We start from the raw sequence: 56,205 nt of genomic DNA on the forward strand, positions 1-56,205 counted from the left end.
ATCGCCGCGACGACACCGACCGGTTCCTGCACCACGGTGCGTTTGTTCCGGTCACCGAAGAGTCCGCCGCCCGCGAGCACCCGCTCCCAGGCGAATTCGTCGATGAGCCCGGCTGGATAGCGCAGCGCCTCGGCCAGTGGCCAGTCCAGCTGGGCGTTGTGGGTCGTCATGACCGGGCAGCCGACCTCGGCGACCAGCTCGGTGCGCAGCAGTTCCTTCTCGGCTTCCAGCGCGCTCTGCAATTGCTCGAGGCAGCGGCGGCGCAGCGCCCGGTCGACCGGCCAAGAGCTGTGGTCGAACGCCCGGCGCGCGGCGGCGATCGCCCGCGTCATGTCCGCCTCCCCCGCGGCGGCGGTGACGCCGAGCACCGACCCGGTGGCCGGGCTGTGGTTGTCGAACATCGCGCCCGACAGCGCGCCAGTCAGCTCACCGTCGATGAGCATGCGCGACTCGGCCTGCGCGGCGGCCACCAGCCCCAGCTCCGTACTCAGTGCGGTCCGCTCGCCGACGACCTCGCTCACATTGCCTCCCGATGACCATCCTGGATGATTAACTGTAATGATTACCGTATAGTACTTCGGGACACGTATCAATCGCGGGAAAGGAGCACCGATGTCCGGATTGCTCAGTGGCGTCACGGTTGTCGAGCTGGCGTCGTGGACCTATGTGCCGAGCGCCGGCGCGGCACTGGCCGACTGGGGCGCGAACGTCATCAAGGTCGAGGACACCCGGGGCGGAGATCCCTGCCGCAACCTGACCATCGGCGGCCTCGACGGCACCGGCACCGCGGTCCAGGCCAATTTCATGATGGAACTCGGCAATCACGGCAAGCGCAGCATCGGCGTCGACATCAAAACCGAACAGGGCAGGCAGATCCTGGGCCGGCTGATCGCCGAGGCCGATGTCTTCCTGACCAACTGGCTGCCCGCCCCCCTCCAGCGCGCGGGCCTGACGGTGCCGCAGATCCGGGAGTTCAACCCGTCGGTGATCATCGCCCGCGGCAGCGGCCACGGCAGCCGCGGTCCGGAGAAGGACCGTGGCGGCTTCGACGCGGCCAGCTACCTCGCCCGGGCGGGCGTGGCCTACGCCCTGTCCCCGACCGACGCCGAGTTCCCGATGGCGCAGGGCCCCGCCTTCGGCGATCTCCAGGGCGGCATCACGCTGGCGGGTGGCGTCACCGCCGCGCTGTTCCATCGCGAGCGCACCGGCCACGCGCCGATCGTCGACAGTTCGCTGCTCGCCCAGGGCATGTGGTCGGTCGCGCCCGACATCGCCGCCGCCGACTACTACGCCATCGACCGGATTCCGGCCGGCGAGGCAGGCACCGCCCTCAACCCCGCCGTCAACCGCTACCGCACTCGGGACAACCGCTGGGTGCAACTGGTGCTGCTGCAGGCCGATCGGTTCTGGGCCGGCTTCTGTGAGCGCATCGGCCGCCCCGATCTGGGCACCGACCCACGGTTCACTCCACTCGCCAATCTGGTCGTCAACCAGGAAGCCGCCACCGCCGAGCTGCGCAAGACCTTCGCCGAGGAGGACCTCGCCCACTGGCAGAAGGCCCTCGCGGACGAGCCGGGCGTGTGGGCCACCATCGCCAGCCCCCGGGAAGTGCTGACCGACCCCCAGGTCACCGCCAACGGCTACCTCATGACCATGACCGACAGCGGCGGCACCGAGTACCGCACGGTGGCCGCCCCGGTCCAGTTCGACGAGACCCCGGCACCGGCCAGCCGCGCACCCGAGTACGGCGAACACACCGAGACGATCCTGCTCGAGATCGGCCTGAGCTGGGACGACATCGTCGCCGCCAAGGACAGCGGGGCAATCCTGTGACCGAGACGCAGAAGCGGTACCTCAGCTGCCCGTGCGGCGAGTGGCCGACCGGCGCCGACGAAGACGACCTCGTCGAGCGAGCTCGGCAGCACCTCACCGAGCGCCATCCCGACCACAGCTATACCAGGGACCAAATCCTCTTCCTGGCCCACTAGCCTTGCGGAAATCTCTATAGTAATACTTACAGTATCTAAGTTAGGAGAGTGCTCGTGGACAAGAACGATATGATCCTGATCAGCGTCGATGACCACATCATCGAACCGCCGGACATGTTCGCCGAACACCTGCCGAAGAAGTACGCCGCCGACGCTCCGCGCCTGGTACACACCCCCGACGGTGCCGATGTCTGGAAGTTCCGCGACACCGTCATCCCGAATGTCGCCCTCAATGCCGTGGCGGGGCGGCCGAAGGAGGAATACGGCCTCGAGCCCGACGGCCTCGACGAGATCCGGCCGGGCTGTTTCGACGTGCACGAGCGCATCAAGGACATGAACGCCGGCGGCATCCTGGCGTCGATGAACTTCCCCTCCTTCCCCGGCTTCGCGGGCAGGCTGTTCGCGACCGAGGATTCGGACTTCTCGCTGGCGCTCGTCCGGGCCTACAACGACTGGCACATCGATGAGTGGTGCGGCGCCTACCCCGGCCGCTTCATCCCGATGGCGCTGCCGGTGATCTGGGACGCCGAGCTGTGCGCCGCCGAGGTCCGCCGGGTCGCGGCCAAGGGCGTCCATTCGCTGACCTTCAGTGAGAATCCGGCGGCGCTGGGATACCCCAGTTTCCATGACCCGTACTGGAATCCGCTGTGGAAGGCACTCGTCGATACCGACACCGTGCTGAGTGTGCACATCGGGTCGTCGGGGCGGCTGTCCATTCCCGCGGTGGACTCCCCGCCGGACGTGATGATCACGCTGCAACCCCTCAACATCGTGCAAGCGGCGGCCGATCTGCTCTGGTCCCGGCCCGTCAAGGACTACCCCGACCTGAAAATCGCGCTGTCCGAGGGCGGCACGGGCTGGATCCCGTATTTCCTGGAACGGGTGGACCGCACCTTCGAGATGCATTCGACCTGGACGTTGCAGAACTTCGGCGGCAAGCTGCCCTCGGAGGTGTTCCGCGATCACTTCCTCACCTGCTTCATCAGCGATCCGGTCGGTGTCCGTCTCCGGCACGAGATCGGCGTCGACAACATCTCCTGGGAGATGGACTACCCGCACAGCGACTCCATGTGGCCCGACGCTCCCGAGGTGTTGTTCGCGCTGCTCGAGCAGGAGCAGGTGCCCGACGACGAGATCGACAAGATCACGCACCTGAACGCGATGCGCTGGTACTCCTTCGACCCGTTCCAGCACATCCCCAGGGAGCAGGCCACCGTCGGCGCGCTGCGTGCCGCCGCGGCCGACCACGACGTCAGTATCCGGTCCCGCAGCCAGCGGACCACCTCGGCGGCCGAGGACAAGCTGGCCGCCTTCCAGGCCCAGATCAAGGCCGCCACCGCGCACACCGCGAGCTGACCGGTACGACCGCGCGCCACCCCGGAACACATGCGGGGTGGCCGCCTCCGCTGTGAACCGATGAGGTGAGATCTTGAGCATTTCCGTGCTCCTCGAGATGGCCGCGGCCACCCGGCCCGACCACAACGCCGTCGTCGCCGACGGCACCACGACCACCGTGGCCGAGCTGAGCGGCCTGGCCGACCGCGCGGCGGGCCTGATCGACTCGGCGGGCGTGGGCCATGTCGCCTACGTCGGCACCGGCGGAATCATGCTGCCGCTGCTGCTGTTCGGGTCCGCGCGGGCGGGCCGCGCGTTCACTCCGCTGAACTACCGGCTCGGCGCGGCCGCGCTGCGGGAGCTCATCGAGCGGCTCCCCACCCCGCTCGTGGTCGCCGACGACGAGTACGCCGACATCGTCGCGGGGACCGGCAAGCAGGTCATCGGCTCCGCGCTGTTCTGCGCGGCGGTCCGCACCGCGTCCGGCGACACCACCATCACCGAACCCGCGCCCGAGGACACCGCGGTCCTGCTGTTCACCTCGGGCACGACCGCCCAGCCCAAGGCCGTGGAGCTCAGCCACGCCAATCTGACGAGCTATGTCATGGGCACCGTCGAATTCGGTTCTGCCGCACCGACGGACTCGGCCCTGGTCTGCGTCCCGCCGTACCACATCGCCGGTGTCGGTGCCGCCCTGTCGAACCTCTATGCCGGCCGAACCACGGTGTATCTGCGGCAGTTCGACGCGCAGCGCTGGATCACGCTGGTCCGCGAGGAAGCCGTCACCAACGCGACGGTGGTGCCGACGATGCTCGACCGGATCGTCACGGCCCTGCGCGCGGCGCCCGGGACCGGGCTGCCGAGCTTGCGCACGCTCGCCTACGGCGGTTCCCGGGCGCCGCTCCCACTGGTACGCGCGACCCTCGAACTGCTGCCGGAGGTCGGCCTCGTCAACGCCTACGGGCTCACCGAGACCAGCTCGACCATCGCGGTGTCGACACCGGAGGACCACCGGGTCGCCTTCGCGGCGACCGATCCCGCGATCGCCCGCAGGCTCGGTTCGGTCGGTCGGGCGGTGCCGGGCATCGAACTGGAGATCCGGGCCGAGGACGGAACCGTCCTGGCGCCCGGCGAGATCGGCGAGCTCTTCGTCCGGGGCCCCCAGGTGTCCGGGGTCTATCGTGGTCTCGGCTCGGTGCTCGACGCCGACGGATGGTTCCCGACCAGGGACCTGGCCGCGCTGGACGCGGACGGCTATCTGTTCATCGGTGGGCGCTCCGACGACACCATCATCCGCGGCGGCGAGAACATCGCCCCGGCCGAGCTCGAGGATGTCCTGGTCGAGCATCCCGAGGTGGCCCAGGTGGCCGTCGTCGGCCTACCGGACCAGCAGTGGGGCCAGATCCTGGTCGCCGTTGTCGTGCCGGTCCCCGGTGCGGCCCCGGACCCGGAACGGCTGCGCGAACACGTCCGCGCGAACCTGCGCGGTTCTCGTACTCCGGACCGGGTCGTCTTCCGGACAGATCTCCCGACCAACCCCACAGGCAAGATCCTGCGGCGCGATCTCGTCGACGAGCTCTCCGCCGCGACCACCACCCGAGGAGCATCGTGATCACCAGCGGAACCCGCCTCGAAAGCCAGGTCTGCGACACCCAGGTCATCGTCATCAAAGCCACCGACGCCATCGCGGGCTTGCGCTGTGGTGGTGCCCCCATGGTGAACCTCGGCGCGGCCAAGGACACACGCGCGGTCATCGACCCGGATTTCGCCGACGGGACCGCCGTGGGCAAGCGGTACGTCCACGCCACCGGCGCCGAGATCCTGGTGACCCGGGCGGGCGTCGGCACCCTCGACGTCGATGCGGTGCCCCTGGATCTCAAGGAAGCCAAGCAACTTCCGTCCAGCGACTGACCAGCACGAACACCGACGGCGCTCCTGCGCGAAAGGCAGGAGCGCCGTTGGTGTTTCGTGGTGCCGACCGGGTCAGCGCCAGGCGGCCAGCAGTTCTTCGGTTGTGGTGATCGTGGCGATCATCGACAGCGTGTTCTCGATCATCGCCGCCCCGTACGCGCGGGGGATGCCTGCCACGGCGTCCCGGGGCACCACCACGTCGTAGGCGGCGTTGACCGCGTCCATCACCAGATTCGGGATGGCCACGTTCAGCGAGACGCCCACCGCGACCACTGTCGTCACCCCGAGGTTGCGCAGCACCGCGTCGAGATCGGTGCCACCCATGGGACCGAGCCCGTGCCTGCGCCGCAGCACCAAATCACTTGGCTCGGGCCCGAATTCGGGCAGCAGAGCGGTGGCCTCGGTATCGGGCTCCAGCGGAACGCCGCGCGCGCCGAGGGCGAAAAGCTTCGCGTTGTGGTTGGAACCGAGGCCGTCGGGCCGACGCCAGACCAGGCAGTGCACCACCCGCACCCCGGCCGCCCTGGCCGCGGGGAGCAGGGCGCCGATCGCGGGCAACGCGGTATCGCGGGCCTCCTCGGCCAGCGCGCGCAGCCCGGCCGACGCGCCGACCACCGCACCCTGGAGTTCCTGGGTGACGATGGCCGTGTGGCCGGGCGCCGCGAGCTCGGCCAGCGACCTGCGCGTCATGCCGGAGCCCGCCGGCACGGCGTGATCATGGAGCCACCGGCGCGTCCACCGGCGGCACATCGTAGAACTGCTTCGCCCACTTGCGCAGGGAGAGATACGGTTTGGCGTCCTTGGGCGAGAGGGGCGGGTGTTCCACGTATTTCTGGTACCGCCAGATGCTCAGGTCCTCCCAGACGGTGACCAGGAACTGTTTCTCCACCCGAGCCCGGACTTCCGGTGGCGGAACATCGGATTCGTCACCGGGATTGCGCGGCCACCAGATCGAATAGAACAGGTCCGAGGATTCGTCGTCGACCGGGGTGGTGGCGAAGATCAGCCGATGCCGGGACGAGCCCTCGAACGCGCTGATCGAACCACCGAGACCGAACATCTGCGCGTGGATCTTCAGCGCCATCTTGTCCGGGTCGTCGCTGCGCGCGTCGGGCCAGCCGGTCAAGAACGACCAGGTGTGATCGACGGCGCTGTAGTCGAGCATCTGCGGAGTGACGGTCGCACCGTGGACGTACTCGAAATGCAGACTGTCCGGACCGTTCTCGAGCACGACCTGCGGATGCACCGGCTCGCGCTCGGTCTTGCTCGAGAACTCCGGATACGGCCGGTAGTAGTCGACGGGATCGGAGCCCAGTTCCGGGAACATGCGCAGGATGTCGGGCATCTCCCACGACGGCGGGTTGCCTTCGGGGTGATGCCACAGGAAGACACACCCGTTCTGCTCGTTCACCGGATAGACCTGCAGCCGCAGGCCGCGGTTGACCCGGTCTTCGCCGGGGATGTGCCGATTCCTGCCGTCGGGGCCCCACCGCCAGCCGTGGAACGGGCACTCGACACAGTCGCCGACCACCTTGCCGCCGTGGCCGAGGTGCGCGCCCAGATGTTTGCAGTGCCCGGTGAGGATGTGCAGTTCCCCGGCGTCGTCCCGATAGGCGACGAGATCCTCACCGAAGTAGTGCAGCGGCTTGGTCTCCCCCTGCGGGAATTCCGCGGACCAACCGACCATGAACCAGCCGGTGACTTTCCAGGTGAACGGGACTTTCACAGGGCACCTCCTGTGCCGGATGGGGTACTCGGACATGTACGGGATCGCATAGCCTGTTCCCGATCAGGTCGTCACGATGGTCGCGCCCGCGGTGCCGGGCGCACCGTAGAGCAGGGCGAATCCGGCCTTCGGGCCGCCGGCGACCTGGCGCTCACCGGCGGTGCCGCGCAGTTGCAGCACCAGCTCGTGCAATTGGCGCATGCCCGAAGCGCCGATCGGTTCTCCGTTCGCGATGAGCCCCCCGTCGGTGTTCACCGGCAGTGTCCCGGAGATCTCGGTCGCCCCTTCGGCGATCAGCCGTTCCTGCTCGCCGTCGGCGCAGAAGCCCGCCTCGGCCATGTGGATGACCTCCGCGCCGGCGTCGGTGTCCTGCAACTGGACCACGTCGATGTCGGCCGGGGCGATGCCCGCGCTCTCGAATGCCGCGCGGGCGGCGAACACCGACGGCGACGCGACCTCCTCCACGGGCGCGTAGGTGGTATTCACCTCGTAGGCACCGTAAGTGCGGGTGCGTACCTCCACCGCCCGGACGTAGATCGGCGTACTGGTGAACCGGTGCGCGATATCGGCGCGGCACATGATCACCGCGGCGGCGCCTTCGTCCGGCGCACAGAACATGTAGTGGGTCAGTGGATAGTTCAGCATGGGCGCGGCGAGGATGTCGGCCTCGGCGACCGGCTTGCGGCGGAAGGCATTCGGATTGAGCACGCCGTTGCGGTAGTTCTTGGCGGCGACCTTGGCGAGGGTGTCCACCGAGATGCCGTGGTCGTGCAGGTAGCGGTTGGCTTTCATCCCGAAGAACTGGGTGGTCAGGTATTGACCGTTCTCGCCGTACCATTTCGGCATCCCGACCAGGGTGGGGTCGACGGTGAACGCACCGCGTGGATGCTTGTCCATGCCGATCGCGATGCCGATGTCGTATTTGCCGAGCCGGATCGCGTCCGCACAGGCCTCGGTGGCCGACGCCGAGGTGGCGCACGCGTTGAACACGTTGGTGAACGGGATCCCGGTCAGGCCCATCAGCGACACGATGGCATCGGGGTTGGCGACCTCCCAGCTGCCGCCGACGGCGAATTGGATGTCCCGCCACTCCAGGCCGGCGTCGGCCAGGGCCGCCCGGATCGCGTCGGTCCCCATCTGCATGGCGGTCTTGCCGGGAAAGCGACCGAACGGATGCATACCCACACCGATGATCGCGACCTCGTTGGTCATCTCAGAAGTTCCTGTCCGTCAGGCGGGCTGGAAGGCGAAGGTGAATACCTCGTTGCCTTCGGCGTCGGTACCGAGCGGGATGCTGGTCAGCACGACACTCATCCCGAATGTCAAAGTCGCCGGATCGTTCTCGGTCAGCCGCCCCTCGATCCGGATGATGTCGCCGAGCTGGACCAGCCCGACGCCGAACGGCACGAAGGTCGCCGCGGTCTCGTCGCCGAGATACGGTGCGCCGGGCAGGAATCCCTGCGTGGTCCAGGCGACGAGGGTGCCCGTGCGCGGCAACGTGATCGGCTCGATCGCGGGCTTGCTACAGCGCGGGCACAGGTCCTGGACCGGGAATACCGAAGCGCCGCAGTCGCCGCACGATCCGGCGATCAGCTGGAAGTCCGGCTCCGGCCAGGTGGATATCTCGGGGGCGATCATTCTCTGCATCAGTCGTTCCTCTTCGTCGAATTGGTCACCAGGTCTCCGGCTCGCACCGCGCATTCCTCGACGAAGGCCAGCAGCCCGAGGTGATAGCCCGCGGCGCCGAAGCCGACGCTCATGTTGTGGCCACATCCGGCCTGTTCGTGGTTCACGACCCGGGGCGCCGCGGTGAACATCGCGGCCAGCTCGCGCACCGCGCCGGGATCGGTGCGCCACACCCGTTCGTGCTCGGCGTGGGTCAGCCGCACCGGGATCCGCACCTGCTCGGCGAGCACCGGGAAGTCCGTCGGCCACTCCCGCACGACCACGTTCTCGTAGACCGGGGTGGCCGAGGACAGGGACCGGCCGCCGAACACCTCGGGTGGGTAGCCGTCCGGCGGGCTCCACAGCAGATCCCGGATGCCGCCGGGGCGCCGGGTGCGGTGGATTTCCTCGATGGCCCGGATCGCGGCGGGTTGCTTGTGCACGCCGGTGCCTGCCAGCTCGAGGCCGAGCAGGTCGTGTCCGCGGGTGTCGGCGGCCATCCGGGCCGCCAGATCGCAACCGGCCGAGTGGCCGAGCACGAACACGCCCGCGCCGCGCGGATCGGTACCGAGCAGTGCGTCGATCGCGGCGAAGGTGGCGTCGACCCGCTGCTGGGGTGAGTCGAAAGAGCGATCCCACGGCGCGGATTCGCCGTAGCCGGGGCGGTCGAGCGCCAGCACGGTGAATCCCAGCCGCGCGCCGAGCCCGAGCAGCGACAACCACGGCCGGTTCGGCAGATCGAAGTACTGTGCGGTGGTGGCGCCGCCGTGCAGGGCGACCACCACCGCGCGTGGGTCGGCGACCTCGGCGCACAGCGCCGAGAACCTCATGCCTGCCACGTCGACCGTGCGGGTGGTCACCGGACCGGTGGTGGCCGGACCGTTCTCGTTACTCATGCGTCCCTCCGCAACAACATCACTCCGCTGGGGGTCAGTCCCCCGCTGCTGACGACCGCTACGCGGGCGTCCGGTATCTGTCTCTGTCCCGCCTGCCCGCGCAACTGGGTGACTGCTTCGTGGATCAGGCCCATGCCGTGGGTGCGCCCGTGCGAGAGCTGACCGCCGTGGGTGTTGAGCGGCAGAGCGCCGTCGCGGGCGATGTTGACGCCGCCGGCCAGGAAGTCCTTCGCCTCGCCGATGCCGCAGAAGCCGAGGGCTTCGATCCAGGACAGGCAGTTGAAGGTGAAGCCGTCGTACAGCTGGGCGACATCCACGTCGTCGGGGCGCAGGTCGGTGCGTGACCACAGGTGGGCGGCCTGGCCGAGCACCTGCGGTTCATGGGTGAGGGTGCTCTGATCCCATTCCAGGCGCTCGGCGATCTGCGTTCCGACCGCTTCCACCAGGACGGCGGGCTGGGCCAGATCGGCCGCGGTTTCGCGCGCGGAGACGACCACGGCCACGGCGCCGTCGCAGGGGACGTCGCAGTCGTAGAGACCGAACGGGGTGGTGATCGTGCGCGCGGACAGGTAGTCGTCCATGGTCAGCGGATCCCGGTAGATCGCGCTCGGGTCCAGCGCCGCGTTGGCGCGCTGGTTGAGCGCGATCCAGCCCAGGGTCTCCCGGTCGGTGCCGTAGCGGTGGAAATGCCGTTGCGCGGTCTGCGCCAGCAGGTGCGCAGCCGACACGGCGCCGAAGGGCACCAGCCAGGGATCGGTGATGCCACCCGACGGGATGATCCGCCCGGTCCGCACGAGTTCGCCGTAGCTCGACTCCCAGACCGTGCGGAAGCACAGGACGTGCCGAGCCAGCCCGCCGGCGACGGCGAGCATGGCCGCGATCACCGATCCGCCGGGCCCGAAGGTCTCCGCGCCACCGTTGTGCCAGGTCGGGTACAGGCCGAGTGCCGATTCCACGGCGGTGACGCCGCCTTCGCCGAACGGCCCGAAGTCGCCGGATCCGGGGTAGGTCGACAGTCCATCGATGTCGTCGAAGGACAGTCCCGCGTCCTGCACCGCCGCCCGGCACGCCTGTACCGTCAGCGACATCGGGTCGGACAGGAGCCGACGGCCGATCCTGGACCGGCCGATGCCGGTGATCGCGACCCGGTCCTCGAACTTGGCCGTGGTCACCGGCCCGCGAATCCGCTCGCGCAGCCGTGCCGGTTCCACCGGATCCGTGGGCAGCGCCGAAAGTGGTTCCGCCGACGCTGGATCCGCCGGCCGGAACAGTGGCAGCCAGCTCCGGCCCGCCTGCTGGAATTCCACGATCATCCGCTGTCCCAGTACGAGATCGGCCGGGTCGGCGCCGATCACGTTGGTGGTCAGCCGGACCCGGTCGTCCTCGGCGATCGCGACCTGGGCGACGACGTAGGGTGCGGGCAGACCGGGCACCGCGAAGCGGTGGTTGACGGTGAATCCGATCAGCGTGGCGTACCCCGAGACCGCCTGGATGTCGAAGTCCTCGCCCCGGCAGTACCGGCACACCGGCCGCGGTGGATGCACGAGCGCGGCGCACGACCGGCACTGCCGGAAGCGCAGCAGGCCGTCGGCGCCGGAGGCCCAATAGAATTCGGTCTCCGGCGTCGTCGGCGGTGGCAGCCGCTGGGTGTCCTCGGCCACGGGTACTCCCTCCGAGCCGGTCAGCTCGCCGTGGCCTTCGGCGTGGCGAGCGGTGCGTAAGTGGGCCTGCCGAGTCCGAGGATGTGCTGGGCGATCATGTTGCGGAACACCTCGAGGGTGCCGCCGTAGATGCCGCACAGCGGCGCCCATCGGAAGATGTACTCCATGCCGCCGTCGTCGGCCGCGCCCTCGGTGTCGATCGGCAGCGCGGCGGCGGGCCCGAGGATGTCCATCAGGTCCGGGGAGATGTCGCGCATGGTCTGGGCGATGGCCACCCGGCCGAACATGTGCGGCGCGGACAGGGCCGCTTCCATCCGGGCGATGCTGCGGCCCAGCCGCAGCGCCACCGAGCGGTCGTCGAGCAGCCGCTGCCCGCCGGGCCCCGGCGCCGCCGCGATCGCGGTGACCCGGTCGACCGAGGTCGCCATCATGGTGCCCTGGTGCACGAGGATCGACACGTCCTGCAGTCCGTCGGCTTCGGCGTCGACCACGCCGTGTTCGGTACTGAGCGGACCCATCAGGACCGACCAGCCCTCGTTGACGGCGCCGAGGCGGTACCTGTCGTCGACCCGGACATCGCTGTAGTACACGATGTTCGTGCGGTCGCCGTCGACCGTCTTGATGCCCTGGATCTCGATGCCCGGACTGTCCAGCGGCACCAGGAACATGGTGAGGCTCTTGTGTTTACGCGCCTCGGGGTCGGTGTTGGTGATGAGGAAGACGTACTGGCAGTTGTGCGCGCCGGTGGTGAACATCTTCGAGCCGTTGATCACCCACTGGTCGCCGTCGCGCACCGCCCTGGTCTTGCACATCGCGACATCGGATCCGCCTTCGGGTTCGGTATAGCCCAGGCACAGCCGGATCTCGCCGCGCTCGAGCCCCGGCAGCACTTCGGCCTGCAGTTCCGCCGAACCGTGCGAGCGCACAGAGGTCGCCACGATGGCGGTGGTGCCCCAGGTGACCCAGGGAATGTGCACCCGCCGCTTCTCCAGATCCCACAGGCGCCTGCGCAGCCTGCCCAGTCCCCCGTCGCTCTCGTCGGCGAGTTCGGCGCTCAGCCAGCCGGCCGCACCGAGAGCCAGATGGACGCCCTCGTCGAAGTTGTCGCCGGTCTCGCGGTCCCGGCGCCGCACCTCGTCGGTGACGTGGGTGGCGAGGAATTCCCGTGCCCCGTCGAGGAATTCCTGATCCTCACTGGACAGTTCGACGCGTGAGAAATCCATGTTCGTACTCCGTTTCTAGGCGGTCGCCGCGGCGAAGAGTTCGGCGACCTGCACCGCGCTGGCTCCGAGGTCACCGGCGGCCAACGGCCAGCCCCTGGCCCGGAGGAGGTAGGACGCGGCCGCCGATTCCTCGGACACGCCGAGACCGCCCTGGACGTGGGTCGCCGTGGTCGCCGCTTTCGGCGCCGCTTCGGCGATGTAGACGAAGGCCGCGGCGGGCAGACCCGGCTGCACGGTGGGTTCGTGTTCGAGGAACCAGGCCGCGCGCCGGGTCAGGTTGCGGGCGGCGTGGACGGTGATCGCGATATCGGCCAGCGGGTGCGAGATGCCCTGCAGGGTCGAGATCGGCACGCCCATCGTGTAGCGGGTGGTCGCGAACTCCGCGGCGATCCGCAGGGTCTCCTCGACGAGCCCGACGAGGGCGGCCGCGGTGAGTACCCGCCATTCGTCCAGCGCGCGATCGTATTCGGCCAGGGCCGCTGCCCCCGTGGCCAGCACGGTCCGGTGGTCGGCCGTGGCGGGATCCACCCACGCCATCGGCAGTTTGCCGATATTGGCGACCGGCGCCGGGCGGGTGTCGAAGCCGAGCTCGACGATCTCCTCGCCGTCGCGCACGATGATCCGGTCGGCCGCGGCGGCGGCGCCGACGAGTCGCCGCCCCGTCGCGGAATCGACGCGCGTGTCGAGCGCGACCAGGCGCTCGCCCTCGACGACGGCGCTCCCTGCCGCGCCGGTCAGCGCGCCGAGGCGGGCGAGCAGCCGGGCGGCGCAGACGTGGTCGATCCAGGGCACCGGAGCGAGCGCACGGCCGAGCTCCTCGGCGACCAGCGACAGGTCGACCAGCGTCGCGCCGTCACCACCGGCGGCTTCGGGCAGTGCCATCGTGGTGGCGCCGGTGGCGCACAGCTGTTCCCACAGGTCCTTGTCGAAGCCGGTTTCCTCGGCGGCCCGGACGGTGTCGATCGGACTCCGCGAGCGGAAGAACTTCGCGTAGACGGCTTGGAGTTCGGTCTGGTCGGCCGACAGGGAATAGTCCTGCCTGCGCAATTCGTAACGGTCCATTGTGGTTTGCTCCTGATTTCGCCGGCGTCAGCTGCTGACGGGCCGGTCGCCGAAGAAGAATTCCTCGGCGTTGTTGTAGAGGTAGTTGTCCACCACGTCCTCGGGCAGATCCAGCGCCAGCGCCTCGGGCACCACCCGGCGCATGGCCAGGACCGGCCAGTCCGAGCCGAAGATCACCTTGTTCTTGCCCCGGGTCCGCATGAAGTGGATCAGGCTGTCCGGCAGGCGTTTCGGTGACCACGCCGAGGTCATCAAGCGCAGATTCTCGTACTTGATGAGCAGCCGGATGGCGGTGTCCCACCAGGGATCGGCGCCGTGGATCATGCACAGCCGCAATTCCGGAAACTGGTAGCAGACGCGATCGAGATAGATCGGGTTCTGCACTTCACCAGGGATCGGCGGGCCCGGCAGGCCGGTGTTCATGCACAGCGGCAGACTCATTTCCGCGCATTTGTAGTAGAGCGGGTAGTACACGGCGTCGGTGGGCGGATATCGGCCGTCGCCCCAGAAGCTGGCGCCGGTGGTCGTATAGCTGACGGGCAGATCGCGCACGAGTGCCGACAGTTCCCGTAGCGACGGGACCGGGTGCAGCAGGTCGACCCCGTTGACCGCCAGGGAGAACCGGTCCGGTCGCTGTTCGACGAATTTCAGCGCGGTCGTCGACGGCTTGACCATCGAGTACATCAGCACCGCCTTCTCGACGCCTTGTTCGTCCATCTCACCGAGCAGGGCGTCGAGATCGACCTGGGCGTACATCGAGCTGCCGCCCTTGAAGTAGTCGTCGCGGACCTTGAGCATCCAGGGCGGTTGCGCCCGTTCGCCGAAGTGCACATTGACCAGGCAGTCGTTGACCTTGCGTTCGCTCATGCTCCGATTCCTTCCGCGGTTTCCTCGACCGCCCGCTGCATGGCCCACCGGTAGTCCGGCTTTCCGTTGCCGAGCCGCCGGATCTCCTCGACGAAGATCACCGCTTTGGGGACCTTGAATCCGGCCAGGCGCGAGCGGCACAGCTCGCGCAACGCCGCCGCGATGTCGCCGCCCGGGGCGTCCGTGCACGCCAGCGCGACCACTTCGTTTCCCCAGGTGGCACTGGGTCGTCCGACGACCAGCGCGTCGCGGATGTCCGGGTGGGCGCGCAGAACCTCCTCGACCTCCTCGACGAACACCTTCTCGCCACCGGTGTTCACGACCAGCGCGTCGCGCCCGAGCAGTCGCAGGGTTCCGTCGGCGTCGACGGTGGCCCGGTCGCCGGGCACCGCGGTGCGCACGCCGGCGATCTCGGGGAAGGTGCGTTCGGTGGCCTCGCGGTCCTGGAAGTAGCCCAGCGGCACCCGGCCGGTCCGGGCCGCCCAGCCGACCTCGGTCTCCCCCGGCGTCAGGAAACGGGTGCGGTCGTGCGATACCGCGGTGCCACCGGGCATCGGGGCGAAGGTGTCGACCTCGTTGCCGCGGGTGCTGCGGCCGAAGCCCATTCCCCCGGTTTCGGAGGATCCGTAGCCTTCGACGATGTAGGCGTGCGGCAGCAGCTCGAGCAGGTCGTGCCGGTGCACCGGGTTCGTCGCCGCGCCGCCGGTGCCGATCGCCAGCAGCGCCGACAGGTCGTAGTCGCCGGCGCGCAACGCGCGCACCAGCGGCCCGGCGTAGGCGTCGCCGACGATGGTCATGAGCGCGGCCCGCTCGGCCTCGGCGATCCGCAGGGCGTTCGCGGCGTCGAAGCGCTCGCGATCGTCGTAGAGCACCACGGTCTGCCCGGCCAGCAGGCCCGCGAACGAGGTCCAGATGCCGGCCGCGTGCGACAGCGGTGACACCGCGAACCACACGTGCCCGGTCATCCGCGCCAGTTCGCGCAGTCCGTCCGGTGAGTCGTGATCGGCGCCGTTCATGGACGAGACGTACATGTCGCCCTGTCGCCAGAGCACACCCTTGGGCCTGCCCGTGGTACCGCCGGTGCACAGCATGACCAGGTCGTCGGGCGAGGTCTCGATCACCGGTTCCGGGCGGCCGACGGTCACCGCGTTCTCGTATCCGGTCGCGCCGGCGATCTCCGGGACCCGGCTGCCGTCCTCGACCGAGATCAGCAGGTCCACCCCTTCGGGCATCGCCTCGGCGACGACGGGCCCGAAGGAGCGGTGATAGACGATGCCGCGGGGCCGCAGGTATGCCAGCAGGTCGCGGATCTCGTGGACGGTGTAGTGGTGGTTGATATTGACCGGCACCACACGGGCTTTCAGGCAGCCCAGCATCACGTCGAGGTACTGGTCGTTGCGCAGGACGAGTGCGATGCGGTCCTGACCGCATTCCCACCGGTCGAGCTCGGTCCGTTCGGTGTGCACGCCGAATCCCCGGCCCGCGAGGAAGTTCGCGAATCGGCGGGTACGCAGCGCCGTGTCGCCGAAGCTACGGCGCCGTTCACCGCAGACCGTGGCTGTGCGGTCGGGTACCGCCGCGGCGATCTCGTCGAAGACCGCGCTGATCGTCCACTCGCTCACCGCGGCACTCCGCTGTCGGCGTCACCGGATACGGCGGTGCCGTCCGGCACAGCTCCGGGCGATCGCCCGTCGGAGGTGAGGGCGGCGAGCGGCTCGTAGTACTGGTTGCCGACGTCGATCGCCGAACAGCTGAGCGCGGTCATCAACATCCTCTCGTGTCACGGGGTCGCTTCGACATGTGGCCACCGGTGTCGATCCACCGCGTCCCGGTGGCCGCACGACGTACCGCAGCTCGAATAGATATGACTACTGTATACGTAACAGTAGGGATGAAAGCAAGGAATTCGGTCGCAATACCGAACACCATCCAGCAGGAACGGTATCGTTTACAGTATCGACGACAGTATTTGTGACGTCGATGATCGGAAGGCGGTACGCCGGTGGCAGGCGAAGACGAGGACACCACGGGCAGGGTCGAGGTCACCCGCGACGGGCCGGTGCTGCGCCTGACGCTGCGTCGACGCACCCGGCGTAATGCCCTGTCCCCCGACATGATCGATACCTTGACCGCGGCGCTGACCGACGCCGCCACCGACGAGCAGTTGCGCGTCGTCCACCTCGCCGGAGCGGGCGAGCACTTCTGCGCCGGTGTCGACTGGGTCTCGACCAACGACGCCGGACGGAGGCCACCGGCCGGCGATCTGGTCCGCCGCATCCCCCACACCGCCCACCGGGTGATCGAACTCCTGCACGCCTGCCACCTGCCCGTGGTGTGCACCGTGCGGGGATGGGCGGCCGGGCTCGGGTGTAATCTGGCCCTCGCCGCCGACTTCACCCTCGCCGACACCGACGCGGTGTTCTGGGAACCCTTCCTGCCGCGCGGGTTCAGCCCCGATTCGGGCGCCACCTGGCTGTTGCCCCGGCTCGTCGGGCTCGCCCGGGCGAAACGCATGCTGCTGCTCGGGGAGAAGGTGTCCGCCGCCGAGGCCGCGGACTGGGGACTGATCCACGCCACCGCCGCACCGGCCGACCTCGACACCGCCACCGCCGAGTTGCTCGACCGGCTGGCGAACGCGCCGACGGTCGCGCTGGGCCTGGCCAAGCAGGCCGTCCACCGCAACCTCGGCACCGGGCTCGCCGAGGCCATGAACAACGAGCTCTACGCGCTCGAACTCGCTTGCCGTACCGCGGATTTCAAGGAAGGTCTGGCCGCGTTCCGGCAGCGCCGCGCCCCGGACTTCCAGGGCCGCTGACCCGGCCGATCCCCACGTCCCCGCCCGACACAACGAAGAAGGTCCGATGAAAACCAAAGGCGCACTGATCCGCGACCGGCACGAGGCGTGGTCGATCGAGGACATCGAGATCGGCGACCCGCGGGCCGGTGAGGTCAAGATCCGGATGGAGACGGCCGGATTGTGCGACGCCGACCACCATCTGGCGACCGGCGACCTCGACCTGGCCGGGTTCCCCGTCCTGGGCGGCCACGAAGGCGCGGGCGTCGTCGTGGAGGTCGGCGACGGCGTCCACGATCTGCGGGTGGGCGACCACGTGGCGATGTCGTTCGTGCCCTCCTGCGGCGTCTGCCCTCCGTGCCGGGCCGGACTGTGCAATCTGTGCGACCTCGGCGCGGGCTTGCTCGGCGGTGCTGCCGTCGCCGACGGCAGCTTCCGGGTCACCGCCGGTGGTCGCGATGTCTATCCGATGGCCCTGGTGGGCGCGTTCGCGCCCTATGCTGTCGTGCATCGCGCCTCGGTGGTCAAGATCGACCCCTCGATTCCCTTCGAGATCGCCGGTCTCGTCGGCTGCGGCATCACCACCGGCTACGGATCGGCCGTGCACACCGCACGGATCCAGCCCGGTGACGATGTCGCCATCGTCGGCTTGGCGGGGGCGGGGGCGTCCACGCTGCAAGGTGCGGTGCTGTCGGGCGCGGGCCGGGTGTTCGTCGTCGATCCGGTCGCCTGGAAGCGCGCGCAGGCCGAGAAGCTCGGCGCCACCGCGGTCTTCCCGGATCTCGCGACCGCCACCCCGGCGATCGCCGACGCGACCGCGGGACGCATGTGCCACAAGGTGATCGCGTCGATGAGCCGCCGCGACGGACACGATCTGGAGGCGTGGCTGAACCTGACCGCCCGAACGGGTACCTGTGTCCTCACTGCCATGGGTCCCACCATGGCCGGCGAGGCCGCGCTCACGTTGTCGATGCGCGCCCTGCTGCAGAAGAACATCCAGGCCACCCTGTTCGGCGGCGGCAACCCGCACGAGGACATCCTCGAGGTGCTCGCGCTGCACAAACTCGGCGACCTGGACCTCGACGCGGCGGGCACCAAGGAGTACCGGCTCGACCAGATCAACGAGGCGTACGGGGAGATCCACCGCACCCCCGGACTGCGCGGAATCATCCGGTTCACCGAGTCCGATCACTGAACCATCGACGAAGGGGTCGGGCAGCCGCCCGACCCCTTCGTCGTCACCTGGTTCAGGGCAGGATGACCGTGCGCCCGACCGGCTGCGCCGCCGCCTGCCGGGCGTAGATGCCTCGTTGCAGCGACCGCAGCAAGGTGTTGCGCGTCTCCTCCGGCCGGATGAGCTCGTCGAAGCCCATGTGCTCGGCCGAGTGATACGACGCGGTCAACTCCATCTCGCGCAGTTCGGCGGCGAGCTCCTCCTCCGCGTGCGAGGCGTTGCTCAGCGCGGCCGCACTCATCGCTCCCATCGTCGCGCCGGGATAGGCGAAAGTGCCCGCCTGGCCGTCGAATCCGATCAGCGACATCACCATGGAGCCGAACCCGTAGGCCTTGCGCAACGTCACGTGCAGTTTCAGCGTGGTCGCCGCGGTCTGCGCGACGAACATCCTCGCGCCGCTGCGCAGCACGCCTTCCCGTTCGGACTCGCTGCCGGGCAACATGCCGGGGTTGTCGGCGAGGAAGATGATCGGCAGATGGAAGGAGTCGGCGACCATGATGAAATGCGCCGCCTTGTCCGCGGCGTCGGCATCGATCGACCCGGCCAGCACCTGCGGCTGATTGGCGACCACGGCGACCGGATGGCCGCCCAGGTGCGCCAGCGCGCAGATGACGGCGGTGCCGTGGCCGGGCTGGACCTCGAACCAGTCGGTGTCGTCGAACACCACGTCGAGCACGGCCCGCATGTCGTAGGAGTTGCGGTTGTCCCGGGAGACGATGCCGAGGAGTTCCGGTGTCGCACGGGGTTCCGTCGACGCGTCGGCCAGGTAGACCGGCGGGTAGGACCACGCGCTCGGCGGGAAGTACGACAGGTAGCGGCGGATCTCGTCGAGGACGTCCTCGTCGGTCTCGCCGACGTTGTGGACGACCCCGCTGGGAATCGCGACGTCCGGGCCGCCCAGATCCTCCTTCGAGACGTCCTCACCGGTCGACATCTTCACCACCGGCGGTCCCGCGGTGAAGATCGCGCCCTGCTTGCTCATGATCGCGAAGTCGGCCACGGGCGCGATCAGCGCGCCGTGGCCTGCCGAGGGGCCGAGGACCGCGGTGACCACCGGCACCTTGCCCGAACACTGGGCTTGGGCCAGCAGGTCGGTCGGGGTGCGACCGTAGTGGTCGCCGGTGGGCCGGAATCCCGCGCCTTCCAGCAGCATCACCAGCGGAACCCGGTCGCGCACCGCGAGTTCGGCCAGCCGGTAGCGCTTGGCGTTGCTGCCGGGGGCGATGGTGCCCGCGAGAGTGGTGAAGTCCTCGGCGCCGACCATCACCGGGACGCCGTTGATCAGCCCCGAACCCGCCACGATCGCGTCGGCGGCGACCGCGCCGCCCACCAGGGTGCCGAATTCCTGGAAAGTGCCCGGGTCGAGCAGGTACTCGATCCGGGCCCGTGCGTCGAGTTTGCCGCGGCCGCGATGTTTGGCGACGCGCTCGGGGCCACCCATCTCGAGCACACGGGTGCGGCGCCGCTCGAGATCGTCGAGGGTCTCGTCCCAGGTATCGGCATGGTTCATTTCTGGCCTGTCTTCTGTGATGTGCGTGCCGCAGCCGGCACGCGGGGCAGGGAACGGATCGGCCGGAGGCTGGTCAATCCAGGGTGAAACGGATCGGCAGGCGCTTGAGGCCGCCGACGAATGTCGTTGCGGTCAGCTCGGGTTCACCCGCGAGTTCCACCGATGTCAGCCTCGGCAGCAATTCGTTGAAGAAGCTGCTGATCTCCATCCGCGCGAGCGCCGCACCCAGACAGAAGTGCACCCCGTACCCGAAGGCGACGTGCTTGTTGGGTTCGCGGCCGACATCGAACCGGAACGGGTCGTCGAACACTTCCTCGTCCCGGTTGGCCGACACATACGACAGCAGCAGCGAATCACCCGCCCGAATCGTGACCCCGTTGATCACCGAATCCTCGGCCGCGGTGCGCATGAAGGCCTTGACCGGGGTCACCCAGCGGATGATCTCCTCGGTGGCCCGGGGCATGAGCCCGAGGTCACCCCGGAGGCGGTCGAGCTGATCGGGGTGCTCGATGAGCGCGCGCAGGCCGCCGGAGATGCTGCTGCTGGTGGTGTCGTGTCCCGCGGTCGCGATGATCGCGTAGTACGACACGATGTCCACGTCCGAGAGCGGCTCGCCGTCGATCGTCGCGTTCGCGATGGTGGAGGCCAGGTCGTCGGTCGGCTGCGCGCGACGCGATTCGGTGAGCTTCTGGAAGTAGGCGAACATCTCGATGAGCGCGTTCATGGTCTCGTCCGCCGGGGTCGACCGCGTCAGCTCGGCGTCGTCGTTACCCATGAGCTCCTGGGTCAGCTTCAGCATGAGCGGGAAATCCGATTCGGGTACCCCGAGCAGCGACATGATCACGTACAGCGGGAAGTTCACCGCGACCTCGCCGACGAAGTCGCACTCGCCGCCGGTGTCGCGCATCCGGTCGACGTAGCGCACCGCGAGTTCCTCGATCCGCAGCTTCATCGCGCGCATCGCCTTGGGCGCGAACCAGTCCGCGGCGATCGCGCGCACGACCCGGTGCTGTGGATCGTCCATGTGAATCAGGGTCTTGATGCCGACCGCGGCCTGCATCTCGTCCGACTGCGCGGTCATCAGCACCGGGCGAGGCCAGTTCGTGAACCGCTTGTCGGCGCGTTCGACCGCCATGATGTCGGCGTGCTTGGTGAGCGCCCAGAACGGCTTGTAGCCGGGCACCTCCACACGCGCCACCGGATTGCCCGCCCGCAGCGCCGACAGCGCGGTGTGCAGCCTCTTCTCATCGGTGTAGACCGTGGGATCCGCGAGGACGTTCGCGGCTTCGTCGACGACCGGCATGCTCATCAGCACCCTTTCGGATTCTCGGCTCGCCCGCCCGGCCCGGGTGGCGTCACCCGGCGCCGGTGAGCGCGTTGTCCAGGACACAACAGTGATTTATAGTTGGGCTTACTGTCAAGCATTCGGTAAATACGTCCGTCGCATCTACGAAGGGGTAGAGTTGATGAGTTCCCAGCAGCGCAGGATCGTCGTGGTCGGTGCCGGATCGGGCATCGGGGCCGCCGCCGCGACCCACTTCCACGAACGTGGCGACCACGTCCTCGCGGTCGACCTGCGCCCCGGCGACACCCCGGCGGCACGACAGGAGACCTGCGATCTGCGCGACGCGGCGGCCATCACCGACCTGCTCGGCCGGATCGGCGGCGACTGGGACGCCCTGGCTTTCGTCGCCGGCGTTCCCGGCACCGCACCCGCCGACGACGTCCTGGCGGTGAACTATCTCGGCATGCGGCTGTTCACCACCGGCATGCTGCCCCTGCTGCGCCAGGGCGGCGCGATCGCCACCGTCGCCTCGGTGGCCGCGCTCGGCTGGCAACAGCGCATCGACGACCTCGCCGGACTCCTCACCGCCACCGACATCGCGGCCGTGCGGGATTGGCAGCGGACCCAGGACCCGGCCTACCCCGTCTACAGCACGTCCAAGCAGGCCGCGATCATCTTCGCCAAGCGCCTGGCACCGTCGGCGTGGCAGAAGTACGGCGTACGGGTCAACACCGTCAGCCCAGGCCCGACCGACACCCCGATCCTGACCGACTTCGAGGCGTCGATGGGCAAGGAAGTCCTCGACGCCGTGAAGGCCACGATCGGGCGGCACGCCACGGTCGCCGACATCGTGCCGGTGATCGACTTCCTCACCGGCCCCGGCTCGCGGTGGATCAACGGCCAGGACGTGCACGTCGACGGCGGTTTCGTCGCGCCGATGACGGTCGGACCGGCCGTCCAGCTCTGATCCCAGGACACCGACACCGGTCCCGGTCACATTGCCCGGACCGGTGTCGACTCATATACTGTATGCCTTACAGTATCTATGTCCACTGCGCCGTTCGGCGTGACGAAGTCAGAGGTGATCCGTGAACAGTCCCGTCGAGGACCCAGCAGCGACGGTCGCAGAGGTGCCCGATCCCCACGACCCCTACCCGTTCTTCGCGGCACGCAGGCGCGCGGGCGGCGTGTTCCACGGGACGGTGATGGACTACTCCCGAACCCCCGCGGAACTGCGCCCCACCGACACCTTCGCCGCCGTGTCCTGGTCGGCGGTGAACCAGGCGCTGCGCAACGGATCGGTGTTCAGCACCCAGCTCTACGACGCCACCATCGGGGTGTTCATGGGGCCGACGATCCTGGCGATGAACGGGCTGACCCACAAGGCGCACCGCAACCTGGTCTCGGCCGCGTTCAAACCGCAATCGCTGGTGACGTGGGAGCCCGAGATCGTGCGCCCGATCTGCGACAAGCTGATCGACGAGTTCATCGCGGAAGGCCGCGCGGATCTGGTGCGCGACTTCACCTTCGAGTTCCCCACCCGGGTCATCGCCCGGCTGCTCGGCCTGCCGGAGGAAGACCTGCCGTTCTTCCGGGAAGCCGCGGTGGCGATCATCAGCTACGCGGGCAACGTGCCCCGCGCATTGCAGGCCTCCAAGGACCTGAAGGAGTACTTTCTCGAACACATCGAGCTCCGGCGGACCGCGCCCGCCGACGACATCATCAGCAATCTGGTCACCGCGGAGATCGACGGCGAGAAGCTGTCCGATCGCGCGATCTACTCCTTCCTGCGGCTGCTGCTGCCCGCCGGGCTCGAGACCACCTACCGGTCCTCGGGCAATCTGCTCTTCCAGCTGCTGACCCACCCCGACCAGTTCGCGGCGATCCAGCACAACCACGGTCTGCTCCCGCAGGCGATCGAGGAGGGACTGCGGTTCGAGACACCGCTGACGCTGGTGCAGCGCTATGTCACCGAGGACACCGAACTCGACGGTGTCGCCATCCCGGCGGGCGCGGTGCTCGACCTGTGCCTCGGATCGGCCAACCGCGACGAATCCCGCTGGGAGCGGTCGGAGGAGTTCGACATCTTCCGGCCCCGCCTGCCGCACATCAGCTTCACCGCAGGCGCCCACACCTGCCTCGGACTGCACCTGGCGCGCATGGAAACCCGGGTCGCGATGGAGGCGCTGCTGCGCAGGCTGACCGGGATCACCCTGCTGCCCGACGGTGATCCGCACATCTTCGGCCAGCCCTTCCGCTCGCCGACCGCACTTCCGGTGCGCTTCGATGTCGCCTGATCCGCGACTCCACCACCGTTTCCGAGTTCGAGGAGCCCTGTGAACACCAGTACCCTGTTCGATCTGACCGGCCGCACGGCACTCGTCACCGGAGCGGGCGGCGGTATCGGTGCCGCCGTCGCCGGCGCGCTGGCCGCGCAGGGCGCGACCGTCGTCGTCACCGATATCGACGGTGGCGCAGCCGAAGCCACGGCCGAGAAGATCGTCGCCGACGGCGGCCGGGCCACCGCGACCGCGCTGGATGTCCGCGACCGGGCCGCCGCCGACGCCGCCGCCGCACTCACGGCACAGGCCGGTGGCGGCACGCTCAACATCGTGGTGAACAACGCCGGGATCACCGAGCCCGCGATGTTCGGTGCCACCACCGAGGAGTCGGTGCTGCGGATGCTCGACATCCACCTGCTCGGCGCGTTCCGCTGCACCCAGGCGGCGCTGCCGTATCTCCCGGCCGACGGGACGGGGCGCATCATCAACGTGACGTCGTCGGCGGGTCTGGTCGGCACGCTCGGGCAGGTGAACTACTCGGCCGCCAAATCCGGCATCGTCGGCATGACCAAGTCGCTGGCGAAGGAGCTCGCGCGCAAGCAGATCACCGTCAACGCGCTGGCCCCGGCCGCGGCGACGCCGATGACCGAGACGATTCGCACCGATCCCCGGTTCGCCGAGCAGATGCTCAGCCGCATTCCGATGCGGCGCTGGGCCGAACCACAGGAGGTGGCGGGCGCTTTCGTCTTCCTGGCCTCCGACGCCGCCTCGTTCGTCACCGGCCAGATCCTGGCGGTCGACGGCGGCCTGGTCATGTGACATCGAAACCGACAGAGGCCGGTGCCGGCGGAGTTCCGGCACCGGCCTCGTCGTCGGTACCGCGACTACCCGAGATCGGGTTCGGGGACGTGGAAGTGCGCGTCGCGCAAGCGGAATGCTTCTTTCGTGCCGTGCTCGGCGCGGGTCTTGACGAAGTTGAACTCGCCAGGAGCGAACTGCAGGTTGGTACCGAAGGCGTGGAAGAAGTAGCTAGCGACCTCCTCCCCCTGATACGCCTGGCTCTGCTCGACCATCCGGAACGCCTCCTTGGCGATGACGACGCCGTCGGCGGGCATCTTCGCCGCCTTTTCCGCCCAGTAGCGTGCCCGCGCGGTCACCGCGGCGGGTTCACAGGTCTCGGTGAACACCCCGAGATGCTCCACACTCGCCGCCTCGACGATGTCCCCGGTCAACAGCAGCCGGCGGGCCAGCACCGGGCCGAGCCGATGGAAGAACATGTGCAGGCTGCCCAGCGCCGGGCCGAGGAACCGGGCCGCCGGCATGCCGATCCGGGTGTCGCGGGCGATCACCGAGATATCGGTCATCAGAGCCATCTCGAACCCGCCGCCGAGCGCGTACCCGCTGATCTCGCCGACGGTCACCTTCGGAAAGCCGAGGAACTCGTGGTAGAAGCCGAAGGATTTGCGGTCCACGGTCAGCCGCCTGCGCTGACTGGGCCTGCGCGATGCCGTGCGCTCACCGTTCGTGGCGGCGCGCTCGCCGTACCAGCCGTACGCGTTGTTCATATCGGCGCCGGTGCTGAACACCTGCTCCGCGCCGCGCAGCAGCACCACGGTGATGTCGTCGTCGTCGGCCACCCGGTCCAGGCAGCGGGCGATGTCGTCACGCATCGCGGCGTCGTAGGAGTTGCGCTGGGCCGGGTTGTTCAGGGTGATAGTGGCGATCCGGCGGTCCGGATCGAGCTCGTAGAGCACACGGCCGTCGGTGGCAGGGGACACGGTCATCGGCTATCTCTTCCTTGTCTTTCGGTAGTCGGCAGCGGCCCTCAGGGGCGGCTGGTTCGGGGCCCGAATCGCGCCGTGGGCAAGCCGTCGATGGGCACGGCGACGGTGCGCACGACCGCCGAGCACAGCAGCTGCCCGTCGCGCAGGAGGCGGGCGGTCGATTCGATCTCGCGGTCGCTCAGCACACGCGTGATGTCGAAGTCGAGTTCGGTGAGGATCGGGGTCGGCCTGCGATAGGTGACCTCCATCGATCGGGTCTTGCCGGCCACCCCGGACGCGCAGCTGTGATGCTGGACCACGGCGTCGAAGAACACACCGAGGAAGCCGCCGTGCACGAGACCCGGCGGCCCCTCGTGGACGAGGGGAAAGGTGATGCGGCCCCGCGCTGTCGCGGTGTCGAGGTGGTCGAAGACGTACTCGGGGAAGCAGGGATTGAACGCGCCGATGTCGAAGGCGTGGCTCAGGTACACCCGTCGGTCCGTGGGGTCGCCGGCGAATCGCGGCGCCGGGTCGGGCGGCACGGCGGCGGCGAGTTCGCGTTCCCAGCCCGCCAGCTCGGACAGCATCGCGTCGACGGCCGGGTGCGGATGCTCGAGCGCGAGCAGCAGGCCGACGACGCGGCGCACGGCCGCCGCGGCGGCGACGGTCTGGGCCAGGGGTTCGGCACCGAAGCGGCCCGTCGGCGCGCTGTCGGTGCGCGTCGTGTCCGGTGGCACGGTGGCGGGCTCGGCCATCGCAGCTCTTTTCTTCTCGGGGCATCGCGACCACTCTGGCGGAGGGTCGACGGTATTGTCTACTGTACATGCAACAGTATGTTTCACTACCCCCGTCTCCAGGAGGCAAGCATGCCGTTCGACACCATCGGCTACGAGGTCGACGGGCACACGGCCACCATCACGCTCGACCGCCCGCACGCCCTCAACGCGCTGAGCCCGCACATGATCACCGAGCTGCGGGACGCCTACGACGAGGCCGAGCACGACGACAAGGTGTGGCTGCTGATCGTCACCGGGACCGGCCGCGCGTTCTGCACGGGCGCCGATGTCACCGAGATCCCGGGCGACGGCAAGGTGGTCAGCGAGCGGCCCTACCTGTCGACCTACGAGCAGTGGGAGGCGCCGCAGGAGGGCACGCCGCCGTTTCGCACCATGACCAAGCCGATCATCGTCGCGGTCAACGGATTGTGCTGCGGGGCCGGGCTGGACTGGGTGACCACGGGCGACATCGTCATCGCCTCGGATCGGGCGACCTTCTTCGATCCGCACGTCAGTATCGGGCTGGTCGCCGGGCGCGAGGTGGTCCGCCTGGCCAGGGTGCTGCCCCGCACCGTCGCGCTGCGGATGGCGCTGATGGGCAAACACGAACGGATGAGCGCCCAGCGGGCCTGCGAACTCGGCATGATCACCGAGGTGGTCGAGCACGACCGCCTGCTCGAACGCGCGCGCGAGATCGCCGAGATCGTCAATTCCAATGCGCCCCTTGCCGTTCGAGGCACGCGATTGGCCATCGTCAAGGGCCTGGACGTGCCGCTGCACGAGGCCGAGATGCTCGCGGAATCCTTCCGGGAGCGGGTCACCCGCACCGAGGACGCTCTCGAGGGACCGCAGGCCTTCGTCGAGAAGCGCGACCCGATCTGGCAGTGCCGATGAGCACCCCCTATTCCACCGTGCTGTTCGAGGTCGACGAGCGCGACCGAGTCGCGACGGTCACGCTCAACCGCCCGGACCGGCTCAACGCCTTCGACCGCACCATGTGCGAGGAGATGCGCGAGGTCTGGCGGCGGATCCGCATGGACGACTCGGTGAACGCCGTCGTGTTGCGCGCGGCGGGGACGCGCGCCTTCTCCGCCGGCCTCGACATCAAGACGCCCTACGGCCAGCCGAACGGAATCTGGCACCACGAGGACCCCGGCGAGGCGCTGAGCCCGAAATGGCAGAAGATGTGGAAGCCGGTGGTGTGCGCCGTGCAGGGGATGTGCACGGCGGGCGCGTTCTACTTCGTCAACGAAGCCGATGTGGTGATCTGCTCCGAGGATGCCACCTTCTTCGACTCCCACGTCTCGGCAGGCCTGGTGTGCGCGCTGGAGCCGATCGGGCTGATGCGCCGCGTCGGCCTCGGCGAGACGCTGCGCATCGCCCTGATGGGCAACGACGAGCGGATCTGCGCCGACACCGCGCTGCGGATCGGTCTGGTATCGGAAGTCGTCGCTCGCGAACAGCTCTGGGACCGCGCACACGCGATCGCCGCGGGCATCGCGGCCAAACCGCCGACCGCCACCCAGGGCACAGTGCGCGCGATCTGGGAATCCCTGGACAAGCCCTACCGGGCCGCGATGGAGCACGGACTCGTCTACACCCGCCTCGGCAATCCGATCGCCAAGGCGGAACTGGCGGCCGCCCGCGATGGCGGCCCCGCCACCCCGATCGAACCGAGGATCCGCTGATGACCCAGCCGCCCGACCACCCGCTGAGCACCCGGATCCGGCAGATCCTCGACCTCGCACCCGAGGCCAGGGCGATCGAGTTCGACGGAACCTGGTTCACCTGGAACCGGCTCGCCGCCGCGGCACACCGCACCGCGGGCCACGTACCGCGGGCACAGCCGGTGGGCATCCTGCTGCGCAACCGCCCCGAACACGTGGCCGCGTTCCTCGGTGTCCTGCTCGCGGGAGGCACGGTGGTCGTGATCAACCCCGCCCGCGGTGACGACCGGATCCGCGACGACATCACCGCCTTGGACCTGCCGCTGGTGGTCGGCAACACCGACGATCTCACCACCCTGGTCGACCCCGGCGCCACGACGCTGGCCGTGGACGGCTTGGACGGACAGCCGGGGCGAGAGCGGGCGAAATCCGTTGCGTCGGCGACGAACCCGGTGACCGCGGTCCGCATGCTGACCAGCGGCACCACCGGCCCGCCCAAGCGCGTCGACCTGACCTACGACATGTTGTGGCGCAGCGTGCTGGGGGCCGACCCCGATCGCCATCCGGTACCCACCACGCCGCGCACCGGTGTCGCGATCGTCAATGCCCCGCTGGTGCACATCGGCGGCGTGTTCCGGATCCTGCAATGCGTGCTCACCGCACGGCCGTTCGTCTTCCTGCCGCGTTTCGAGCTGGACCGCTGGGCCGCCGTCGTGCGCGAACACCGGCCCGGCGCGGTGTCGCTGGTGCCCGCCGCGTTGCGCATGGTGCTGCACTCCGATCTCACCGCCGATGATCTCGCCGGTGTCCGGGCAGTCACCTCCGGCACCGCTCCCCTGTCGGCCGCCGACGCCGACGCCTTCCAGGAGAAGTTCGGCATCCCGGTCCTGACCTCGTATGCCGCCACCGAATTCGGCGGCGGGGTCGCGGGCTGGACACTGGCCGACCATCGGCAGTTCTGGCAGGCCAAACGCGGCAGCGTCGGACGGGCCAGCGGTGGCGCCCTCCTGCGTGTAGTCGCCGACGACGGCACCGAACTCGGCACGGACCGCCAAGGGCTGCTCGAGGTGATACCCGGCCAGCTGGGGCCGGGGACGGACTGGATCCGCACCACCGACCTCGCCCGCATCGACGCCGACGGCTTCCTGTGGATCCTGGGACGTGCCGATCAGGCCATCATCCGCGGCGGATTCAAGATCATGCCCGACGAGGTGCGCGCGGCCATCGAGGCGCATCCAGCGGTGCGCGGCGCGGCGGTCGTCGCCCGGCCCGACCACCGCCTCGGCGAGACCCCGGTCGCGATGGTCGAATTGCGCCCCGATCGCCGGACGGAGATCACCGACCTGCTCGACCATCTGCGAACCAGGTTGGCCCGCTACGAGATTCCCACCGATATCGCGCTGGTCGATGCCATCCCCTGTACCCCGTCGGGCAAGCCGGATCTGTCCGCGGTCCGCGCGCATTTCGCCGGCACCGGCACCCGCCAGGAGTGAACGCCATGATGACAACCCTTCGACACATCAGCGGACTGCTCGACCACATCGGCTTCCGCAAGAGCACCGACAGCCAGGGCATACCGAACTGGGAATTGCCGGTCGCGCCCCATGTCGTCAACACCTCCGGCGGCCTGCAGGGCGGCCTGATCGCCACCCTGGTCGACATCGCCGCGGGCACGGTCGCGCTCGAGCACCGGCCGCCGAACGCAGGCGTGGTCACCTCGGACCTGAACGTGCGCTATTTCCGTGCGGTCACCGACGGCGCGGCGCGCACGCGGTGCACCGTCGTGCACGCGGGTAAGCGCTCGGTCGTCGTGCAGGTCGAGGTGTACGGCGGGGCCGACGACAGCCTCGCGGCATTGGCCACCGTCAACTTCGCGACCGTAGATTTCGCCACCGACCGCACCGCCGTCGCGAGCGACTGACCGATGGATACCGCACGGGCATCCGCGATCGAACGCAGCTGCGCGGTGACCGCGGTGGCCTTCTCCGAACGCCGGCGCACCGACGCGCGTCTGATGACCGGCGAACACCGGGGATTCGGTCTGAGCACGGGACGTCGCATCGTGCACGTCCCGTACCCGCCGATCGACGCGGACTGGACTCGCACGACCCTGACCTGTGGTGTCGCACTGCAGTGTTCGCCGTCCAAGGACCGCATCGCCGAGTACGCGCTGCACGAGCTGTCGCCGCGGCAGCGGGCGGCGCTGTCTTTGATCGAAGGTGGTGTGGCCGCCGCCTGGGTCGGTGCCCGCCTGCCGGGTCTGCTCCCCGAATTGCGCAGGGCGCTGCCCGATCTCGAGCTCCACGAGGACGATCTCGACGGTGGCCGGATGCTCGATCGGGCTCTCGCACTGGCCAGGACCAGGCGGGTCCTCGCGACGTACCCGTTGCTCGGCGCGCTGCCGTCGGGTGCGGCCGGCCGCGGCGCCCTGGCCTCGGCCGTGCGCCGGGTCTACGCCCGGATGCCGTGGACCTCGGCGCGCAGCGACTCCTACCGACCGCTGACGGTCCCGGTCGGCGGGGACGGCGGAGCGCGCAACGCGAACCTGCCGCCGCCGAGCCGACCGGAGGACGACGACGTCGAGGTCAGGGCCGACCAGCGCGCCGGTATCCCCTACCCGGAGTGGAACCGCTGGACCGGTGCCTTCCTGCCCGACCATGTCGCCGTGCTGGAACGCAAACTGCCCACCCGCAACACCCCGGTCACCGCCGTCTCCGGCGATGTGCGGCGCTGGTTCGAACACCACACCCATCGCGCGATGCGTTCCGGGCTCGAGGACGGATCCGATATCGACATCGACCGCTACGTCGCCTATGTCGTCGACGCGGGCACCGGCCGGGCGCCGCAGCCGCGAGTGTTCCGGGAGCTGGCGCCCCTGTCCCGCGATGTCAGCACCGCCCTGCTGCTGGACGGCAGCTCCTCGCTCGGAGTGCACGGCGGGCAGGTCTTCCGGCTCGAACTCGACTGCGCGGACGCCCTGTCGCGGGCGATGACCATGGCCAGGGAACGGCACGGCATCTTCGTGTTCACCGGCAACACCCGGCACAGGGTGCAGGTGGACTGTCTCAAGGATTTCCAGGACCCGCATTTCGTCGACCCGGGCAGCCTCGGGTTGGTTACCGGCGGCTACACCCGGCTCGGCGCTCCCCTGCGCCACCTGACCGCCCGGCTGGTCGATCAGCCGTCCCAGCGCAGACTGCTGATCATCATCGGCGACGGACTGATGTCGGACGAAGGCTACGAAGGCCGCTACGCCTGGGCCGATGTCGCCCATGCCGTGGAGGAAGCCGAGGACGCCGGGGTCCGGGTCTTCTACCTCGGGGTCGGCCCGACCCGGGTCGACCCGCTGCCGGAGGTCTTCGGGCCGAAGCGATCCCACCGCATCGGGCGGGTCGACGAATTGCCCAGAGCGCTCGCCCAGATCCATCGAGAGTTGGTAGCCGAATGAACACAGACCCCTACTTCGCCGCCGGTATCGAGGTGCCCCTGTTCGAGGGTGCGCATCGCCAGCGGCTGCCGGTGATGCTCACCGGGCCCACCGGGTGCGGCAAGACCCGTTTCGTCGAACACATGGGCAGGCTGCTCGGCAGGCCGGTCGTGACGATCAGCTGCCACGACGACCTCACCAGCTCGGACCTGGTCGGCCGGTTCATGGTCACCGGCGGTGACGTCCGCTGGACCGACGGTCCGCTCACCCGGGCCGTGAAGTCCGGGGCGATCTGCTACCTGGACGAGGTGGTCGAGGCCCGGCACGATTCCCTCGCGGTCCTCCACGCGCTCACCGACCACCGCCGCACGCTGTTCCTGGATCGCGCCGACGAAGTCGTGGCAGCACCCGATCCGTTCATGCTCGTCTGCTCCTACAACCCCGCCTACCGCAGTTCGCTCAAGGAACTCAAACCCTCGTTCCGGCAACGGTTCGTCACCGTCGCCATGGACTACCTGCCGCCGGAGCGCGAGGCCGAGCTGCTGGTGGCCGAGACCGCGGTGGATCCGGCGGTGGCCCGGCGACTCGTCGGCTGCGCGGTCGCCATCCGCAAGGCCGACGGCGCTTTCCATTTCGAGCCGCCATCGACCCGGGTCCTCGTGGCGGCGGCGCGGCTCGTCGCGGCCGGGATCGGCGAGCTCGACGCCGTGCACGCCTGCGTGCTCGCGCCGCTGAGCAGTGACGGCGCGATCCACGACGGCCTGCGTGAGATCGCGGCGGCGACCCTGGCGGAGGTACCCGTGGCCACCTGAGCAGCGGATCAGGACGGCGTCGGCACGGGCGGCCGGTAGAACAGCGCGAGCTGACCCGCGCCCGCCGCCAGGCCCAGCCCGGCGGCGATGCCGAAGCCCACCCAGCCGTCGACATTTTCGCTGCCGAGCAGCAGACCGTCGACGCTCAGCCGGCCCGGGCCGATCGTCGCTACGCCGATCGCGGCCAGCGCGAGCACCAGGTTGTACTCCCAGCCGTTGCCGACGATGAAGAAGCCGTGCGCGCGATGGACCGTCCACGCGGCCACCAGCATCAGGGCGACGAATCCGGCCGCCGCGAACGGCGTCGCGATGCCCATTGCCAGCGCGAGTCCCGCTCCGACCTCGGCTCCCGCGGCCAGGCGCGCGTGTACCGCGCCGGGGCGCATCCCGATGCTGTCGAACCAGCGGGCCGTGCCCGGGATCCGCCCGCCGGTGAAGATCTTGCCGTAGCCGTGCGCGGCCATGGTCAGCCCGAGGCACACCCGCAGGATGAGTACCCCCGCGTCGATCGCTGTCATCGTCGTTCCCTCTTCTCGATTCCGGTTACCGATAGTATTACAGTAAACACGAACACAACGTTCGGCCAGCCACGGCGACTGCCGTGCCCGAGGAAGGCTTCGCCATGACCAGCACGACCACCGACCAGGTCACCGACGAGGATTTTCACCAGATCCTCACCCAGACAAAAGAGTTCGTCCGCACCGTCGCGGTCCCGCGAGAGTCCGAGATCGCCGCGCAGGACCGGATCCCGGACGAGATCGTGGCGCAGGCCAAGGCGATGGGCCTCTACGGATACGCCATCCCGCAGCAGTGGGGCGGGCTCGGCCTGCATCTGGCCCAGGACGTCGAGCTGGCCATGGAACTCGGCTACACCACCCTGGCCCTGCGGTCGCTGTTCGGCACCAGCAACGGCATCGCCGGGCAGGTCCTGGTGGGGTTCGGCACCGAGGAGCAGAAGGCCCGCTGGCTCGAGCCCATCGCCACCGGCGCCGTGGTCGCTTCGTTCGCGCTGACCGAATCCGGCGCCGGATCCGATCCCGCGGCGCTGCGCACCACCGCGACCGCCGCGGGCGGGGACTGGATCATCAACGGGGAGAAGCGATTCATCACCAACGCACCGGTGGCCGATCTGTTCGTCGTCTTCGCCCGCACCCGGCAGGCCGACAGTTCGGGGCCCGGGATCTCGGTGTTCCTGGTGCCGGCGAGCACACCGGGCGTCACGGTCGGGCCAAAGGACCGCAAGATGGGCCAGGAGGGCGCGTGGACCGCCGAGGTGAGTTTCCGGGATGTGCGGGTCGGCGCGGACGCCCTCGTCGGCGGCCAGGAGGACGTCGGCTATCGGGCCGCCATGAGTTCCCTGGCGCGTGGCCGCGTCCACATCGCGGCGCTGGCCGTCGGGACCGCGCAGCGGGCGCTCGACGAATCGGTCGCCTACGCCGCCACGGCCACCCAGGGCGGCACCCCGATCGGGCGCTTCCAGCTGGTGCAGGCGCACCTGGCCGACATGCAGACCGGCGTCATGGCCGGGCGGGCCCTGGTGCGCGCGGCCGCGCAGTCCTGGGTCACCGGCGAGGACCGCCGCCTCGCGCCGTCGGTGGCCAAGCTCTACTGCACCGAAATGGCCGGTCGCGTCGCCGATTCCGCGGTGCAGGTGCACGGCGGCACCGGGTACATGCGGGGCGTGGCGGTGGAGCGGATCTACCGGGACGTACGCCTGCTGCGGCTCTACGAGGGCACAAGTGAGATCCAGCGGCTCATCATCGGCGGCGCGCTGGTGCGCGCGGCCGAACCCACCGGCAGATGACACGGACCCGGGTGGTGCGGATCGACCTCGATCCGCACCACCCAAGTCCTGGGCTCACTGCTCGCCGGCGACCTGTTCACGCGCCCAGCGATAGTCGGCCTTGCCCGCCGGGCTGCGGCTGATGGCCGGCCGGAAGACGACCGCCTTGGGCAACTTGTACCGGGCCAGTGACCCCGCGGCGTGCTCGACCAGCTCGTCGGCGCCCACCGTGGTTCCCTCGGCGCGCTGCACCACCGCGACGACCTCCTGCCCCCAGCGCTCGCTGGGCCGTCCCACGACCAGGACGTCGGCTACGCCGGGATGGGACGCGAGGGCCATCTCGACCTCCTCGGCGAAGATCTTCTCGCCACCGGAGTTGATCGTCACCGCGTCGCGGCCGAGCAGTTCGACGGTGCCGTCGGCGCGGTGCCGCGCCCGGTCACCGGGCAGCACGTACCGGACTCCGTCGATCACCGGGAACGTCGCCGCGGTCTTGGCTTCGTCGCCCTTGTAGCCCAGCGGGGTGAACAGCCGCTTGGCCAGCCAGCCCAGGCCGTCGTGGCCGGGTTCGAGCACCGAGGCGAGATCCTCGGCGACCACGCGGGTGTCCAGGCCCGCCGAAAAGGTACCGGTGGAGACGAAACCGGCAGCCGAGACGTGGTGCAATTGGGTCCCGGTCTCCGACGAGCCCACCCCGTCGAGCACGGCCAGTCCCGGCACCGCGTCGATCCACTCCTGTTTGAGAACGGGGTTCAGCACCGCGCCGCCGTTGGCGATCGCGGCCAGCGAGGACACATCGGCAACGCCGGACCGCACCGCGGCCAGCAGCGGCCGCGCCATGGCATCACCGACGACGATGGCGATCGCCACCCGTTCCCGCTCGATCGCGCGCAGCGTCTCGTCCGCGTCGATCCGGTCGACGACCGGGGAGAACACGACCGACTGCCCGGTGGTCATCGCGGTCAGCACCGCCCACTGGGCGGCACCGTGCATCAGCGGCGGCAGCAGCATCAGCTTCACCCCGGGATTGGCCGCTGCCCTGGCACCGATCTCCTCGTAGGAGCCCACGGTGGCGCCGGTGTTGACGTCGCGGCCACCGCAGGCGGCCATGTAGATGTCGTGCTGGCGCCACAGCACGCCCTTGGGCATGCCGGTGGTGCCACCCGTGTAGAGCACGTAGAGGTCGTCCGGCGAGGGGGTCACCGGCGGCGGCACCGGGTCGGTCTCGGCCAGGACGGTCTCGTAATCGACCGCGCCGTCGAGCAGTTCGTTGCCCGAGTCGTCGGCGATCTGGATCAGCACCCGCAATCGGGGCAGTTCGGCACGGATCTCGGCCACCCGCGGCGCGAAGGCCGCGTGGTAGATCAGGGCCGTGGCTCCGGCATCGGCGAGCAGGTGGCCGAGTTCGCTCTTGACGTAGCGATAGTTGACGTTGAACGGCGCGACCCGGGCGCGGAACGCCCCGACCAGGCTCTCGATGTACTCGTGGCCGTTGTGCGCGTAGATGCCGAGCAGATCCTGCCCGACCTCGTGACCGCGCAGCGCCGAACGCTCGGTGTGACAGCCGAGCCCGCGCTGATGCAGATAGGCGGCCAGGCGGATGGAGCGCTCGGCGGTCTGGGCATAGGTGCGGCGGTGTTCGCCCTGGATGACCAGCTCCCGGTCCGGCAGCGCGGCCGCGGCAGCGTCGGCGGCTCCCACCAGGGTGAACTGTGCCGGTTCTGGCCCGGCGGTGGCAGCGGACAACATGACTCCTCGAAAGTCGGCCGTCGGCGACGGCGCGTCGGATGGGGGAAGTGAGCGTGTGCGGCGATCAGGCATCAGCGGTGCGGGTCTGCACCGGCAGCCGCCCCGCGACCCGGCGGGCGGTCCGCCACCGGGCGGCTCGCAGGGCCAGGTCGACGATCCGGACCGTCCACTGCCCGAAGGGTGGCGCGGCGATTCCGGTGATCGGGAAGGGCAGATCGGTGCCGGCGACGGTGCGCCGATGACTGAAGGTGTCGAAGCCGGTCTTGCCGTGATAGGCGCCCATGCCGCTGTGGCCGACGCCGCCGAACGGCGCGTTCTCGGAGAACATGTGGATCGCGAACTCGTTGCGGGCCACCCCGCCGCTTCGGGTGCGGGCGACGAACGCGCGGAAGTCGGCGCGGTCGGGGCCGTACCAGTAGGCCACCAGCGGCGACGGGTGGGCGTTGATGTGGTCACTGACCTCGCCGAGCGTGGTGTACGGCCGCAGCAGCAGCACCGGACCGAAGACCTCCTCGGTGGCGATACGCATGTCGTCGGTGACGTCGTGGATCAGCGTCGGCGCGATCTTGCGCCGGTGCGGATCGGGCAGCGATTCCCCTTCCGGCGCCACCGATTCCACCCGGGCGCCGCGAGCCCGGGCATCCTCGATCAGCTCGACGATCCTGGTGTAGTTCGCGTCGTCCACCGAGGAGGTGTAGTCGTCGTTGTCGCCGATCGTGGGGAACATGCCGCGCAGTTCGGACCGCAGCGCCTCGGTGAAGCGGGCCATGCCGTCCTCGGGCACGAAGACGTAGTCCGGGCACACACAGACCTGGCCGCCGTTGACCATGCGCGCGCGAGCGATCCGGTTCGCGGCGCGGCGCAGATCGGCGCCGGGGCCGACCACGACCGGATTCTTGCCGCCGAGTTCGAGGGTCACCGGGACGAGGTTCTCGGCGGCGGCGCGCATCACCTTCCGGCCCACCCCGGTCGACCCGGTGAAGAACAGATGGTCGAAGGGAAGCGCGGTAAACGCCGCGCCGACCTCCGGACCGCCGACGACGATCGAGAGCTCGTCGGGATCGAAGTATCGTGCAGTGAGCACGCGGGTGAGTTCGGCCGTGCGCGAGGTGATCTCCGACATCTTGATCATCACCCGGTTGCCCCCCGCGAAGGCCGAGGCGGCGGGCACGACCACCAGTTGCAGCGGGAAGTTCCACGGGCCGACGATGCCGACCACGCCGAGCGGGCTGGGATGGATCTCGGTGCGGATGCCGAAGCCCCGCGAGAACGGATTAGGTTTCTCCGGGCGCATCCACCGCGCTACGTGTGAGCGGGTGTGCTCGAAAGCGGCGAGCATGCCGAGGATTTCGGCGAACAGGGTGCCGGTGCGCGACCGGGTGCCGAAGTCCTGCGACATCGCCTCGGCGTAGTCGTCGATGTGATCAAGGACCATGGCCAGCAACCGGTCGATCCGGTCGCGCCGCACAGCGGCCGACGGCTGCCCCTCTCGCAGGAACGCCGTGCGCTGGCGAGCCAGCATCGCCGGCAGCTCCGCCGGGTCCGTCGCGGCCGGGTCGGAGTGGACTCCGGCGCCTGCGGTACTGGTGGTCGTGGTGTCCATGGGCGGTGCCTCTCCGGTGCGGCGTCAGATCAGGTCGAACGGGCCGGCGGCGATCGCGGCACCCAGGCCGGCGAGGTCGACACCGAGGTCGGCGGTGGCGCTCAGGCACGCCGCGACGTCCTTGCGCAGGAACGGCCCCGCCAGCTTCCCGAATTCGGCGAAGCCGCCGCTCCTGCGGATCGAATCGGCCGCGAAGCTGTTGCCGCTGGCCACAGCCAGCGCGGCGAGGAGCTGACGCTCGTCGACGCCGAGCTCGCGACCGACCCCGGCCGCGACCCCGACCAGCTGGGCATTCGCGGCGAAGAGGGCGTTGTTGATCAGCTTCACTCCCAGCGCGCTGCCGAGCGCTCCGGTGGCCATGACCGTGCTCGAATAGGCGTCCAGCACCGGGCGAACGGCCTCGGCGGCATCGGCGGGACCCCCGAGCAGCACGGTCAGCCGACCGTTCGCGATGTCGTCGGCGGAACCGCTCACCGGGCCGTCGAGCAGAACCGGTCCCGCCGGGTGTCCGGCTGCTAGTTCCTTGACCGTCGAGACCGCGCCGGTGGTGTGCGAGACCACCACCGCGTCGGGCCGGGCGGTCGCCAGCAGACCGGCCGGACCGCCGAGCACCGCGATCAGCTGCGGGTCGGAGTAGAGGCAGGTGATGATCACTTCGGCACGATCGGCGATCGGCGCCGTCGAGTCGACGATCTCCGCGCCCGCGGCCTGCAACCGCTCGCGCACGTCGTCGCGGCGGGCATACACGATGGTCCGGTATCCGGCGGCGACCAGCCGGACCACCATCGGTTCGCCCATGCGCCCCGCCCCGACAAACCCGACAACCTTCGACATCTCGCGCCTCCTCATCGGCCGCATCCTCGCGGCCGGACGTCAGCGCGAACCTGGCGCGCTGCGTACAGATGCTACTCCAGTAATGACAACTGTAAACCACCTTCTTGCACCCGGCCCACCCCCACAATAGAGTCTGTACGCAAGCCATACCGTTGCCATTACAATATGGCTGACTAGAGGAGGTTCGGTGACCGGCCGACACACCGACAAAGTCGCTTTCATCACCGGCGCCGCACGTGGACAGGGCCGGGCCCACGCGGTCCGGCTGGCCACCGAGGGCGCCGACATCATCGCCGTCGATCTCGCGGGCCCGCTGCCCGCGGCAGTCCCCTACGACTCGGCGACGCCGGCCGACCTGGACGAGACCGTGCGCCTGGTCGAGGCGACCGGGCGCAGGATCATCGCCCACCGGGTCGATACCCGTGACCTGGACGGGTTACGCGCGGCCGCCGACGCCGGCGTGGCGGCGTTCGGCCGCCTCGACATCGTCGTGGCCAACGCGGGCATCTGCATCCCCCAGGTCTGGAACGAGATCACCCCCGAGTCGTTCTGCGACGTGCTCGACATCAATGTCACCGGCACCTGGAACACGGTGGCCGCCACCGCGGGTCATCTCGTGGACGGCGGGCGTGGCGGCTCGATCATCCTGATCAGTTCCGCGGCGGGGGTGAAGATGCAGCCCTTCATGGTGCACTACACCGCCAGCAAGCACGCGGTGACCGGGATGGCGCGAGCACTGGCCGCCGAGCTCGGCAAGCACCGCATCCGGGTCAACAGCCTGCATCCCGGCGCGGTCGCCACTCCGATGGGCGGGGGCGACATGGTGGCAGCCCTCGGACGGGCACTGGATTCCAATCCGCAACTGGCACAGATGGCCACGCCGTTCCTGCCCGACTGGATCGCCCAGCCCGAGGACATCGCCGCGGCGGTCAGCTGGCTGGCCGCCGACGATTCCCGGGCGGTGACCGCCGCGCAGATCGCGGTCGATCTCGGCTCCACGCAGTACTGACACGGAAAGGAATCCACGCCAATGTCACTTCTGGACGGACGCGTCGCGGTTGTCACCGGCGGCGCCCAGGGCATCGGACTGGCCATCGCCACAGCGTTCCTGCGCGAAGGGGCCTCGGTCGTCCTCGGTGATCTGAATCCCGGTACCGCCCTGGCGGACCTGGGCACCGACCGGGTCCGCGTCACCCGCTGCGACGTCACCAGCGCAGCCGACGTCGAGGCGCTGCTGGCCACCGCGGTGACCGAATTCGGGGCGGTGGACGTGATGGTCAACAATGCCGGGATCACCCGGGACGCCTCGATGCGCACCATGCGCGAAGAGGACTTCGACCAGGTGATCGCGGTGCATCTCAAGGGCACCTGGCACGGCACCCGCCAGGCCGCGGCGATCATGCGTGAGCAGGGCCGGGGTTCTATCGTCAACATCTCCTCGCTCTCGGGCAAAGTCGGGATGGCCGGGCAGACCAACTATTCGGCCGCCAAGGCGGGCATCATCGGCCTTACCAAGGCCGCGGCCAAGGAGACCGCCCGGTTCGGCGTGCGGGTGAACGCGATTGCGCCCGGCCTGATCCGCTCCCCCATGACCACGGCCATGCCGGAGAAGGTCTGGGACCAGAAGATGGCGGAGATCCCGATGGCCAGGGCGGGTGAACCCGGAGAGGTCGCGGCGGTCGCGCTGTTCCTGGCCTCGGACCTGTCGTCCTACATGACCGGCACCACCCTCGAAGTCACCGGAGGGCGGTTCATGTGACCACATGGCAGGCGCACACCGTGGTCACCCACGACTACGTCGATCCCGCCCCGGTGGCCGCGCTGAATGCCCTCTTCGACTCGGGTGCGGCCGCGATCGGAGTGGGCGATCCGCTACCGCCGCTGTGGCATTGGGCCGCGCTGGCCCGCTGGCCCGCTTCGTCAGCCATCGGCGCGGACGGGCACCCGGCGCGTGGCTCGTTCCTGCCGCCGGTGGAGCTGCCGCGTCGCATGTTCGCCGGTGGCACAGTGTCGTTTCCCGGGACCGTGCACGTGGGATCCACCATCCGCCGGGAGGCGCGGGTGGTCGCGGTGAACGCCAAGAACGGCCGCTCCGGTCCCCTGACGGTCGTCGAGGTCGAGATACGGTTGTTCGCCGAGACCGGCGCGCTCGCGGTCATGGAACACCAGAACCTCGTCTATCGGGGCGCCGCGGCCGCCGCGCCTGCGATCGAGACCGACACTGCATTCCAGCACCCGCGAACCCCCTTGCAGCGCAGCACCGAATGGGACTGGCAACTGCACACCGACCCGACCGTCCTGATGCGGTTCAGCGCGGCGACCGCCAATCCGCATCGCATCCACTACGACCTGTCCTACGCGACCGCGGTCGAAGGATATCCAGGCCTGGTCGTGCACGGTCCGCTCATGACCCTGGCCATGGCCGAGACCCTGCGCTGCGAACAACCGGACCGGCGCCCGGCCCGGCTGCGCCACCGCAATATCGCCCCGCTGTTCTGTGGCGATCCCGCGCGGATCCGGCGGCGCGAGACCACCGATGGCAACCTCGCTCTCGCCGTCCACACCGAGCCCACCCCCGGCCAGGCGGTCGAGCACACCGTGCTCACCGCCGATTTCACCGTCGACGGAGACCCAGCCCATGCGTGAAACTGTCATCTGCGAGCCCCTGCGCACCCCGATCGGACGCTACGGCGGCGCGTTCGCCTCGCTCACCGCCACCGAACTGGGCGTGATCGCCCTGAAGGGCCTGCTCGACCGCACCGGCATCGACCCGGACGTCGTCGACGATGTCGTTCTCGGGCACTGCTATCCGAGCAGCGAGGCACCGGCGATCGGCCGGGTCGTTGCCCTCGACGCGGGCCTGCCGGTGACTGTCGGCGGCATGCAGGTCGACCGGCGCTGCGGCTCGGGCCTGCAAGCCGTCGTCCAGGCGGCGATGCAGGTCGGCAGCGGCGCCTGCGATGTCGTCGTGGCGGGCGGAGTCGAATCCATGACCAACACGCCGTTCTACTCCACGGAGATGCGCTGGGGTGGTGCGCGTGGCGGTGTCCGGGTGCACGACGCGCTGGCTCGTGGCCGCGAAACCGCCGGTGGCCGTTTCCATCCCGTCCCCGGCGGCATGCTCGAGACCGCGGAGAACCTCCGCCGCACCTACGAGATCACCCGCGAGGAACAGGACCGGCTGGCGCTGACCTCGCACCAGCGTGCGGTCGAGGCCACGCGCAGCGGAGTACTCGCCGCGCAGATCGTCCCGGTGGCGGTGCGCTCACGCAAGGGCGAGGTGGTCGTCGACACCGACGAACACCCCAGGGCGGACACCACGCTCGAATCCCTGGCCGCACTGAAACCCGTTCGGGCGACGCTGGATCCGGAGTCGACTGTCACGGCGGGCAACTCCAGCGGCCAGAACGACGCCGCTTCGATGTGCCTGGTGACCACCCGGGCCAAGGCCGAGGAATGGGGGCTGACCCCACTGGTCTCGCTCACCTCGTGGGCCGTGGCCGGGGTGCGCCCCGATGTCATGGGTATCGGACCGGTCCCCGCGACGGAGGCGGCGTTGCAGCGGGCCGGACTCACACTGGCCGACATCGACCTGATCGAGTTGAACGAGGCGTTCGCCGCCCAGGCCCTGGCCGTCATGCGGGAGTGGAAATTCGGCGAACGTGATGCCGAACGCACCAATGTGCACGGATCCGGAATCTCGCTCGGGCACCCCGTCGGCGCCACCGGTGGCCGGATGCTGGCCACCCTCACCAGGGAACTACACCGCCGCGAACAGCGCTACGGTCTGGAAACGATGTGCATCGGCGGCGGGCAGGGCATGGCCGCGGTGTTCGAGCGGGTGAACTGACCATGACACTGCGCCGCTTCACCTCCGTCGACGACCTCGCCGAAGCCCTCGGCGAACCCATCGGTCCCGGCCCGTGGATCGCCATCGGCCAGGAACGCGTCGACACGTTCGCTGCGTGCACGGGCGACGACCAGTGGATCCACGTCGATCCCGACCGCGCCGCGAGCGGGCCCTACGGCACCACGATCGCCCACGGCTACCTCACCCTGTCCCTGCTGCCCCGCCTCGGCCGCGATCTCTACACCCTCGAGTTCGGCGCAGCCCGGATCAACTACGGCAGCAACAAGGTCCGCTTTCCCGCCGCCGTCCGCACCGGAACCCGCGTGCGGGCGGTGGCGATCCCGCTCGCCCTGAGCACCGAGGGCTCGCGGGCCCTGCTCACCGTCAGCTGGTCGGTCGAGAACGAGGACGGCGGCAAACCGGCGCTGGTCGCCGAGACCCTCACCGCGATCATGCTCTGATCCTCGCCGCCGGTCCGCCCCGGCCGGCGGCGCTGTCCCTTCCACGAACGGATCCACCGATGAAACTCGCGCACACCCACGGACTCACCGACGTGCAGACCGAAATACTCTCCGCTGTACGGACTTTCGTCGACAAGGAGATCATCCCTACCGCCCAGCAACTCGAGCACACCGACACCTACCCACAGGACATCGTCGACCGGATGGCCGAACTGGGCCTGTTCGGCCTCATGATCGATGAGGAGTACGGCGGCCTGGGCGAATCTCTGCTGACCTATGCCCTGTGCGTCGAAGAGCTGGCGCGCGGCTGGATGAGTGTTTCCGGTGTCATCAACACCCATTTCATCGTCGCCTACCTGATCGCCAGGCACGGCACCCCCGAGCAGAAACAACGGTTCCTGCCACGCCTGGCGACCGGGGAGATCCGGGGCGCGTTCTCCATGTCCGAACCCGAACTCGGCTCCGATGTCGCCGCCATCCGCACCAAGGCGACCCGCAACGCCGACGGCGGATACACCCTCGACGGCCGCAAGATGTGGCTCACCAACGGCTCGACCGCCACCCTGGTCGCCACCCTGGTCCGCACCGACGAGGGACAACCACGCGCACACGACAATCTCACGACCTTCCTCCTCGAAAAGCCCGTCGGCCTGGGCGAAGTCGCACCGGGCCTGACCATCCCGGGCCGGCTCCACAAGATGGGCTACAAGGGCATCGACACCACCGAGATGCTGCTCGACGGACACACCGTGCCCGCCGAGGCCGTCCTGGGCAGCACCACCGGACGTGGGTTCAAGCAGATGATGGACGGCATCGAGGTCGGTCGCGTCAATGTCGCGGCCCGCGCCTGCGGGATCGCGATCCGCGCCTTCGAACTCGGCGCCCGCTACGCCCAGCAGCGCAGCACCTTCGGCAAACCCATCGTCGAGCACCAGGCGATCGAGTTCGCGCTGGCCGAGATGGCGACCAAAGTGGAAGCGGCGCATCTGATGATGGTCAACGCGGCCCGGCTCAAGGACTCCGGCCTGCGTAACGACGTCGCGGCGGGCATGGCCAAGTATCTGGCCAGTGAGTTCTGCAACGAGGTGACGCAGGCCGGGTTCCGGATCCACGGCGGCTACGGATACTCCACCGAGTACGAGATCGAACGCCTCATGCGCGAGGCGCCGTTCATGCTGATCGGTGAGGGCACCAGCGAGATCCAGAAGCGCATCATCGCCAAGGGCGTGCTGCGCGACTACCGGATTTGACTGTGCCGATACCCGCATGGTCCAGGCAGCTATGGGACGAAATGCGCGGCGACTGACATCACTTGCGCCAGAACCGGAAGCACTCTGCGAGCCCACGCAGAACCTCGGCGCGATACCTCGCGGGCACCTTATGCATCGCCAGCCCGATCGCCACAGTCCGGCCGGCCGTCGCAATGGCCAAGGTCAGAGCCGCAATCAGGATCAATGTTGTGGTCATCGGTGCTCCATCACGCCTTCGGCTAGTTCGGTGAGACTAGCTAAGCCTGATGCACCGCCATATTCAGAAAGTGCTAATGACCTGGGTAGATGAACAAACCTGTGGACGACTTCCGAACCGCGGATAACTCGGCCTGACCATGCTCCGCGCTCACCGGTTCCGACGTGCGGTGTGGTACCAACGGAGCTCGTTTCACGACGGTGCCACGTACATACGCCAGCATCACCGCAACCTACCCAGGCGGCCTGGGCTCATAGACGCCACTACAAGAGCCTGACGAAGGCCCGAGCACCGGTCACGCAGTGGTGCCCGGCGAAGGCGTTGACCCAGCAGTCTCAACCGAAGCCACGCGGCCCGGATCACCAGCAACATCCGTAGCGATTGAGTAAAGACAATCCTGGATGACACCCAGCCACGGAAGTAGCCATCTACCAGGCGTGATACAGAGGCGCGGTGGGGCCCTTTATGACCCCACGTATTTCCGCACGTACTTCTTCACGCATTCCTCCACGCATCGACAGCGTTGGACCGGACAACCTACCTGCTCAGACCCCTTCGCTGGTTCGTCTACACGGGCCAGCAGTTTTCGTGATGCGAGGTCAGCGATCACGGCGCTGAGTTCGAGGTTTGTCGGGAGCTCCGATGACCCGATATTGGTGTGGACGCAGTCCCGCGAGTCGGTGGTGTCCATCTCACTCCTCCACATGGTGGCGACCGGAGTTCGTCGCGAAGTCCTGACGGTGGTAGCCGACTCGCTGACATTCGGGGAGGCAGGCATCGCGACGGCCGCGCCTGGCTGCCGCACCGAAAGTGATGATCGCGCGGAAGCTTTCGGGTGTCTGGCTTGGGACAACGAGGAGCTGGCCTTCGCTGCGATGGAGGGTGGTTCGGTGCGACATGAGGTCTCCGATTCCGATACGGCGACCAGGTAGTGCATGGGCCGCCGATGGCTTATGGTCGTGCTCGCGTTCAGGTCGAGCGCATCGAGAGAGAGGCGAGAAATGGCTGTGGCCAGCACTGAAAGACACACACTCATCGGTGATGTGCACCTGTTGCTCACCGACGATCAGGGTCGAATCCTGTTCGGCCGGCGAGCGGGTACCGGGTACGCAGATGGCGCGTTCCACCCGCCCTCGGGCCACCTCGAAGCCGAGGAGTCGGTGATCGAGGCGCTGCGGCGTGAAGCCGCCGAGGAGATCGGTGTGCACATCGCGCCCGAGGACATCGAGTTCGCGCACATCATGCACAACAGCTCGTCCGGCGGGCGCGTCGCGTTCTTCTTCCAGGTTCGGCAGTGGGAGGGCGAACCGACGAACATGGAACCCGACAAGTGTGATGCGCTGGAATGGTTCGCCGCCGACGCGCTGCCAGCGGACATGATCCCCTACTGCCGGGAAGCACTGGGCCACATCTCTTCCGGCAAATCACTGTCACTGTTCGGCTGGTGACAGGTGACGGTGGGGACCGTAACCTCTCTCTCACCGGTCCCCACCGTCGCTAGACCTCGTCAGATGAGCTGCCACTCATCGAGCGAGGCGATCAGTTCCTTGAGGCGCTGCGGGGACATACGTTTCTCCGCAGCGTCTTCGAGGGATTCCTTCGTGGCCCCGTATTGCCACCAGGACTCGCCGTTCTTGGCGTCCATGACCAGGAACCGGTCCTTGATGGCAGGGCCGCGCAGCACCAGCGACACGGTGCCGGGTTCGGCGACCACGGCGTGAACAGCGCTGTGGTGCAGCGCGTAACTTGCCCCGACTCGTTCCTGGCGCACGTGCACCGCGCGCAGGCTCGACACGTCGATCTCGGTATCGAGTTCGACGTCGCCGTAGAGCCGGTGCCGGTATTCGCCACGCAGGATGTGGCTGGCGTAGGTCCAGCGGTGGTTGTGCGGGCGATCGTGGTAGCCGGGGCCGAAGATGTGCAGGCGCAACCGGATCCCGGATTCGAGGTCGTCGTGCAGGACGATCTTGTCGAGAATGTCGTAGTGCTCGCACAGTGCGGCGAGGTCGGGGTTGTCGGGCAGCGTGGTCAATTCGCGGCGCAGCAGGTACTTCTGGGCGGCGAGCAGTTCGAAGGACTTTCGGGTGGCCGACTCGACGGCCTCCACGTCGTTCCAATCGAGGCAGCGCAGCGGTTCGATGACGGTTTCCATGGTGTGCATTGGGCTCTCCTATTCGGGTTTCGCGCTGGACTTCCACAGTCGGCAGACCGGCACGATGTCGGGGTAGGCCGAGCACGACGAAGCACCCATGACCAGCTCCTCGGCCGGACAGCCACCCATGCACGCCGATTCCTTGCAGCCGCCGCAGGCGCTGCCGACGAGAGGTTTGGTGAACAGATCGAACTCGTTGATCTCGCTGTCGCGGTTGAGCAGCACCTGCCCGTCGCGCATCGTGGCGTAGTAGGTGTCGGTGTCGAAGAGGTAGCTACACACGTAGCAGCGCCCGTCGGGGAAGATCGAGATCCGGTCGAGAGTACGGCCGATGCAGCCCTGGTAGCCCTCTCCGGCGTAGCGGTCCATCTGGTCGCGGCGCGCGTAGGTCGGCTGGAACCACACCCGTGACTTGTATTCCGGCGCAACCAGTTCGAGCCTCGTGCAGAAGTTCACCCACTCCAGGGGGTTCATCGCCATGTCGGCGTTGCCGTGGCCGGTGCCGATGGTGGAGAACACGTGGAACTTGACCAGGCTCGCGCCGATGTCGTCGGCGATGTCGAGCAGGCGCAGGACATCACCCTCGTTGGCTTTGTTGACCGTGCAGATGATGCGAGTGTCGAATCCGCGCTCGCACAGTTCGGCGCTGGTCTGCATCGCCTGGTCGAAGGTGCCCTCGCCGCGGACGGTGTCGTGGGTGGCCGCGCTGCCGCCGTCCATGCTGACCTGGACGTAGGCGAAGTCCTCGGGGGTGAGCTGGGCGAACTTCTTGCGGGCGATGGCCTGGGCGTTGGTGGTGGTGATGACGTGGCCGTAGCCGATGGTCCTGGCCGCGCGGATGGCGTCGATGTACCAGGGGTGGAGGGTCGGCTCGCCACCGAGGATGGTGAGCTTGTCGCCGCCGAGCTGCCGCCAGGTGGTGAGGGTGTCGACGATCTGCTGCGGGGTCATCTTCAACGCCCGCTCGAGCCGCTCGCCCATGTAGCAGTGCTCGCACCGCAACTGGCACGCCTCGGTGATGTAGAGGTAGACGTTGCGGAACCGGCCATAGGAGACCTTGTCGACACGATGCGGTTCGCGTTGCCCGGCGTTGCCCGGCGTTGCGCGGCATCCGGGCATGGCCGTAGGTGTCGGGCCGGAAAGTCGGGAGTCCCAGAGGGGTCGTGCTGGTCATGCGGTGGTGCTCCTCACGATGAGCAGGGGCTCGACGACTCGCGCGAGGGTCGCGGCGTCGTCGGCGGCATCGACGGAGTTGGTGGGGATGCCCGCAGCGTAGAACGCGGTACGCACGTCCTCGACCGTGTCGTCGTGGCGTCGGGTGCGGGCGGCGAACAGTGACGGAGCGTCGCCTCGCCGCGGGTGCAGCAGTGAGCCACAATTCCCGCAGGTCCATCCGCCGAACGTCGATGCGGAGGCGGGCAAGCGCGGATCGGCGGCCGGATCGCGCTCACATCGGTGACAGACTCGACGTGCTCGCGCCCTCTTGCGTCTGGCCGGCGCGTCGAGCACGAGCTCGATCGGCTCGACGGCACAACCAGGTGCGAGCTCCCGCGCTATCTCGAGCAGCGCCTCGACCTGCTGGCCGGTGCCGGGATAGTTGTCCAGGAGCACCGTGTGGATCCGGGAGTCGGTAGCCACGGTGCTCAGGTACCGGCGCACCGCCGGATTGACGACGTCATCGTCGATGCAGCCGAGGTCTCGCGGGCCGTGGCTGGCGGTCTGCCTGACCACCTCGGGCGGCACGTGTTCGCGCAATCTGAACACGTGCCGGTCGGGATTCTTGCCCAGCGCTAGCGTGAGCGTTGTCTTTCCGGACGCCGGTGGCCCGAGGATCGGCACCAACAGTGATAGCGCCATGTCGCCCCTTCCGCAGGATTGATATCGGACACACCGACGATCGCCGCGTCGAGCACGAATTGGCTATACACACAACGAGTCTCGGGAATTCCGGTGTATGCAGAAGGTGCATATGGGCTGGGTAGACCCGGTGGTACCGTCGGAAAAACCGTTGGGGACGGCCATGATCGCGGAAGCGGGGCGGATGATGCGAACAACCAACATCACGCGCGAATGCCCGATGTGCGGGACTCGGATGTCCCGATTCAACACCGGCACGGCGTGCAGTAGCTGCGCGCGAGAAGAACCCGCTGTCGGCGCACCGGTCATGCCCGCCGAGTTCTGGGCCAGCGATCACATGCGCGACGCCTTGGCCTCCTGGCACATGGGCCGGGTGATCTTCGCCTTCCGCACCCACCCCATGCACAAGTCCCCGATCACCCAACTCGACGTCGCGAACTGGCTCGACATGTCGCAGGCGACCCTGAGCCGGATCGAGTCCCGCGAAGCTCCCGAAAAGATGTCCAAGCTGGTCCAATGGGCAACAGCTCTGCACATCCCCGAGGAACTGCTGTGGTTCCGTCTCCCCCGACCGAACGCGGCAACCGAGGTCGACCGTCGCCAGTTGCTCGTCCTCGCGGCAGCGGCCGTCGCCTCGGCCACCACCGAGGACATCCTCCCCAGCAGCAGCCCGGCCACCGACGACTTCGACGCCTCGGTGCCCGCCATCGAAACAGCACTCTGGGCAGCGGGCAACATCGGAACCGATCAGCCGGTCCGCGAGATCGGCGAACTCGTCGCGCTCGCCCGACGCATCACCAAACTCCAAATGGCCTGCGAATACGCGAAACTCGGCCCCTTGCTGGCACCGGCGATCACCGATCTGTACCGCCAAGCCCACAGCGGAAAGCCCCGAGACCGCCGCGCCGCGTGGGATGCGTTGGCCCAGGTGGCTTCCGAGACCTCGGTGGCACTGCGCGCACGCGGCTATTTCGCCGTCGCCTGGTCAGCCGCGCAAGCAGCCGAATCCGCTGCCAAACGGATCGACAGCAGACAAGGCATCGCCTCGGGCGCCTACGTGCGCAGCCAGGTACTCCTCGCCCGACCCGAGTCCCTCAAGGCTGCCCTGGACTGCGCCGTGCACACCGCCGCCCAGGTCGGACCCGACGCAGCCACCGCCCCCGAGATACAAACAGTCGGAATGCTCCACCTCCAAGCCTCTTTGGTCACCGCCACAATGGGAGCCAGCCCCACGATCACCTCGCCCAGGCGACCGAGTACGCGGCTCAACTCGACCGCGCGACCATCGACGATCCCACCACGATCGTCGGCAACGTCTCCTTCGGCTCGGCCAACGTGGCATTGTGGAATATGACCGTGGCCATGGAAGAAGGCTCCCCGGAACGAGTGCTCGATCTCGCCCACCGCCTCGACCCTCGATCGTTGCCGACCGTCGGCCGCGCCGCACAGTACTTCGTAGAAGTCGGGCGTGCCGCCGCAGCCCGCGACGACCACACCATGTCCCTGGACGCGCTGTTGCGTGCGGAGCGCATCGCGCCTCAACAGGTCCGAAACATGGACACGGTGCAGGAACTGGTGGGCCACATGATGATCAAGGCCGGACGCGACCTCGTCACCGGTGACCTCGGCAAACTCGCTTCCCGGGTCGGTGCTGTGGCGCTGTAGGCGAAGACGCATCACCCATCGCCTGCCATGATGGGGACATGGGTGAGCGCACTAGAGTTCTGTACGCAATCGTGACAGGAGCCGGTGGAGCAGGGGACGTCGGTGAACTGGTGTCCCTCGCGCAGGCAGACGGTTGGGACGTGTGTGTTCTGGCCTCCCCCAACGGCGCTCGATTCATCGACGCCGAAGCACTCGCGGCACAGACCGGGTATCCCGTTCGGTCGGAGTTCAAGGTCCCGGGCACCAAAGACCTACTCCCGCCACCCGACGCGGTCATCGCCGCGCCGCTGACGACAAGTTCCATGGCGAAATGGGCGGCAGGGATCGGCGACACGTTGCCACTGGCGTTGCTGGTCGAAACGGTCGGAGCCGGGCTACCAGTCGTAGCGGTTCCGCACGGACGAGCAGCTCAATTCCAGTTCCCGCCAGTCGCTGCCGCACTGTCCAACCTCACCGACTGGGGCGTGCGCTTCATCCGGGTGAACGAAGGCGAACCGGTGCCGTGGGCGGCAGCTCTGAAAAGCCTTGACTGAGACTCAGCCGGATTGGCACAACCGGCACTCACGTACTCGCCGCTGGCGATGACCTCGATCGCCTGCACACCGATGAACTCTTTGGCAGTCCAGAAAGCGGCACGACTGCTCGGGCGCTTCGTTCCGGATGGCGGACCACCCAAACAGCGTCAGTTGTCATCGATCGAACTTGTCGCGAACACGTCGCGCTTGGTCCAGTAAGGCGTCGTAGGTGCCCGGGCTCTCGATGATGAGCCCTTCGTAGATCGTAAGGGCTTCAGCAATGGCATCGAGCCCTGCTGACCGATCCCCAGCTTTTCCCCGGTATCGGGCGAGATTGGTGAGGAATGCGGCCAGGTTCGAGCGCGAGATTTGGCTGTCTTCTGCGACGCTGCGTTGCAGCTCAACTGCTTCTGTTACTGACCTCAGAGCAAAACTCAGCTGCCCGGTGCGATGTTGTATCCGCCCAAGGGTGTTCAAGCATGCAGCAAGCGCCCCAGGATCATTCACTGGATTCTGCGCGCAAAGGCGGCGGTGAATATCGACAGCCTGCACGGCCGATTCACGAGCCTCCGACGCCCGGTCCAACTCGATGAGTATGTACGCGAAATTGTGGGAACATGAACCAAGAACAGGTTCGTACGCCTCCAAATTTACTGCTGCCAGTTGACGTAATATGTTGAGCGACTCACTTGCAGGACCATACGCCTTGTCGAATTCACCCTGTTCGATGTGCCTGACCGCTAGGGTTTGAAGGCTAGATCCCAGGTAATAAAGATTGCCGTCGGGGTACTTCGTGGCGAGATCACGGTGAATTTCAATGGACTCTTCTATCGATTGAATCGCATCGCCGTGACGTCCCGCTGCGCTCAGAAAGATTGACATATTGTTAAGTGCCATTGCATGTTCGGCCGCATACGCGTCTGGCCTACTTTCCGCGAGTTCACGGTAGATATCCAAGGCTTCGGCACCCGCCTCCAGTGCGTTGGTGTGCCGTCCGGCGGCATAGTGTTCGGCCCCGACGGCAATGAGGCACGCTGCGAGCCTTGATCGAGCAGTGCTTGACCGCTGTTCTTCCACCAGACTGCGAACCATCACGATCCCCTCGCTAGCGGTGTCGAGCGCCGCCGCACCTTGACCGGATTCCCTCATCTGGCGGGTAAGGACATAGAGAGCCGCGACAAAGTCGACCAGATGGGTCTCTGGATCAAGACCGAAGAGGCCGCGAAAGATTTCGACGGCTTCACTGGCCGCCGGCAATGATTGGTCATATCGACGCAGATCCCCGAGAACAGCGGCTTGGGTTGTGAGGGCCTTCGCGAGACCCGCCATCTGATCTACTTGTTGAGCACCATTTAGCTCTCTGTTGATAGCAGCAGCTTCGGTCGCTGAGGCGAGCGCGTCATCCAGGTAATCCTTTCGGCGCTGCCATTGCGCCGTCTTGGCTAAAACTGTGGCGAGCTTGACGCGGTCGGCTGCCACGGTGCCTGCAAGGTCTCTCAAGCGGGCGATGAGCGCGTTGCCGATAGTGATCGCCGGGGCTGCAAGGACTTGCGTATCGGGTGGGATAGCTTCCAAAAGCTGGTCGAGGAGATCGATGCCAACTCGCGAGTCGACCCCAATTCGATCGAGCGCGGCAATCAGCGGCGCGGGGCTCTCGACCTGGGGCGCGATCCGCACAGCGGCTGGGAGAAGCATGTCGGGATAATTAACGCAGATTTCAGTGAGGCTCTCGCCAGCCGCAGGCATCAGGGAGGGGTGCGCGGTGGCGCGAGTGCACACTGTCAACAGGTGTTCGGCCTCGACCTCATCAATGGTGGCGGCCAAGGATTCGACCACACTGTCGCGGGTCAGGTCGAGCATGGAGCGCCCGACAAGTTGTTCAGCCAGACGATCGGGTGTCGGCCCGGCGTAGATACCGTGGGTATCGCCGGGATAGAGGCTCATCAACCAGGTTTGAACCTTGGTACGAGTAAGGCGTGGTTGGTCGGCGAGGTCAGGAATCCGCGCCAACGCCTTCTCAAGCTCTTTGCTGGTAGTGGCGGCTAGGACGATCGTAGCGACGAGGGCGTCTTTGAGCGTGGTCATCCCCAGACTGTCAAGACCGTCGCGGGTTGCCGTCGCAGTCCAGTAGCGATGTTCGTGCTCAAGGACCCGATCCTCGAGACTTGGTCGCCCTATCGTTGGAGGGCTGTCATGGCCGATGTCGAGTAGGTCAGCAAGCGCGTTCATCTGCACCCCGAGGACCGTTGTGTTGTCTCCGAGATCCCGATATGGCTGCGTTAGCACGCGGTGGGCAGCCTCCTCCCATTGGACCGTAGTGGGATCACCGAGCACAGGCAGAGTTGCCGCCATGGCTCGGATGGTGTCGCGGTAGGTCGCTTCACGGGCTTCGGGGCCGTCATTGAGCGGGGGTAGGGCAGTGACTCGGGCGCGAGCGGTGACGTCGCCGACCGTGTCGCTGACAGCGCCCAATTGGGTCCACCACTCTCCAACGGTGCGGGCCAGTAGCAGCACTTTGACCGGGCGGTCCCCGACGTGAGTGACGAGTTCGGCGAACAGCGTTCCGGTCTGAGGAACCCGGGCCTCGGCGTAGTCGATGATCACGAGCAGTGGTGTCACCACCTGCCCGAGCACCCGAAGCTGTTCGGCAGTGACGATTGCGGGGTCGAGCCACAGTACCGACCAGCGTTGTGCAGCGAGTTGAGTGCCAAGATGATGAGCCAGACGGGTCTTGCCCTGCCCACCCGCACCATGAATCAGCCACGCACCCACCCCAGGCTCGTCGACCCAATCCCGCAACTCGTTCAGGAGATGGTCGCGGCCACGGAACTCGACCACCGCTCGCCGCGCGGTCAGCAACGTCGCCGGGGTGCCCGGCGTGGTCGCGGCACGGGTCGGCGATTGGTGATCGGCCAATTCCTGCAATTCCACAGGCGCCCACTGCAACCCCACTGTCCCACAATGCTGTTCGACCACTTCCCGAAATCCCGGTTGGGCGAGCAAGACATAGGCGGGAACGACCCCGAGCGCGGCGTGGTCGCGGTGAGCAGGGTCGGTGGCAACCACACCGGTCAACAAACTCTCGCAGTAGACAGCGGCCCCTGAGATCCCTTTCCACGGCGACTCGCCGAGCGCAGTGGGTGGATGCTCGATCAGATGGATGATGTGTTGGCGGCCGTAGCTGTCGCCGGGGTTGAGGGTCCCAGTCGGCTGCTCAGTGTCGGTGGCCGTGCCTTCACATTGGGCGAAGTCCGGCAAACCCCAGGTCCGGCAATTGATTCCGGGTTGCTGAGTGACGATCCGGCCCCAAACAACCGGTCGCATCTGTGGTGGCATCCACGCCGGGTCGTCGACTTCGACGAGAGCGGCATCATCGATGCCGCCCGCGTGTCCGCACCATGCGACCTTCGCGGCGTATACACCGCATCGGCCCGGTCGTATCACCGTCACCTCGGTGGTGTCCTCGCCTACAACGTGCGCCGAGGTCAAAACCAGGCGCGGGGCGATCAGGTAACCCGACCCCGCACCCGAACCGGTGACACCGACCAACTGCTCCCACCGCACCCGCCGTCATCCCCTCTCATACCGCCAGCCCACGACCCGAAGCCTTGTGGCTACGGCTCGTAGCGATCTTCATCCGCGTCGGGCACCCTTTGCTGCTGGTTACTGTTGACCTGCACACCTTCACCATTCGGCATTTTCGGTGTCAGGGTCAGACTGACGCGCTGTTTGCGGGTATGCCCGGCTTTGGCTTCCGCGTCACCCGTAACCACCCACGCCTTGAACCCGGCTTTAACGGACGCGTCCCGGCGCAGTTCTACCTCGAAGGACAACTCGACTTGCCCCACTTCGAACTTCAGGCCCGCACCGTCCCCCTTCGCCGCAGCCGCGAGCAACTCATCGCGCAACACCGCGACCGCATCCGCCAACTCGATCTCCATGAATACCCCTTAACGCCATGAGCACGGAACCGCTACACAATCCCGTCCATCCTGCACCGAGAGTGGCAGAACGCGAAAAACATGCACGGAAACTTGTTTCGCCATCACCAGTAGCGGTTTGTCATCCCACCGACAGGCGCAGCCCACCACCCAGCACGCCCGCACCCGCGTCACGACGCACAGCCCACGCACCCAGAACTGGCCAGCTCAATGAGAAGCAGAACCGCAAGCGACCGGTGGAGGCCAACTCGATTCAGGTCAAGTAACGACCGACGATGACCAGGCGTTTTCCGGTTGCCCATGTTTTGTGTGTCCTGCCGAGGGCACGAACCTGCGACGTTCAATCGACGAACCAGAAGCGACAGACCGATGGGCCAAACCCCCAGGCGAACGGGTCGCAGCGGCCAGTGGGTTCGGATCGGAGTTCTTGGCGTATTTCGGTCGCGGCCCGCAAACTGAGACAGGTCAGGCACGGTGACCGTGCCTGACCTGATGGTTACGCTCCCCCTTCTGGACTCGAACCAGAAACCTGCCGATCAGGGGATGGTCACGCGGCTCGCGAGCCACCGGCCGTCCACCAGTTCCATGGTCATCTGTACGCGGCTGCGGTCGATCCGGGGATCGGTCGCGGCCGCGTTGCTCACCGTCTGGTCGATGAACAGCAGTACCTCGACCTTGTCCGGCTGCGCGGATTTCACCGCCGCGTCCAGCACGGTGCCCTTGCCCGCCGCCTTGTTCTCGACGAGCAGCTGACGCAACTGGCCGCTGGAGCGGGTGTACATGTCCTTGAACTCGCCGGTGGACCCGTCGAGTACCGCGGTGAAGTCGTGGTCCAGGTTGCCGGAATCGACACTGGTCAGGGTGACGGCGTAGGCGCGCGCCGCGGCGAGCCCGGCCGCGGCCGCGGACTCGGTGTCGCTGTCCTGCTTGAGTTTCCATCCGAAGACCGCCGCGAGCACGACCGCGATGACGGCGACGGCGATCAGCAAGGGGATCCGGATCTTTCGCCAGATCAGCAGGGCGATCATGCGCCGGATCTGCCATTTCGTCGGCAGCACGGCCTCGGGCTGCGTAGCGGCCGTGGGAGATTCGGCGGCCGCGGCACCGGAGTCGGCGGGCTTGTCGGTACCGGGATCGGAATCGGTGATCGCGCCTGCGGTTGTGTCGGTGTTCTCGGTCATCACGGGTCCTCGCTTCTACACAACGTACTGAGGGAGCTGTCTTCACTTGGGGGGTGCGGGTATCTCCTGGCCGGAATCGGCCAGTGGCAATGGAATAGGCAGGGAGAAGGGTCCGGTGGGCGTCACGGTGGCGGTCCGGTCGGCCGGTTCGCCGGGCGGCGGTGGGCCGGGGACCCGTTCGCCCGGCGGGCGCGGTGCGTTGTGCGCGCCGCGGACCAGCAGCGACGGATCGGTGTCGGCGCAGTAGGTGTAGAGGTAGGGCTCGACGTAGTTGTTGAGGGACGGCGCCTGGCGGGGCAGATCGTAGGTGCAGGTGCGCCGTGGATACAGGCTCACCAGCCCCCAGAAACCACCGTCGTGGACCACGGTCACCAGCGCGTCGAGCGTGGAGCCCGCGCGTTGGGTCGGGAAGAAGAACTCCTGGAGAGCCGGTACGCGAGTCGTGGTCATCGACGCGACGGTCGACAGGTTCGTCAGCAACGAAACCACCGCCGTGGAATTGTCCGCCACCATCGTGTCCAGTGCGGCGAGTGTGCCCGGCGTGGTGTGCAGGAGCTCGGTGTAGCCGCCGGTCTTCGCCTCGACACCGCGCGCAGCGGTGGCCAGGTCGACGGCGAATCGGTCGAGCGCGACCGATCCCGAGCCCACCGTCGACAGCACCGTCCGGCTGTCGCGGATGAGCGACACCGTCTGCGGCAGCACGGCATCCAGTGTCGACACCAGGAAGATGCCGCCGTCGAGCACATCGGCCAGTTTCTGTGGACCGCCGGGGCCGGAGCCCAGTTCGTCGAGCACGGCGGTGAGCCGGGCGGGGTCGACCTGCGCCAGGGTGCTGTCCAGCGTGCCCAGCATCCGCCACAGCGGTGTCGGCACCGACGTGCGGTCCTGGGTGATCACCGCGCCGTCGTCCAGATACGGCCCGGCCGATCGCCGCGGCCGGAAGTCGAGGAACTGCTCACCGGCGGTCGACAGGCTCGTCACCTCGACCGTGCCGTCGTCGGGCACCCCGACGCCGGCATCGATGCGGGCCAGCGCCACCACCCCGCCGGGAGCGAAGTCGACGGCCGCGACCTCGCCGATCGGCACACCCCGCAGCGTGACGTCCTGCCCGGGGAGCAGTCCACCGGATTCGGTGAGATGCACTCGGACCGTGATCGTCGCCGCGGTCGGATCGACGCCGAGGGCACCGAAGACCAGATACGTGGAGCCGACCACCGCGGTCGTGGCGAGTGCGATCGCCGACACCGCGTGCCGGTACCGCTT

At 68.1% G+C, this 56,205-nt stretch carries 55 protein-coding genes (2 of these 55 only partly in view); 27 read left to right on the forward strand and 28 right to left on the reverse strand.

Going from position 1 to position 56,205, the window contains the following annotated elements; translation table 11 throughout:
- Positions 1–443, reverse strand: the start of a protein-coding gene (locus ACFVW6_RS28005; RefSeq protein ID WP_378827018.1) for an aldehyde dehydrogenase family protein. It extends 1,021 nt beyond the left edge of the window; 443 of the gene's 1,464 nt are visible here — the first part of the coding sequence; it begins with the start codon at positions 441–443; the stop codon falls past the left edge of the window.
- A gap of 169 nt (positions 444–612) precedes the next feature.
- On the opposite strand from ACFVW6_RS28005, the gene ACFVW6_RS28010 reads away from it, so the two are divergent.
- The 5 genes from ACFVW6_RS28010 to ACFVW6_RS28030 all read left to right on the forward strand — a co-directional run bounded on the left by ACFVW6_RS28010 (position 613) and on the right by ACFVW6_RS28030 (position 5,234).
- The gene (locus ACFVW6_RS28010) at positions 613–1,833 is read left to right on the forward strand and encodes a CaiB/BaiF CoA transferase family protein (protein WP_378826256.1); all 1,221 of its coding nucleotides are present in this window, start codon (positions 613–615) and stop codon (positions 1,831–1,833) included.
- Complete coding sequence (locus ACFVW6_RS28015) at positions 1,830–1,988, forward strand: DUF1059 domain-containing protein (RefSeq protein WP_378826258.1); 159 nt, start codon at positions 1,830–1,832, stop codon at positions 1,986–1,988. Before ACFVW6_RS28010 ends, ACFVW6_RS28015 begins: the two co-directional genes overlap by 4 nt.
- Positions 1,989–2,042: 54 nt before the next feature.
- On the forward strand, positions 2,043–3,344 hold the full coding sequence (locus ACFVW6_RS28020; protein ID WP_357347464.1) for an amidohydrolase family protein: 1,302 nt from the start codon (positions 2,043–2,045) through the stop codon (positions 3,342–3,344).
- Between the two features lie 73 nt (positions 3,345–3,417).
- Positions 3,418–4,935 carry a class I adenylate-forming enzyme family protein gene (locus ACFVW6_RS28025; RefSeq protein WP_378826259.1) on the forward strand — a complete coding sequence of 506 codons (1,518 nt, stop codon included), beginning with the start codon at positions 3,418–3,420 and terminating at the stop codon, positions 4,933–4,935.
- On the forward strand, positions 4,932–5,234 hold the full coding sequence (locus ACFVW6_RS28030) for a hypothetical protein (RefSeq protein WP_378826261.1): 303 nt from the start codon (positions 4,932–4,934) through the stop codon (positions 5,232–5,234). The genes ACFVW6_RS28025 and ACFVW6_RS28030 overlap by 4 nt, the downstream gene beginning before the upstream one ends.
- 72 nt (positions 5,235–5,306) lie before the next feature.
- Here the strand turns inward: ACFVW6_RS28030 and ACFVW6_RS28035 are convergent, their stop codons facing one another.
- The 11 genes from ACFVW6_RS28035 to ACFVW6_RS28085 form a co-directional block, all read right to left on the reverse strand.
- Positions 5,307–5,924 carry an isochorismatase family protein gene (locus tag ACFVW6_RS28035; protein WP_378827020.1) on the reverse strand — a complete coding sequence of 206 codons (618 nt, stop codon included), beginning with the start codon at positions 5,922–5,924 and terminating at the stop codon, positions 5,307–5,309.
- A gap of 25 nt (positions 5,925–5,949) precedes the next feature.
- Positions 5,950–6,960 carry an aromatic ring-hydroxylating dioxygenase subunit alpha gene (locus ACFVW6_RS28040; RefSeq protein WP_378826262.1) on the reverse strand — a complete coding sequence of 337 codons (1,011 nt, stop codon included), beginning with the start codon at positions 6,958–6,960 and terminating at the stop codon, positions 5,950–5,952.
- Between the two features lie 63 nt (positions 6,961–7,023).
- The gene (locus ACFVW6_RS28045; RefSeq protein ID WP_378826264.1) at positions 7,024–8,172 is read right to left on the reverse strand and encodes a thiolase family protein; all 1,149 of its coding nucleotides are present in this window, start codon (positions 8,170–8,172) and stop codon (positions 7,024–7,026) included.
- A gap of 18 nt (positions 8,173–8,190) precedes the next feature.
- Positions 8,191–8,607, reverse strand: a complete 417-nt coding sequence (locus ACFVW6_RS28050) for a Zn-ribbon domain-containing OB-fold protein (protein ID WP_378826267.1) — start codon at positions 8,605–8,607, stop codon at positions 8,191–8,193.
- Positions 8,607–9,521 carry an alpha/beta hydrolase gene (locus ACFVW6_RS28055; RefSeq protein ID WP_378826269.1) on the reverse strand — a complete coding sequence of 305 codons (915 nt, stop codon included), beginning with the start codon at positions 9,519–9,521 and terminating at the stop codon, positions 8,607–8,609. Before ACFVW6_RS28055 ends, ACFVW6_RS28050 begins: the two co-directional genes overlap by 1 nt.
- On the reverse strand, positions 9,518–11,182 hold the full coding sequence (locus ACFVW6_RS28060; protein ID WP_378826271.1) for an OB-fold domain-containing protein: 1,665 nt from the start codon (positions 11,180–11,182) through the stop codon (positions 9,518–9,520). Before ACFVW6_RS28060 ends, ACFVW6_RS28055 begins: the two co-directional genes overlap by 4 nt.
- A 20-nt stretch (positions 11,183–11,202) precedes the next feature.
- Complete coding sequence (locus tag ACFVW6_RS28065) at positions 11,203–12,405, reverse strand: acyl-CoA dehydrogenase family protein (protein ID WP_378826273.1); 1,203 nt, start codon at positions 12,403–12,405, stop codon at positions 11,203–11,205.
- A gap of 15 nt (positions 12,406–12,420) precedes the next feature.
- Positions 12,421–13,467 (reverse strand): acyl-CoA dehydrogenase family protein, encoded by a 1,047-nt coding sequence (locus ACFVW6_RS28070; RefSeq protein WP_378826275.1) that lies wholly within the window; start codon positions 13,465–13,467, stop codon positions 12,421–12,423.
- A 27-nt stretch (positions 13,468–13,494) separates the two neighbouring features.
- On the reverse strand, positions 13,495–14,334 hold the full coding sequence (locus ACFVW6_RS28075; RefSeq protein ID WP_378826277.1) for an amidohydrolase family protein: 840 nt from the start codon (positions 14,332–14,334) through the stop codon (positions 13,495–13,497).
- Positions 14,331–15,956, reverse strand: a complete 1,626-nt coding sequence (locus ACFVW6_RS28080) for an AMP-binding protein (RefSeq protein WP_378826279.1) — start codon at positions 15,954–15,956, stop codon at positions 14,331–14,333. Before ACFVW6_RS28080 ends, ACFVW6_RS28075 begins: the two co-directional genes overlap by 4 nt.
- Positions 15,953–16,099: a hypothetical protein gene (locus tag ACFVW6_RS28085; protein ID WP_378826281.1), complete on the reverse strand. Its 147-nt coding sequence runs from the start codon at positions 16,097–16,099 to the stop codon at positions 15,953–15,955. Before ACFVW6_RS28085 ends, ACFVW6_RS28080 begins: the two co-directional genes overlap by 4 nt.
- Before the next feature lie 237 nt (positions 16,100–16,336).
- Here ACFVW6_RS28085 and ACFVW6_RS28090 point away from each other — a divergent pair, with 237 nt between their 5' ends.
- Positions 16,337–17,149, forward strand: coding sequence for an enoyl-CoA hydratase/isomerase family protein (locus ACFVW6_RS28090; protein ID WP_378826283.1), 813 nt, complete (start codon positions 16,337–16,339; stop codon positions 17,147–17,149).
- A 46-nt stretch (positions 17,150–17,195) separates the two neighbouring features.
- On the forward strand, positions 17,196–18,323 hold the full coding sequence (locus tag ACFVW6_RS28095; RefSeq protein WP_378826285.1) for an NDMA-dependent alcohol dehydrogenase: 1,128 nt from the start codon (positions 17,196–17,198) through the stop codon (positions 18,321–18,323).
- Positions 18,324–18,375: 52 nt separating this feature from the next.
- Here ACFVW6_RS28095 and ACFVW6_RS28100 read toward each other — a convergent pair whose 3' ends face one another.
- Together ACFVW6_RS28100 and ACFVW6_RS28105 are read right to left on the reverse strand one after the other, a co-directional pair.
- Positions 18,376–19,872, reverse strand: a complete 1,497-nt coding sequence (locus tag ACFVW6_RS28100) for a carboxyl transferase domain-containing protein (protein WP_355278316.1) — start codon at positions 19,870–19,872, stop codon at positions 18,376–18,378.
- Between the two features lie 73 nt (positions 19,873–19,945).
- Positions 19,946–21,181, reverse strand: a complete 1,236-nt coding sequence (locus ACFVW6_RS28105) for a cytochrome P450 (protein WP_378826288.1) — start codon at positions 21,179–21,181, stop codon at positions 19,946–19,948.
- Between the two features lie 157 nt (positions 21,182–21,338).
- Between ACFVW6_RS28105 and ACFVW6_RS28110 the strand changes: the two genes are divergently transcribed.
- The 3 genes from ACFVW6_RS28110 (at position 21,339) to ACFVW6_RS28120 (ending at position 24,258) form a co-directional block, all read left to right on the forward strand.
- On the forward strand, positions 21,339–22,124 hold the full coding sequence (locus ACFVW6_RS28110; protein ID WP_378826290.1) for an SDR family oxidoreductase: 786 nt from the start codon (positions 21,339–21,341) through the stop codon (positions 22,122–22,124).
- A 121-nt stretch (positions 22,125–22,245) separates the two neighbouring features.
- Positions 22,246–23,454: a cytochrome P450 gene (locus ACFVW6_RS28115; protein WP_378826295.1), complete on the forward strand. Its 1,209-nt coding sequence runs from the start codon at positions 22,246–22,248 to the stop codon at positions 23,452–23,454.
- A 39-nt stretch (positions 23,455–23,493) separates the two neighbouring features.
- Entirely contained in the window at positions 23,494–24,258 is a 765-nt protein-coding gene (locus ACFVW6_RS28120; protein ID WP_378826297.1) for an SDR family NAD(P)-dependent oxidoreductase, read from the forward strand.
- 65 nt (positions 24,259–24,323) lie between these two features.
- Here the strand turns inward: ACFVW6_RS28120 and ACFVW6_RS28125 are convergent, their stop codons facing one another.
- Together ACFVW6_RS28125 and ACFVW6_RS28130 are read right to left on the reverse strand one after the other, a co-directional pair.
- Positions 24,324–25,223, reverse strand: a complete 900-nt coding sequence (locus tag ACFVW6_RS28125; protein ID WP_378826299.1) for an enoyl-CoA hydratase/isomerase family protein — start codon at positions 25,221–25,223, stop codon at positions 24,324–24,326.
- A 41-nt stretch (positions 25,224–25,264) separates the two neighbouring features.
- Positions 25,265–25,957 (reverse strand): hypothetical protein, encoded by a 693-nt coding sequence (locus tag ACFVW6_RS28130; protein WP_378826301.1) that lies wholly within the window; start codon positions 25,955–25,957, stop codon positions 25,265–25,267.
- Positions 25,958–26,068: 111 nt separating this feature from the next.
- Between ACFVW6_RS28130 and ACFVW6_RS28135 the strand changes: the two genes are divergently transcribed.
- Genes ACFVW6_RS28135 through ACFVW6_RS28160 form a run of 6 tightly spaced genes read left to right on the forward strand, consistent with a single transcriptional unit; the run spans position 26,069 to position 31,884 of the window.
- Positions 26,069–26,872, forward strand: coding sequence for an enoyl-CoA hydratase/isomerase family protein (locus tag ACFVW6_RS28135; RefSeq protein ID WP_378826304.1), 804 nt, complete (start codon positions 26,069–26,071; stop codon positions 26,870–26,872).
- Positions 26,869–27,666 (forward strand): enoyl-CoA hydratase/isomerase family protein, encoded by a 798-nt coding sequence (locus ACFVW6_RS28140; RefSeq protein ID WP_378826306.1) that lies wholly within the window; start codon positions 26,869–26,871, stop codon positions 27,664–27,666. The genes ACFVW6_RS28135 and ACFVW6_RS28140 overlap by 4 nt, the downstream gene beginning before the upstream one ends.
- A complete protein-coding gene (locus ACFVW6_RS28145; protein ID WP_378826308.1) occupies positions 27,666–29,138 on the forward strand; it encodes a class I adenylate-forming enzyme family protein in 1,473 nt (490 codons plus the stop codon). Before ACFVW6_RS28140 ends, ACFVW6_RS28145 begins: the two co-directional genes overlap by 1 nt.
- An 8-nt stretch (positions 29,139–29,146) precedes the next feature.
- On the forward strand, positions 29,147–29,566 hold the full coding sequence (locus ACFVW6_RS28150) for a PaaI family thioesterase (RefSeq protein WP_378826310.1): 420 nt from the start codon (positions 29,147–29,149) through the stop codon (positions 29,564–29,566).
- A gap of 3 nt (positions 29,567–29,569) precedes the next feature.
- The gene (locus tag ACFVW6_RS28155) at positions 29,570–31,093 is read left to right on the forward strand and encodes a nitric oxide reductase activation protein NorD (protein ID WP_378826312.1); all 1,524 of its coding nucleotides are present in this window, start codon (positions 29,570–29,572) and stop codon (positions 31,091–31,093) included.
- Entirely contained in the window at positions 31,090–31,884 is a 795-nt protein-coding gene (locus ACFVW6_RS28160; protein ID WP_378826314.1) for an AAA family ATPase, read from the forward strand. Before ACFVW6_RS28155 ends, ACFVW6_RS28160 begins: the two co-directional genes overlap by 4 nt.
- Positions 31,885–31,892: 8 nt before the next feature.
- On the opposite strand, the gene ACFVW6_RS28165 is transcribed toward ACFVW6_RS28160, so the two are convergent.
- Positions 31,893–32,402 (reverse strand): DoxX family protein, encoded by a 510-nt coding sequence (locus ACFVW6_RS28165; protein WP_378826316.1) that lies wholly within the window; start codon positions 32,400–32,402, stop codon positions 31,893–31,895.
- A gap of 104 nt (positions 32,403–32,506) precedes the next feature.
- On the opposite strand from ACFVW6_RS28165, the gene ACFVW6_RS28170 reads away from it, so the two are divergent.
- Positions 32,507–33,688 (forward strand): acyl-CoA dehydrogenase family protein, encoded by a 1,182-nt coding sequence (locus ACFVW6_RS28170; protein WP_378826318.1) that lies wholly within the window; start codon positions 32,507–32,509, stop codon positions 33,686–33,688.
- A 54-nt stretch (positions 33,689–33,742) separates the two neighbouring features.
- On the opposite strand, the gene ACFVW6_RS28175 is transcribed toward ACFVW6_RS28170, so the two are convergent.
- The 3 genes from ACFVW6_RS28175 to ACFVW6_RS28185 all read right to left on the reverse strand — a co-directional run bounded on the left by ACFVW6_RS28175 (position 33,743) and on the right by ACFVW6_RS28185 (position 37,853).
- Positions 33,743–35,416: an acyl-CoA synthetase gene (locus tag ACFVW6_RS28175; RefSeq protein ID WP_378826320.1), complete on the reverse strand. Its 1,674-nt coding sequence runs from the start codon at positions 35,414–35,416 to the stop codon at positions 33,743–33,745.
- A gap of 64 nt (positions 35,417–35,480) precedes the next feature.
- The gene (locus tag ACFVW6_RS28180) at positions 35,481–37,019 is read right to left on the reverse strand and encodes a coniferyl aldehyde dehydrogenase (RefSeq protein ID WP_378826322.1); all 1,539 of its coding nucleotides are present in this window, start codon (positions 37,017–37,019) and stop codon (positions 35,481–35,483) included.
- A 24-nt stretch (positions 37,020–37,043) separates the two neighbouring features.
- The gene (locus tag ACFVW6_RS28185; protein WP_378826324.1) at positions 37,044–37,853 is read right to left on the reverse strand and encodes an NAD(P)-dependent oxidoreductase; all 810 of its coding nucleotides are present in this window, start codon (positions 37,851–37,853) and stop codon (positions 37,044–37,046) included.
- Positions 37,854–38,040: 187 nt separating this feature from the next.
- Between ACFVW6_RS28185 and ACFVW6_RS28190 the strand changes: the two genes are divergently transcribed.
- The 6 genes from ACFVW6_RS28190 to ACFVW6_RS28215 are packed head-to-tail and all read left to right on the forward strand — an operon-like array spanning position 38,041 to position 43,414.
- Positions 38,041–38,862, forward strand: coding sequence for a mycofactocin-coupled SDR family oxidoreductase (locus ACFVW6_RS28190; RefSeq protein WP_378826327.1), 822 nt, complete (start codon positions 38,041–38,043; stop codon positions 38,860–38,862).
- A 21-nt stretch (positions 38,863–38,883) separates the two neighbouring features.
- A complete protein-coding gene (gene fabG / locus ACFVW6_RS28195; protein WP_378826329.1) occupies positions 38,884–39,612 on the forward strand; it encodes a 3-oxoacyl-ACP reductase FabG in 729 nt (242 codons plus the stop codon).
- Positions 39,609–40,499, forward strand: coding sequence for a hypothetical protein (locus tag ACFVW6_RS28200; RefSeq protein ID WP_378826331.1), 891 nt, complete (start codon positions 39,609–39,611; stop codon positions 40,497–40,499). Before fabG ends, ACFVW6_RS28200 begins: the two co-directional genes overlap by 4 nt.
- Positions 40,492–41,703 (forward strand): acetyl-CoA C-acetyltransferase, encoded by a 1,212-nt coding sequence (locus ACFVW6_RS28205; RefSeq protein ID WP_378826333.1) that lies wholly within the window; start codon positions 40,492–40,494, stop codon positions 41,701–41,703. Before ACFVW6_RS28200 ends, ACFVW6_RS28205 begins: the two co-directional genes overlap by 8 nt.
- Before the next feature lie 8 nt (positions 41,704–41,711).
- Positions 41,712–42,164 carry a MaoC family dehydratase gene (locus ACFVW6_RS28210; RefSeq protein WP_378827022.1) on the forward strand — a complete coding sequence of 151 codons (453 nt, stop codon included), beginning with the start codon at positions 41,712–41,714 and terminating at the stop codon, positions 42,162–42,164.
- Between the two features lie 59 nt (positions 42,165–42,223).
- Positions 42,224–43,414 carry an acyl-CoA dehydrogenase family protein gene (locus ACFVW6_RS28215; RefSeq protein WP_378826334.1) on the forward strand — a complete coding sequence of 397 codons (1,191 nt, stop codon included), beginning with the start codon at positions 42,224–42,226 and terminating at the stop codon, positions 43,412–43,414.
- Between the two features lie 58 nt (positions 43,415–43,472).
- Here ACFVW6_RS28215 and ACFVW6_RS28220 read toward each other — a convergent pair whose 3' ends face one another.
- Positions 43,473–43,631 carry a hypothetical protein gene (locus ACFVW6_RS28220; protein ID WP_378826336.1) on the reverse strand — a complete coding sequence of 53 codons (159 nt, stop codon included), beginning with the start codon at positions 43,629–43,631 and terminating at the stop codon, positions 43,473–43,475.
- Between the two features lie 1,001 nt (positions 43,632–44,632).
- Here ACFVW6_RS28220 and ACFVW6_RS28225 point away from each other — a divergent pair.
- Positions 44,633–45,079 carry an NUDIX domain-containing protein gene (locus tag ACFVW6_RS28225; protein ID WP_378826338.1) on the forward strand — a complete coding sequence of 149 codons (447 nt, stop codon included), beginning with the start codon at positions 44,633–44,635 and terminating at the stop codon, positions 45,077–45,079.
- A 59-nt stretch (positions 45,080–45,138) separates the two neighbouring features.
- Here ACFVW6_RS28225 and ACFVW6_RS28230 read toward each other — a convergent pair whose 3' ends face one another.
- The 3 genes from ACFVW6_RS28230 to ACFVW6_RS28240 are packed head-to-tail and all read right to left on the reverse strand — an operon-like array spanning position 45,139 to position 47,625.
- Positions 45,139–45,792 carry a hypothetical protein gene (locus ACFVW6_RS28230; RefSeq protein WP_378826340.1) on the reverse strand — a complete coding sequence of 218 codons (654 nt, stop codon included), beginning with the start codon at positions 45,790–45,792 and terminating at the stop codon, positions 45,139–45,141.
- A 9-nt stretch (positions 45,793–45,801) separates the two neighbouring features.
- Positions 45,802–46,902, reverse strand: a complete 1,101-nt coding sequence (locus ACFVW6_RS28235; RefSeq protein ID WP_378826342.1) for a radical SAM protein — start codon at positions 46,900–46,902, stop codon at positions 45,802–45,804.
- Between the two features lie 51 nt (positions 46,903–46,953).
- Positions 46,954–47,625 carry a hypothetical protein gene (locus tag ACFVW6_RS28240; protein ID WP_378826344.1) on the reverse strand — a complete coding sequence of 224 codons (672 nt, stop codon included), beginning with the start codon at positions 47,623–47,625 and terminating at the stop codon, positions 46,954–46,956.
- 112 nt (positions 47,626–47,737) lie between these two features.
- On the opposite strand from ACFVW6_RS28240, the gene ACFVW6_RS28245 reads away from it, so the two are divergent.
- The 3 genes from ACFVW6_RS28245 to ACFVW6_RS28255 are packed head-to-tail and all read left to right on the forward strand — an operon-like array spanning position 47,738 to position 49,838.
- Complete coding sequence (locus ACFVW6_RS28245; protein WP_378826346.1) at positions 47,738–48,994, forward strand: helix-turn-helix domain-containing protein; 1,257 nt, start codon at positions 47,738–47,740, stop codon at positions 48,992–48,994.
- The gene (locus ACFVW6_RS28250; protein WP_378826349.1) at positions 48,991–49,305 is read left to right on the forward strand and encodes a hypothetical protein; all 315 of its coding nucleotides are present in this window, start codon (positions 48,991–48,993) and stop codon (positions 49,303–49,305) included. Before ACFVW6_RS28245 ends, ACFVW6_RS28250 begins: the two co-directional genes overlap by 4 nt.
- A gap of 38 nt (positions 49,306–49,343) precedes the next feature.
- Positions 49,344–49,838, forward strand: coding sequence for a flavoprotein (locus ACFVW6_RS28255; protein WP_378826351.1), 495 nt, complete (start codon positions 49,344–49,346; stop codon positions 49,836–49,838).
- Positions 49,839–49,994: 156 nt separating this feature from the next.
- Here the strand turns inward: ACFVW6_RS28255 and ACFVW6_RS28260 are convergent, their stop codons facing one another.
- The 4 genes from ACFVW6_RS28260 to ACFVW6_RS28275 form a co-directional block, all read right to left on the reverse strand.
- Complete coding sequence (locus ACFVW6_RS28260) at positions 49,995–53,384, reverse strand: tetratricopeptide repeat protein (protein WP_378826353.1); 3,390 nt, start codon at positions 53,382–53,384, stop codon at positions 49,995–49,997.
- Between the two features lie 50 nt (positions 53,385–53,434).
- Entirely contained in the window at positions 53,435–53,761 is a 327-nt protein-coding gene (locus tag ACFVW6_RS28265) for a trypco2 family protein (protein ID WP_378826355.1), read from the reverse strand.
- A gap of 536 nt (positions 53,762–54,297) precedes the next feature.
- Positions 54,298–54,942, reverse strand: coding sequence for a hypothetical protein (locus ACFVW6_RS28270; protein ID WP_378826357.1), 645 nt, complete (start codon positions 54,940–54,942; stop codon positions 54,298–54,300).
- A gap of 42 nt (positions 54,943–54,984) precedes the next feature.
- Positions 54,985–56,205, reverse strand: the 3' portion of a protein-coding gene (locus ACFVW6_RS28275) for an MlaD family protein (protein ID WP_378826359.1). It continues 75 nt past the right edge of the window; 1,221 of the gene's 1,296 nt are visible here — the last part of the coding sequence; its start codon lies beyond the right edge, outside the window; the stop codon is at positions 54,985–54,987.

Source organism: Nocardia sp. NPDC058244, from assembly GCF_042882065.1.
Classification (GTDB): domain Bacteria; phylum Actinomycetota; class Actinomycetes; order Mycobacteriales; family Mycobacteriaceae; genus Nocardia.

Excerpts from the sequence above, each read along its gene's own strand:
- ACFVW6_RS28010 (WP_378826256.1), top strand. The coding sequence starts at position 613 with ATGTCCGGATTGCTCAGTGGCGTCACGGTTGTCGAGCTGGCGTCGTGG.
- ACFVW6_RS28035 (WP_378827020.1), bottom strand. The coding sequence starts at position 5,924 with ATGACGCGCAGGTCGCTGGCCGAGCTCGCGGCGCCCGGCCACACGGCC.
- ACFVW6_RS28045 (WP_378826264.1), bottom strand. The coding sequence starts at position 8,172 with ATGACCAACGAGGTCGCGATCATCGGTGTGGGTATGCATCCGTTCGGT.
- ACFVW6_RS28050 (WP_378826267.1), bottom strand. The coding sequence starts at position 8,607 with ATGCAGAGAATGATCGCCCCCGAGATATCCACCTGGCCGGAGCCGGAC.
- ACFVW6_RS28055 (WP_378826269.1), bottom strand. The coding sequence starts at position 9,521 with ATGAGTAACGAGAACGGTCCGGCCACCACCGGTCCGGTGACCACCCGC.
- ACFVW6_RS28065 (WP_378826273.1), bottom strand. The coding sequence starts at position 12,405 with ATGGATTTCTCACGCGTCGAACTGTCCAGTGAGGATCAGGAATTCCTC.
- ACFVW6_RS28070 (WP_378826275.1), bottom strand. The coding sequence starts at position 13,467 with ATGGACCGTTACGAATTGCGCAGGCAGGACTATTCCCTGTCGGCCGAC.
- ACFVW6_RS28075 (WP_378826277.1), bottom strand. The coding sequence starts at position 14,334 with ATGAGCGAACGCAAGGTCAACGACTGCCTGGTCAATGTGCACTTCGGC.
- ACFVW6_RS28085 (WP_378826281.1), bottom strand. The coding sequence starts at position 16,099 with ATGACCGCGCTCAGCTGTTCGGCGATCGACGTCGGCAACCAGTACTAC.
- ACFVW6_RS28095 (WP_378826285.1), top strand. The coding sequence starts at position 17,196 with ATGAAAACCAAAGGCGCACTGATCCGCGACCGGCACGAGGCGTGGTCG.
- ACFVW6_RS28100 (WP_355278316.1), bottom strand. The coding sequence starts at position 19,872 with ATGAACCATGCCGATACCTGGGACGAGACCCTCGACGATCTCGAGCGG.
- ACFVW6_RS28105 (WP_378826288.1), bottom strand. The coding sequence starts at position 21,181 with ATGAGCATGCCGGTCGTCGACGAAGCCGCGAACGTCCTCGCGGATCCC.
- ACFVW6_RS28110 (WP_378826290.1), top strand. The coding sequence starts at position 21,339 with ATGAGTTCCCAGCAGCGCAGGATCGTCGTGGTCGGTGCCGGATCGGGC.
- ACFVW6_RS28125 (WP_378826299.1), bottom strand. The coding sequence starts at position 25,223 with ATGACCGTGTCCCCTGCCACCGACGGCCGTGTGCTCTACGAGCTCGAT.
- ACFVW6_RS28130 (WP_378826301.1), bottom strand. The coding sequence starts at position 25,957 with ATGGCCGAGCCCGCCACCGTGCCACCGGACACGACGCGCACCGACAGC.
- ACFVW6_RS28135 (WP_378826304.1), top strand. The coding sequence starts at position 26,069 with ATGCCGTTCGACACCATCGGCTACGAGGTCGACGGGCACACGGCCACC.
- ACFVW6_RS28140 (WP_378826306.1), top strand. The coding sequence starts at position 26,869 with ATGAGCACCCCCTATTCCACCGTGCTGTTCGAGGTCGACGAGCGCGAC.
- ACFVW6_RS28145 (WP_378826308.1), top strand. The coding sequence starts at position 27,666 with ATGACCCAGCCGCCCGACCACCCGCTGAGCACCCGGATCCGGCAGATC.
- ACFVW6_RS28150 (WP_378826310.1), top strand. The coding sequence starts at position 29,147 with ATGACAACCCTTCGACACATCAGCGGACTGCTCGACCACATCGGCTTC.
- ACFVW6_RS28155 (WP_378826312.1), top strand. The coding sequence starts at position 29,570 with ATGGATACCGCACGGGCATCCGCGATCGAACGCAGCTGCGCGGTGACC.
- ACFVW6_RS28160 (WP_378826314.1), top strand. The coding sequence starts at position 31,090 with ATGAACACAGACCCCTACTTCGCCGCCGGTATCGAGGTGCCCCTGTTC.
- ACFVW6_RS28165 (WP_378826316.1), bottom strand. The coding sequence starts at position 32,402 with ATGACAGCGATCGACGCGGGGGTACTCATCCTGCGGGTGTGCCTCGGG.
- ACFVW6_RS28170 (WP_378826318.1), top strand. The coding sequence starts at position 32,507 with ATGACCAGCACGACCACCGACCAGGTCACCGACGAGGATTTTCACCAG.
- ACFVW6_RS28175 (WP_378826320.1), bottom strand. The coding sequence starts at position 35,416 with ATGTTGTCCGCTGCCACCGCCGGGCCAGAACCGGCACAGTTCACCCTG.
- ACFVW6_RS28180 (WP_378826322.1), bottom strand. The coding sequence starts at position 37,019 with ATGGACACCACGACCACCAGTACCGCAGGCGCCGGAGTCCACTCCGAC.
- ACFVW6_RS28185 (WP_378826324.1), bottom strand. The coding sequence starts at position 37,853 with ATGTCGAAGGTTGTCGGGTTTGTCGGGGCGGGGCGCATGGGCGAACCG.
- fabG (WP_378826329.1), top strand. The coding sequence starts at position 38,884 with ATGTCACTTCTGGACGGACGCGTCGCGGTTGTCACCGGCGGCGCCCAG.
- ACFVW6_RS28205 (WP_378826333.1), top strand. The coding sequence starts at position 40,492 with ATGCGTGAAACTGTCATCTGCGAGCCCCTGCGCACCCCGATCGGACGC.
- ACFVW6_RS28215 (WP_378826334.1), top strand. The coding sequence starts at position 42,224 with ATGAAACTCGCGCACACCCACGGACTCACCGACGTGCAGACCGAAATA.
- ACFVW6_RS28220 (WP_378826336.1), bottom strand. The coding sequence starts at position 43,631 with ATGACCACAACATTGATCCTGATTGCGGCTCTGACCTTGGCCATTGCG.
- ACFVW6_RS28225 (WP_378826338.1), top strand. The coding sequence starts at position 44,633 with ATGGCTGTGGCCAGCACTGAAAGACACACACTCATCGGTGATGTGCAC.
- ACFVW6_RS28230 (WP_378826340.1), bottom strand. The coding sequence starts at position 45,792 with ATGCACACCATGGAAACCGTCATCGAACCGCTGCGCTGCCTCGATTGG.
- ACFVW6_RS28235 (WP_378826342.1), bottom strand. The coding sequence starts at position 46,902 with ATGCCCGGATGCCGCGCAACGCCGGGCAACGCCGGGCAACGCGAACCG.
- ACFVW6_RS28245 (WP_378826346.1), top strand. The coding sequence starts at position 47,738 with ATGCAGAAGGTGCATATGGGCTGGGTAGACCCGGTGGTACCGTCGGAA.
- ACFVW6_RS28250 (WP_378826349.1), top strand. The coding sequence starts at position 48,991 with ATGACCGTGGCCATGGAAGAAGGCTCCCCGGAACGAGTGCTCGATCTC.
- ACFVW6_RS28255 (WP_378826351.1), top strand. The coding sequence starts at position 49,344 with ATGGGTGAGCGCACTAGAGTTCTGTACGCAATCGTGACAGGAGCCGGT.
- ACFVW6_RS28265 (WP_378826355.1), bottom strand. The coding sequence starts at position 53,761 with ATGGAGATCGAGTTGGCGGATGCGGTCGCGGTGTTGCGCGATGAGTTG.
- ACFVW6_RS28270 (WP_378826357.1), bottom strand. The coding sequence starts at position 54,942 with ATGACCGAGAACACCGACACAACCGCAGGCGCGATCACCGATTCCGAT.